This is a genomic window from Pseudomonas sp. B21-015 (genome assembly GCF_024749285.1).
In the GTDB taxonomy this organism is placed as follows: Bacteria; Pseudomonadota; Gammaproteobacteria; order Pseudomonadales; family Pseudomonadaceae; genus Aquipseudomonas.
The window spans coordinates 4,121,194-4,178,342 of sequence record NZ_CP087196.1; the positions used below are offsets into that span (position 1 = coordinate 4,121,194).

Sequence of the window (57,149 nt, forward strand, 5' to 3'; positions counted from 1 at the left end):
ACGAATCACAAAGAATGCAGCAATGTCATGGGTTTGGGCATAGTCCCAACCCCGTTCAGGGCCAAGAATCAGCAACAGCGTCGATAAGCCATCGGCCATCAATGCTGAAGGATGAATCACCGTGACTGATGCCAGGGTGTGCAGGACCGGTGTTCCGGTGCGGGCATCAAAGGTGTGGGAATAGCGCCGACCACCCTGCTCGAAATAATTACGGTAGTCGCCGGAGGTGGACACGCCGTAGCCGTCGACAGCGATGATGCGTTTGGCCACTTGTTGGTCATCGCGAGGCTCTTCCAGGGCGATGCGCCATGGTGAACCGTCGAGTTTTTTGCCGACGGCCTTGAGCTCGCCGGTGGCTTCAGCTAGGTAGTCGTGGATGCCCAACGCTTCAAGTTTTGCGGCAATCGTGTCGACCGCGTAACCGGCCGCGATGCTGTTGAAGTCGACCTCGACCGCAGCATCCTTGCACAACCGGTCACCGTCGATGCGCAAGTGGCTGTGGCCGACGCGCTGCTGCACCTCGGCCAGCGCTTCGGCACTCGGGACTTTTTCCTCACGCGCTTGCGGGCCAAATCCCCAGAGGTTGAGCAGCGGCTCCACCGTCAGGTCATAGGAGCCTTCGCTTTGCGAAGACAATCGCTCGCCGACGCGGACCAATTCGAGGATCGGCGCAGGCATTGTCTGGCAGTGGTTGGCGGGCAAGTTATTGAAGCGTTCGATGTCGGAGTCACTGCGATAGGTCGACATCTGCTGATCGATATCAGCGAGGATCTTTTCGACCTGGACGCGGACTTCCGCCGGGGCGGGAAGACCGGCATGGCGCACGTACTTGATCGAATAACTGCTGCCCATCGTCGGGCCGTCGAAGCGTTCCAGGCTGTCGCCGTTGCCGCAACCGGACAAAACACCGACCAGCATCACAAGCCCACGCCACCGTCCAGTTAACAAATCTTCATCTCCCCTCAAAACCGCGCCCGCCATTATGGGCCTCAGAGCGCATGGGAGCGAGGCCTGCCCCGGCGCCAGTCAGTCAAAACAAGACTTACCAGCGTGAGTACCTACAAATGTCTTCCAACACGAGCAAAGGCAAAGCGATTTTTCGCGTTGTCAGCGGTAACTTTCTCGAAATGTTCGACTTCATGGTCTACGGCTTTTACGCCACGGCCATTGCCAAAACCTTCTTTCCTGCCGATAGCGCGTTTGCTTCACTGATGCTGTCGCTGGCCACTTTCGGCGCCGGCTTCCTGATGCGTCCGCTGGGGGCGATTTTTCTCGGCGCCTACATCGACCGCCATGGCCGCCGCAAAGGCCTGATCATCACACTCGCGATGATGGCCGCCGGCACCGTGCTGATTGCCTGCGTGCCGGGTTACGCCACGCTAGGTGTCGCGGCGCCACTGATCGTATTGTTCGGTCGTCTGTTGCAAGGCTTCTCGGCAGGTGTGGAACTGGGCGGTGTGTCGGTGTACCTCGCCGAAATCTCCACACCGGGCCGCAAAGGCTTCTTCGTCAGTTGGCAGTCCGCCAGTCAGCAAGCTGCGGTGGTATTCGCCGGCCTGCTCGGCGTGGGTTTGAACCATTGGCTGAGCCCCGAAGAAATGGGTGAGTGGGGCTGGCGCGTGCCGTTTCTGATCGGCTGCATGATCGTGCCGGTAATCTTCGTGATCCGCCGTTCGCTGGAAGAAACCCCGGAGTTCCAGGCACGTAAACACCGCCCTACCCTGCAGGACATCGTCCGCTCGATCGGTCAGAACTTCGGCATCGTCCTCGCCGGCATGGCGCTGGTGGTGATGACCACGGTGTCGTTCTACCTGATCACCGCCTACACCCCGACCTTCGGCAAAGCCGAACTGCATTTGTCGGATCTGGATGCGTTGCTGGTGACAGTGTGCATCGGCCTGTCGAACTTCTTCTGGTTGCCGGTGATGGGAGCGCTTTCCGACAAGATCGGACGCAAACCCCTGCTGTTGGCAGCGACGATTCTGGCAATCCTCACGGCTTATCCGGCGCTGTCGTGGCTGGTGGCGAACCCCAGCTTCAGCCATTTGCTGATTGTCGAGTTGTGGCTGTCGTTCCTGTATGGCTCGTACAACGGCGCCATGGTGGTGGCCCTGACCGAAATCATGCCGGTGGAAGTTCGTACGACCGGTTTCTCCCTGGCCTACAGCCTGGCGACCGCAACGTTCGGGGGGTTCACCCCTGCGGCCTGTACGTACCTGATCCATGTGCTGGACAACAAGGCGGCGCCGGGGATCTGGCTCAGTGGCGCGGCGGTGCTGGGATTGATCGCAACGCTGGTGTTGTTCCGTGGCAATCGTCATGCGTTGCGCACGGCGCAAGCGGCAATCGTCGGCGGCACTCACTAAAAGGTGCGGAACCTGTGGGAGCGGTACGGCGCCCTTACGCTGAGTCACATCGAGGAAGTTGACGCCAATCGCCTCCTACCGCGACGTACGGGGGAGTATCGGCATTCGATTTCAGTTGAACAATATAGCTTCACTGCAGTTCATTACTGCATGCGGTGCAGCAGTGTGAAACTCGCGGCGCCAATGCGATAACAAAGGCCAGGACGATCAACACCCCGGCGACGGCAAACGTGATCCGCATACCGTTGGCGATGGCTGCGGGAGAAGCTGTGGTGATGTCTGCCGTCGCCGAGGCGAGCGTAAACACAGCGCCCATGACCGAGGCCCCGGTGATCAGCCCAAGATTGCGCGACAGGCTGAGCAGGCCGGAAATCACGCCGCGCTGGTCCGGGCGGATGTCGGTCATGATCGCGGTGTTGTTGGCCGCCTGGAACAACGCGTAGCTGGCCGTGATCACCGCAATGGGCGCGAGGTAACCGAGGATACCGAACCCCGCGGGCATCATCGATAAAGCACCCGCACCGAGCACCATTGCCGCGAGCCCGACAAGGGTCATGCGTCGAGTGCCAAAACGGTCCACCAGGCGACCGGCCGGTACACCGCTCAATGCAGCCACCAGCGGGCCGACCGACAAGGTGAGGCCGACAAGCGCCGCACCGAGCCCAAGTGCACCCGAAAGATAAAACGGCCCGACCACCAGCGTCGCCATCATTACCGTCGAAACGAGCGTGCTCATGGCCAGGCTTGCGCTCAATCCCGGCTGCCTGAACAGCGCCAATTTGATCAATGGCGATGCAACCGTGGCCTCAACGAATATGAAAATTCCAGCGCCGAAAACTGCCGCCAGCAACAGCGCGATATTGAGCGGACCAACATCACCGTGGCCGATCGTCATGGCGAGCGCGTACGCCGCGAGCGTCAGCGCCAGCAGCAACGTGCCTGTCTTGTCGAAGCCCGCCCGCCCCGCTTTCGCCCGCCGCGAGTCCGCAGGCAAATAGCGATACGCGAGCCAGATATTCAGAACACCCAGCGGCACGTTGATCAGAAAAATCGCCTGCCAGCCTACGCCGGCGATCAACATCCCACCGAGCGACGGCCCCAGCGTAGTGCCGATCGCCGACATCGTTCCGAGCAATCCCATGGCGCTGCCGGTCTGTGCTTTCGGCACCGTCTCGCCGACAAACGCCACGGTCAGCGCCAGCATGATCGCCGCCCCGAGCCCCTGCACTGCCCGGGCGCCGACCAGCCACCCAAGCGACGGCGCCACACCGCACGCCAGCGATGACAGGCTGAAAATAGTGATGCCCGCCAGCAGCAAGCGCCGACGGCCGACGATATCGCCGAGCCGTCCGACACTGACGATCAGCGTGGTGATCGCCAGCAGATACGCCAGAACGATCCACTGCACGTGCTGGAAGGAAGCATCGAACGCCTCGGCCAACGTCGGCAATCCTGTATTGGCAATGCTGGTGTCGAGTGAAGGCATCAACATCGACAGCGAAAGGCTCGCAAGCGCCCAGCGCACCGAACCTGATTGAGTGATGAGTTTCATTATCTGGCCACGTCTGAAAGGTAGATCAGCAGCGTATGCCCGTGCATGACAAGGCGGAAGGCGCATGCTTTGCACTTGATAGTTGCGTTCAACGCCATGCCACCCCAACGCCGTGCTAATGTTGAGGCATGACGACACCTGACCTGAATTTGCTGATTACCCTGGACGTGCTGCTCGCCGAAGGCAGTGTCGCGCGCGCCGCCCAACGACTGCGCCTGAGCCCGTCGGCCATGAGCCGGGCGCTGGCACGATTGCGCGAAACGACGGGCGACCCGCTGCTGGTCCGGGCCGGACGCGGCCTGGTGCCGACGCCCCGGGCGCTCGAATTGCGCGAACACGTCAGTCGTTTGGTGCAAGACGCCGAAGCGGTTTTGCGCCCCGCCGAACAACTCGACCTCAAGCACCTGGTGCGCACGTTTACGCTGCGCACCAGCGACGGTTTTGTCGAAAACTTCGGACCGGCGTTGATAGCCCGCGTCAGTGAACAAGCGCCCGGCGTGCGCTTGCACTTTGTGCAGAAGCTGAGCAAGGACAGCGCCGCGCTTCGTGACGGTTCCGTCGACCTGGAAACCGGCGTGGTCGGCGGCACGACGAGCCCGGAGGTACGTACCCGCGCGTTGTTCGAAGATCGTTTCATGGGCGTCGTGCGCAGGGGGCATTCGCTGAGCGAGGGCGAAGTCACCGCCTCCCGTTATGCCACAGGCCGGCACATCCTGATCTCACGGCGCGGGCTCGATAAGGGCCCGATGGATCAAGCCCTGGAAGCGCTGGGGCTGGAGCGGGAGATCGTCACCATCGTCGGCGGCTTCTCGGCCGCGCTGGCGCTGGCTCGCGCCTCGGACCTGATCGCCACAGTGCCCGCGCAACATACTCGAAACCTGCGCGCCGGCCTGCACAGTTTCGCTCTCCCGTTCGACTTGCCGCCGATCACCATTTCGATGCTCTGGCACCCACGGATGGATGCCGATTCGGCGCATCGATGGTTGCGTGAATGTGTTCGAGAGGTTTGTGCGCGGCCCTAGAGCTTCAGACTTTTCACAGGCTTCACCTTTTCTGAAGCCCCTTCAACCGCAAACTCGCACGTTGCACCGCCGCCATTTTCTCCGGACGCTTCATGCGTTTCCATTTTCTGATGTCGTCCTTGGTGCGACCACAACTGACACACAACTCACCGCTCAACTGGCAAACGGTAATACACGGATTTTCGATGTCCTTGGCCACGCTTCAACCCCGCGTCGAGCGCTTGGGCGCCAAGCGTTGCTGCCAGTTGCCGGCATTGGCGCGCTGACATTGTTCTTCCGAATCAAACTGCACATGGGCCGCTACCGGGCTGACGAGAACGTCCGCTTCACTTAACGCCACGGCCGTCAGTTCGACCATGCGCTCGCCCTGCCCGCTCGCCAGCGCCTGATTCTTGTTGGCCTGCGTATCGAAGACCCAGATCACCTTCAGGCTGGAAGGAAAGGCGTTGTAATCAACTTCATGGGTCAGCCAGCAGAACCCGACTATTTCCGCTTTGGCTGTTTCACACGCCTCGGTCAGGCTGGCGACCAGGCGGCGTTCGAGGTGTGCCTGATCGCGTTTGCTTAAAGACATCGGGTGGATCCTTGGGTGGCGGTCAACGGAAAAGGCTCATCATACGATACCTTCCGTCACTCGCCTCTCTGCGTCATTGCCCGTGCGCCCACCCCGGTTGGTGTTCAGATCTGATCTGAAAGTTTCTGTGTTTGTGCTCGCGAAGAGGCCCAAATAAACAGCACAAATCCCGGCCCCAAAATACTCAGAGCCCCCCAGTCTTTCTCATTTGTATAAGCGCTACACGGCGCCCATCCTGCGACACCCGCTCCTCAACCCCAAACGGCACAAACCCAAGCTGGGGATACAAAAGCAGCCCCGCCGTGTTCTCGTTGAAACACGAAAGCTGCACCTCGCTTGCCCGATGACGTTCAAACGCCAGTGCCACCATCGTTTCCACCAAAAACCTCGCGACACCTTTCCCCCGAGCCTTGGGCGAAACGATCACATTGCCGATCGCGCAAACGCCATCGCGCTCAAACGCATAAAAGTTAGCAAAACCGACAACAGCATTATCCCCTTCAACCACCGTTGAGTCCGAGCGTTGAGCAATCGATGCTCGCAGCTGAGCTTCCGTCAGCGGGTACTGCGCCTTCGGGAACATGAAAAAAAGCTCTTGGGGATTTTGAGGAAAGTCGCAAATCGTCAACACATCTTCAGCACTGACGGGGCGGTGGGTGAGCAGCATTGGTTTGGTTCCATCCAAAGGTCGGTGCGACAGATTACGTTTTGCCGACGCTGGATAAAAGAGACTCGTAACAGCGGCTCCATCTCGAGGGCTCAGGTAAAAGACTATGCCTATCACCCCCCAATACTTCACCTATTAGCTGACTGCTTTATAGGCGTCTAACCTTACTGGAGCGCTGGCGTGAGCCGGCCGGTTGAGACCTGAGAAAAGATACGAATGAGTCAGAAAGCGTACTAGGCTTGCCGTGGGCCACCGTGCTGGCAACTCGATTGCCGCTATCCGGACTTCCCGTGTGACCACGACGATCAATCGATCGCACGGCTGCAGCCTATGTCATTGATTTCGCTCGTCGCTATTGCGCGCCCACCCCGGGCCGGATAGCCGGATGAACACGACCAAAGGTAGCGCACACATGGCAAATGAATCGAAATGCCCGTTCAATCACGCCGCCGCTGGCGGCGGCACGACGAACCGCGATTGGTGGCCCAACCAACTGAATCTGAAGATCCTGCACCAGCACTCGCCCCTGTCCGACCCTACGGACGAGGGCTTCAACTACACCAAAGCGTTCAAAAGCCTGGACTTTGCAGCGGTCAAGCAAGACCTGCATGCGCTGATGACCGATTCGCAAGACTGGTGGCCTGCGGACTTCGGTCACTATGGGCCGCTCTTTATCCGCATGGCCTGGCACGCTGCTGGCACCTACCGCGTCGGTGACGGTCGTGGCGGTGCTGGCTCCGGTCAGCAGCGCTTTGCGCCACTCAACAGTTGGCCAGACAACGTCAGCCTCGACAAAGCACGCCGGCTGCTCTGGCCGATCAAACAAAAGTATGGTCGCAACATCTCCTGGGCCGACCTGATCGTACTCACCGGCAACGTCGCGCTGGAGTCCATGGGCTTCAAGACCTTTGGTTTCTCAGGCGGCCGGCCAGACGTCTGGGAACCGGATGAGGACGTCTACTGGGGCTCGGAAAACAAGTGGCTGGGCGGTGACACCCGCTACGAAAAAGACAAAAAAGAACCGATGCAAGAACCCGGCGAAGGCCCACTCGTCGCTGAGTCGGGGGGAAATGAGGACAGCCGTACCAAGGGCGAACGCAACCTGGAGAACCCGCTCGCCGCGGTGCAAATGGGCCTGATCTACGTCAACCCCGAAGGCCCGGAAGGCAACCCGGACCCGGTCGCTGCGGCGGTGGACATCCGCGAAACCTTCGGGCGCATGGCCATGAATGACGAAGAAACCGTGGCACTGATCGCCGGCGGCCACGCCTTCGGTAAAACCCACGGCGCCGGCCCTGCCGACAACGTCGGTGCCGAGCCCGAAGCCGCAGGCCTGGAACAGCAGGGCCTGGGCTGGAAGAGCACCTTCGGCAGCGGCAAAGGTGGCGACACCATCACCAGCGGCCTGGAAGTGACCTGGACCACCACCCCCACGAAGTGGAGCAACAACTACCTGGAAAACCTGTTCGGCTTCGAGTGGGAACTGACCAAGAGCCCGGCGGGCGCGAACCAGTGGACAGCAAAGGGTGGCGCTGGCGCGGGTATCATTCCGGATGCTCACGACCCGTCCAGGCGGCATAATCCGACCATGCTGACCACGGACCTGTCCCTGCGCTTCGACCCGATCTATGAACCGATTTCGCGACGCTTCCTCGCCAATCCGGATCAGTTGGCCGATGCGTTCGCCCGCGCCTGGTTCAAGCTGATCCACCGCGACATGGGCCCCCTCTCCCGCTACCTCGGCCCGGAAATGCCCAGCGAAGTACTCCTGTGGCAAGACCCCATCCCGGCGGTCGACCATGCCTTGGTCAACGACAGCGACATCGCCGCACTCAAGAGTAAACTCCAGTCTTGCGGCCTGACCGTCTCGCAACTGGTGTCGACCGCCTGGGCGGCGGCCTCCACCTTCCGTGGCTCCGACAAACGCGGCGGCGCCAACGGCGGGCGCCTGCGCCTGGCCCCGCAGAATGCCTGGCAGGCCAACCAGCCTCAGCAACTGGCGAACGTGCTGGCGAAACTCGAGAGCATCCAGAACGAGTTCAACAGCGCGCAGGCTGATGGCAAGAAAATCTCGCTGGCCGACCTGATCGTGCTGGCTGGCAACGCCGGGGTCGAACAAGCGGCAAAAAATGCCGGCCACACCGTGACGGTGCCTTTCACAGCCGGCCGGATGGACGCCTCGCAAGAGCAGACGGATGTCGAATCCTTCGGCTTCCTCGAACCCGCCGCCGATGGCTTCCGTAACTACCTCAAAACCCGCTACCGCGTACTGGCCGAGGCCTTGCTGATCGACAAGGCGCAACAGCTGACACTCACCGCGCCAGAAATGACCGTGCTCATCGGCGGCCTGCGCGTGCTGAACACCAACGTCGGACAAACCCGGCACGGCGTGTTCACCAAGCAGCCGGAGGCGTTAACCAACGACTTCTTCAAGAACCTGCTGGACATGAGCGTGGAATGGAAACCGGTGTCGCAGGCCAATGAAGAGTTTGAAGGACGCGATCGCAAAACCGGCGATCTCAAATGGACAGGGACGCGTGTTGATCTGGTGTTTGGCTCGAATGCGCAGTTGAGGGCATTGGCGGAGGTCTATGCCTGCAACGACGCGAAGGAGAAGTTTGTGAAAGACTTCGTGGCCGCTTGGGTCAAGGTGATGAATCTGGATCGGTTTGATCTTAAGTAACGCTGACTGAAAACCCGCAACGCCTCCCTGTGTGGAGGCGTTGTGCTTTTTGCGGATCGCAGGAAGAGACTAAACGGGAGAAATCGTGGCAAGCGCACCAATCAAAATGGTCAACACCAGAAATCCACCCAGGAAAAATGCCATCTTGCCCATGGGGCCTCCTACGTTATGAGATTGCGGCGCAACGGCTGCCACCACTGCTGACCGTGCCGTCATTGTGAGCCGCAGGCTGACTCCATTACAGATGCAGATAGCCCAGAAAAAACCGTATCAGACCCGAAACCCGCCCCCGCAGGAGCTGCCGAAGGCTGCGATCTTTTGATCTTTTGATCTTTTGTAGCTACGACTCTTCAATTGGCACTTTCCAATCTCTTGTCGAGAGTATTGGCGAGACACAACGCCTCATCCTTCAACGAGTTGCAGAAGGCGTCGACGAAGATAGAGGAAGGTCGATAATCAGGCCTGATCAACATAACGCGATAGGGAATAGACACGTTGATCGGCCGAATGGCCAATCCTCTGCCTGACTCCTCCACGGCAGTCAGCGGGTTGATAATCGCTACCCCCAACTGTTGCCTGACCATGGCACAGACCGATGTGGCGTTGGTTGTTTCAATAACGGTATGCCGATCGACTCCGGCCCGGCGAAAGTGCTCGTCGAGCGTCTGACGATAGATATCCAGACCCGAAAAGTTGATGAAATCGACACCGCGAAAGTCTTCCATTACCAGGAGCGACCTGGACAGCAAAGGGTGGCCCTCTGGAAGTATGCAGACCATGTCGGAACAAAAGAGCAATTCCCCTTGGGTGCCTCGAGGTACATGCTCACCCTCGGTCAATCCGAGGTCGTAACGCTGGGCGCTGAGTGACTCTTCCAGTAAGGGGGATTCCTGTGCAGCAATGCTCAAGCCTATGCCCACATGCCGTTGCTGAAAGTGCTTACAGGCCTTGGGCAACAGGGTCTGGGACAACATCGGAAGGCAGGCGACGCTCAGTTGGCCATGTTCGAAGCGACGGATCGATTGTGCAACGCTGTTGATTCGTTCCAACCCAATGTAGGAATGTTCAACCTCTTCGAGCAGCATAATGGCCTGAGCCGTCGGTACTAGCCTCCCTCCCTCTCGATCAAACAGCCGAAGGCCAGAGATACTTTCAAGCCGCGCCAGTTCTCGGCTGATCGTGGGCTGGGAAGTAAATAGTAAACGCGCCGCGCCGGTGACGCTCCCTGCCTGCATGATGGCGCGGAACACTTCGATATGCCGTATGGAAATTCCCACATCTGGCCTCCACCAGTTGATCAATACCCATATCAAAACCGAATCGAACAGCAAAGAATAGATATTTTATTGAATGCTGAATGGTCGACATGATGGCTTCTCTCCTTACTTCAGATTGAATACCTCCATGCCCGATCATTCCGTTTTCCTGCAATTAGCCGAGACTGCGAGACAGCACGGCACCCCGCTCTGGTGTTATGACGCCCAGACCATCAGGGCACGCATCGACCAACTGCAAGGCTTCGATGTCATTCGATATGCGCAAAAAGCCTGCTCGAACCTGCATATTCTCCGGTTGATCCGCGAACAAGGCGTGCGGATCGACGCCGTATCACTGGGCGAAATCGAGCGGGCGCTGCTCGCTGGATACAGCCCTGCCGGTGACCCGGCTGGTATTGTTCTGACCTGTGATCTGTTCGATGAAGCGACATTGCGACGTGTCGTCGAACTGAACATCGAGGTCAATACCGGCTCGATTGATATGCTCCGTCAATTGGGCCAACAGTCTGCGGGCCATCGCGTCTGGCTGCGGATCAATCCAGGGTTCGGCCACGGCCACAGCCGCAAGACCAATACCGGTGGTGAAAACAGCAAGCATGGAATCTGGCATGACCAGGTTCAAGAAGCGCTCAGCGTGATTCGGCAATTCGGGCTGAAGCTGGTGGGATTGCACATGCATATCGGTTCCGGTGTGGATTATGCGCACCTTGAGCAAGTGGGCTGCGCAATGGTCTCGGCCGTGAGGGCACTCGACCACGATATCGAAGCATTCTCCATAGGCGGGGGGCTTTCCACGCCTTATCGTGTGGGGGATGAGCCGGTGGACATCCAGCGTTATGCGAACGCCTGGCGCCAGGCCAAACAGGACATCGAGGCTTTTCTCGCTCACCCGGTACGGATGGAGATCGAGCCAGGCCGATTCCTGGTAGCCGAGTCAGGCTGTTTGGTCACCGAAGTCCGTGCGGTAAAAAAAGTAGGCAGTCGAAACTTCATCCTGGTGAATGCCGGCTTCAATGACCTGATGCGACCAGCCCTCTATGGCGCCTATCACCACATGACCTTGCTGGACTCCCAGGGTGTCCCGGTCAGTCGTCCGGAGCATCTCTGTGTAGTGGGAGGTCCCCTGTGCGAATCCGGCGATATTTTTACGCAGGATGAACAGGGTGTCACACCCCGTTTGCTGCCTGAAGCGCAGGTTGGCGACTTGCTGATCATGCACGATACCGGCGCGTACGGTGCCTCGATGTCATCCAACTACAACAGCCGTCCACTGTTGCCGGAAGTGTTGATCGAGCAAGGGCAAGCTAAATTGATTCGACGCCCGCAACCATTGTCGGACTTGCTGGCCTTGGAGTTGGGGCTTTAAAGCCAAGTGGTGATCGCAACAATCGGTTGATGAACGTCTCATGAAGGAGCTGCGCGCATGAAAAGCACTATCGATCACCTTGTTATCGTGGCGCCGGACCTCGATACCGGCTGCGCGTTCGTCACAGAGGTGCTGGGTGTCGACCTTCAACCGGGCGGCGCCCATCCACGCATGGGCACCCACAACAGGCTGCTTCGCCTTGGCCCCCAGCTCTACCTGGAAGTGATTGCCGTGGACCCATCAGCCAAACGCCCGGACCGACCTCGCTGGTTCGGCCTTGATCAACTTGCTCCCAACTCGCCGGCGCGCCTGGCGACATGGGTTGCACGGACCGATGATATCCACACTATTAGTGATTCCTGCCACGACATAGTCGGGGATGTCGAACCTATGACACGAGGAACATTGTCCTGGCAAATAACGATACCGAAGGACGGAAGCCTTCCCCTGGCAGGATCAGCCCCCACCATCATTCAATGGGGACATGGGGCTCATCCCGCGAGCGCACTCCAGGATAAAGGCTGTTCTCTGCTGGCATTGGACGTCTTCCATACGGATCCGGAAAGAGTCAAAGCTATTCTGACGGCCATAAACTTTTCTGGTCCGGTTTGTCTTCATGCGCTCAACGATGCTTTGACACCCCATCTGCTTGCGCATATTCAAACGCCAAATGGCTTAAAAACATTGACGATTTCGAGAGCGTGAGTCGCACTCAAGTTCATAGACCGCCATTCGATATAAACGACCGACGATTTAATCCTGCCTGATGATGTCTGCGTTCTTTTCCAGCGGACGTAAAACCGACACATCAATCCACAATGAACAACTTCGCACCGGTGGTGGTGAACGACCGGTGCCCCTCGGCATTGTTGCCCACCTGATAGCTCATTCCGGCAGTCAGCGTGAACTGGCGGCCATCTTCCAGTTCTGTGTGTAACTCGCCTTCCAGGCACAACAGGATATGCCCTCTCCAGCACCAGTGATCGGCCATATATCCGGGACTGTATTCAACCATCCGCACACGCGTCGAACCAAACTGGCAGGTCCGCCAATAGGCCGTGCCCGTCTGACCGGCGTGCTCGACAGATTCGATCTTCGACCAATCGGTAGTCCCAAAGGGGATGGCGGTAAGATCCATTGTTGCCTCATCAACAGAGAGTGAATGCGGACCCTATCAATCGGGCCATGCTGCCGATAGACACAGATGGCCCGCATTTACGGAATACAGCGTTAAGAGCAAAAACTAGTTGCCCCGTCCGCCACCAAACGACCACTCATCTGCCGCGGTCGTGGTAATCACCACCATGACATCCTCAGAATCGATGCCCGGCGCTCGGCTGAGTTTCTCGACCAGGTTGCGATAGAAACGCTGTTTCGTTTCGATGTCTCGAGGGCGACCGGCCGTAATCGCGATCAGCACAAAGTCATGGCTGCGCGGACCGCCCAGGTAGCCTGGATCAAATATCAGTTCGCCCGCTTCATGTTGGTGAATGACCTGAAACCGGTCGGCCATCGGCACTTCGAAGCTTTCTACCAACGCATCGTGCAGCCCTTGCGAGAGGGCCTGTAAATACTCGGCAGACTTTCCCCGGTGCAGTGATATACGTGCAAATGGCATAAGGGCCTACTCCTGAAAAACCAACTGACGGGGGAAAACTATCAAGTCGCGATCACTCCGAATATCAGATTTAATAGCACCCACAGTCCTGAATAAGTGGATGATTCAATGCGCCATCCGACCTTCGATCTTGATGTGCTGCGTACTTTCGTGACCGGTGTGGAATTCAACAGCTTTGCCAAAGCGGCAGATCGGCTCAATCGCTCAACCTCTGCCGTGAGCGCACAACTCAAGAAGCTTGAGGAACAGGTAGGCACTCCGGTGCTGTGCAAATCCGGTCGAGGGCTGGTGTTGACGCCGATGGGTGAATCCCTGCTCAGTCATGCGCGTCGGCTGCTTGAACTGAACGACAGCATTTTCCAGACACTGCATGAAAGTCAGACCGCCACCACGGTACGCCTCGGGCTTCAGGAAGACTTTGGCGAGCACTTTCTCAGCGACATTCTGCGACGCTACGTCAAGATGTACCCGATGGTGAGCCTCGAAGTCAGGATCGCGCGCAATACCGAACTGCTCGCCTTGATCGACAGCGGTGGCCTGGACCTGGCCCTGTCTTGGGACACAGGACACAAGTCCCCCTATGCCACGCGCCTGGGTGAAACACAGATGCACTGGATCGGGCCTCGTGACAGGTCATCGCTCAACCGCTCTGACGATTCCCCCCTGCCATTGATCCTGTTCGACGCCCCTTGCGTGTTGCGCAGTGCGGCCACCCAGGCACTGGATGAGACGCGGATTCCCTGGCGAATCGCGCTGACCAGCCCCAGCGTTGGTGGCATCTGGGCGGCCGTTGCGGCCGGTTTGGGCCTCACAGTGCGAACCCGCATTGGATTGCCAGGGCATCTTGCCGTTATTGCCGGTCTACCCACGTTGCCGACCCTCGGCTATGTGCTTTATCGAGGAGCAGAACACTTGGCGCCTGCCACCCGACAATTGGCTGCGTTGATACAAACGAGCCTGGAAAAGCAGGCGTTCAATATCACTGGAGGCGCCTGCGAGCCCTCGGGCGGTTGCCCCTAAAATCCCCCCCCTGAGCTGCCGAAGGCTGCGATCTTTTGTAACCGTTCGATCACTACCGTATTGTCTATCCGACCGGCATAGTCTTCGTGTCTATGGAGCGGCTGTAGACTAATGGGCTGACCCGACTACCGCGAGTCGAAGGAAATATAGTTTTGGAAGGTCATATGAAAATTGTTAAAGGGGTATTATTCATCATCCTTATTGTTGCCTTGGCCGTCGGAGCGTTTAATTTGATATTCGTGGCAGTGTCTGGCTACTTTGGGCCGTTCTACGAGGGTGATGCGGACCAAAGTCGAAACTTTGCAATTTGGCTTTTTGGTAATGTGGGGGTTGGATTGCTTTCGGTTGTCATAGGCATTGTTTTGTATCGGCAATATCTGCGCAGAGCACGTATTAGAACGACACGCGAACACCACACGTAGGAGCTGCCGAAGGCTGCGATTTTTTGATCTTAAAAACACAAAAGCCCCGCCCCACTTAAATGGGACGGGGCTTTTTACTACGTATCGCAATAAAACAACGCCCTCACCGACTCCTGCGGATCAACCTGACCCAACAGAGTATTGACGTCAAAAAACAGAAGTCGCGCGATTACAGCCAAGGGGTTGGGTGCGAAATATAGGCCTATGATTTATATGAACTTTTAAAAAAAGTGGGAATGGGCAGCGCAGACTTATCTAGAGACCTCTATTATTTCGTTATCGCCGAAGTCGGTCTAATCACTGTTATGTGCCAGCGACAAAGCAAGCCCCTATTCAACAATCATAGGAGAGTAACATGTCGATAAAAAAAAGAACTGCCTTACTCGTGCTGGCTTTTAGCTTTTTTGGAATTACAAGTTGTGCCAACACAAGAAATTACTCAGAAATATCAAGCGAAAGAAACAAGAGCATTGTTCCTGACATTGACTATTACGACCTTGCATACAATGTAGATACTATTGTGCTTCCTGCAGAAATAAAAACCAAAGAAAATGTAGATGCAGACAACAACCTCTTAGGCGAATTACAAATTTCAAACTGGGGAAATGCTATAAAGAATGCGACCCAGAAAGAAATCCATAACAGTGCTCGCTTTATCGAATTTGGAAACTACAGTGGCCGCGTTGAAATAAGCACAGAAATATCTTCAGCATCTATAAGTAACGCCCGGAGCGGCATTCGATCGAAGTGCAATGTTGTTTACACATATAAAGATTTAGCGTCAGGAAAAATGCTCTCCAGGCATGAGAGCGCCATTGAAGTAATGGCACCACCTCCTACCATACCAAAATCCAGCAATAGCTTTGCTTACAGCTTTGATCAACTTACGTATGCTATTGCTCGCGAGGCGATTATTGGCCTCATTCGGTTATCGCCTATTGCGGATATTCAGCTAACACAGAAGCAAGTGAAGTTTTATAATTCAAATATCAAAAGAAAATCCAACCAAATCATTAGCTATGTTCCGATTGACAATCTTATCAAAAAGAACAAGAAAGAACTAAACACTGCTTTTTCAACGGCTAAAAAAATGCAAAAGAATAGTAATAAATTAGCGAAGAAAAACAAATCAAAAGTTAGAGCCGACACTATCTCTGCTCCCGCCACCCCCCCTCTGAAATCTAACACAGCTAGTGATACACCCACCGCAAACACCGGTACATCGAGTGCCCCCCCTGCCAGCCAGAACTCAAGCCAGGCGACGACTGAAACTAAAACAGACGATCGCAGCTCAAGAGACATTGCTAGTTCATCGGAGCGCTTGAAGGATGGCACCGTTAAAAACGACGAGCCACGTTATGACGACAGTGGATATATAGCCACCCCGGAAAACTACCAACCTCAAATCGATGTATCGGCAGAGCAGGAAAGAGCAATGGATGAATGCTTGAAGGAGGAAAAAGCAAAGTCACAGGGAGCGACTGGCAATGCAGCTTTACGTACCGGATATACGACCACGCCGGGACTCTATCAACCGACAGTGCAAGAAAGAGCAATGGATGAATGTTTGAAGAAGGAGAAATCAAAGTTACAGAGAGCGACTGGCAATGCCGCTTCACACACCGGACATACAGCCGCGCCGTGACGTTATCAATCTCAAAACAAGGTAGAGGCAGAGCAAGAAAGAGCAATGGATGAATGGACGGAAGAGCAATAAAATAAACTCCGCAGCCAACTCAAGAGTCCGCAACCAATTCCCAGGCTGTGTCGGGGAGTTCATACCGTTTGGCCATCGTGGGCTCCTGGCCTGCAGAGCTGCTTGAGATCGTTACGCCCAATGCAATCATGCTACCGCACCAGAACGACGAACGACTCGGGCCGGCCCCGACTTCGCTGTGCCCCCGAATCTCCAAGCGATGTCCGACGGGCCGGGCTGCCTCACGCTACAGATCGCGAAGCGCGCACTTTCTCGTATCGCGAGAATCCGACCTTGATGCCGACCAGCACGGGAGCGGCGATTACAAAAAGCAGGGCCACGGCGATGAACGCTGTGTCGAAGGCAATCACCGTGGACTGACTTGTCACTAGCCGGCCCAGAAGGCTCGTCGCTGCCCGGCCAGCGGCCGCTGCGTCCATTCCTTTCGCGGCCAGCATGGCTGTCGTGGTCGTCATCCGTTCGATGACCGCGGCCCCTCCTGGGGTGACGTTGGCGCCGAGGACCACGGTATTGGTGACGACGTTATGGTCGATCAGTGTCTGGAGCCCTGCGACCCCGATAAGGCCACCTAACTGGCGACCCGTATTGAAAAGGCCTATTCCGCTAGCAAGGTTCCGGCTGTTGAGGTGGCTGAAAGCGATCAGCGTGATCGATAGAAACAGGAAGCCAAGGCCCAGGCCGCGCAACAGGATAGCCGCCATCATGTCGTCCGCGCCGCTTTCGCTGGTAGAACCGGACAGCATCCACATCGCCACCATGATCATCAGGATTCCAAAGGGCACGGTGGCGAACGGCGCAACGCGGCGGGCCTGCATGAGCCAAGCAGATATGAGCAGCGCGCCGACAAAAAACGCGCCACTGGGCAACAGGAGCTGGCCGGCATCGGTAGGCGTGAACCCGAGGACCGACAGGGCGAACGCCGGAATCAGGAACGCGCTGCCGAACAAGGCGGCGCCGGCGACAGAACTGACGATAAAGGCGAAGCAAAAATCGCTCGATTTGAACAGAGTGAAGTCGAGCATCCCCTGTCCTTTGGCCAACACTTGTTGGCCGAAAAAAGCCAGCAAAGCAGCTGCACCGATCACGGTTAGCCACAGGATGCGAGGCTCCTCGAACCAGTCCCATCGGCTGCCCTGGCTAAGAACGTAGGTGAAACAGAACAGGGTGACAGAGATCAGCGAGAAGCCGATCCAGTCAAACGGACGGTGCCGGACCTTGGCGGGCATTGGGCCGTCTGCGATCAGCAAAAGTCCGGAAGCCGCCAAGGCAATCGGGACAACACTGAAGAAGATCCATGTCCAGGATTGGCTATCGATCAACCACCCTTGAAGCGCCGGGGCGAGTGTCGCGGGCGCGACAACGGAGCCCATGGCAAACAGCGCCTGGAGGATTGGCTGACGGGACTGCGGATAAGCGCGAAATATGATCGCCTGCCCCCCGACCAGCAAGGTGCCGCCAGCGAAGCCCTGAATAACCCGAAGTGCAACCAGCAGATCCAACCGAGCGGTGATGGCCGCAATGCCGCACGCCAGGCCCATGACCAGGGTTGAGCCGGTGATCACATGACGCGCAGCGAAACGGTTCATCAGCCAAGGGGCGGTCATGAACCCGATCAGCTTGAGCGCGATGTAGCCGATATCCAACCAGGCAAACTCATCAGGCGTGGCATAGGTGTCGCCGATGATGTCGCTGCGTCCGAGCGACAGAACGGTGCTGGCGATCGCTTCCGTCAGCGTGGCAAGTACGATGCCCGCCATGAGCAGGACACCGGTCGTAGCGCTGGCATTGCTCCGCGTGGCGCTGGCAACCGTGTTCATGAGCCGCCCCCTTGCTCAACCTCGACCCGCGCGGACAGGCCAGGCACGATGCGGCCCGGCAACGGGTTGTGGGCCAGCCGGATCTTTACCGGAACCCGTTGCACGACACGCACAAAGTTCCCTGTTGCATTGTCGGTGGGCAGCAAGCTGAACGCCGACCCACTCCCCGGCGCAAAGCTGTCGACCACGCCTTCAAGCGGCCTGTTGGGGTAGCCGTCGACCGTGATGCGCGCGCGCTGACCGGGCCGGATATTCTCGAGCTGGGTTTCCTTGAAATTCGCCACGACCCACACATCATTGACCGGCACGATATCGAGCAAGGCGCCGCCCGGCGTAACGAACCGGCCGACGCGGACCTGACGGTTACCGATAACGCCATCAACAGGCGCGTGTACCACGGTGCTGTCGAGATCGATCTGGGCGAGATCGCGCGCGGCCTGTGCCTGCGCCACGGCAGCAACGGCAGCTTCTCGCTGGGCCACAAGGACGGCGATGCGCTGTTGTTGAGCCTCGACCGTTGCCGAAGCTGCCGAGACCGTCGCTTCGGCTCTGGAGCGTGCCGTGCCGGTTTCATCGACGAGCGCCTGGCTGACCGCGTTGCTGACGATAAGTTTGCGGCTGCGATCATCGGTCTTGGTCGCCAGATTCATCTGCGCGGCGGCCGAGCGGCGCTGGGCTTCGGCCTGTCGAATCAGGGCACGCTGAAGCTGGGTTTCGGCATCGACATGGGTCAGGCGAGCCTCGGCAGCGCTGACATTGGCCACTGCCTGCGCAAGCCGTGCGCGATAGTCCCGATCGTCAATCCGGAACAGCACGTCACCCGCCCGGACGCTCTGGTTGTCCTCCACTTCTACCGCTGTGACATAGCCAGAAACCTTGGCGGCGAGCGAGGTGAGGTCGCCGCGCACATAAGCGTTATCGGTGGAGGTCACACCGCTCGAAAACGCCACGACCCATCCGCCAGCCAAGACCACCACGGCACCGACGCACAGCAGGATGCCGATCATCTTTCTCTTGCGTTGCCGCGCCACCACGACAGGGGTCTCGACGCTTGCGCCGGTGGCAATGGCGGCCTTCTCCTGAAGCGCGTTCATGTTCTCATTTCCTGTTCAATGCCTGGGACTACAGCAGCCACGGGCGGTAGTTGGCCTGCCGCCGGGCTGTCGAGCATTCATGAGCGCGTTGATCGGCTCACTTTTTAATAGGTGTAACGAGCACCTTTTCGTCGGTGTCGAGGACAAACACGGCCAACAGGCGTGCGGGTTTCGTGTCGCTGGCGTTGGCGCTGACTTCGTGCACGGAGCCCGGTTCCTCTACGAAGTTTTCGCCGACGTTGTAGATCTTTTCCGGCTGGCCTTTGACTTTTATGCGAAACGAGCCCTCCAGGACCGTGGCATAAATGAAGGCCGTTTTCGGATGCGTGTGGGCCGGCGACGCGGCGCCCGGCCCGTACTCGACCACCACGCCCTTCATGCTCTTGCCAGGGATGTTGGGAATTGGGCGATCGAATACGACCGTCACCTTGCCTGCGGGCGGCTCGGCGGCCGACGCTGCGCTGATCGACAGCACGGCAAAGGCGGCGGCCAAGAGATATCGGGTAAACATGGCAATGCTCCTTGGTGTGTAGGTGTTGTGAGCGCGCGGCCCGTGACCAGGCCGACGCTTTCCTGATGTGTCTTGGGATGTGTCTTGGGTAACCTCAGCGCCCGGCCTGGGCCGTCGACCGACCGAGCCAGTCCTCGAAGCGGATTGCACCCAGGCGCGGGTTCTTGCCGGGCGTCAGCGATTGATCGTCGAGCATCGAACCGAAGTAGCGCGCGTGCACATCCGGCACGACCTTGCGCGCGTCCTGAGTAGCCCGCAGGAAGCGCCTGACCAGTTCGTCGAGTGGCATGGCCTCGGGCCCGGCGACTTCGACCGTGCCATTGACCGGCGCGGCCAACGTGACATCGGTGAGCGCCGCCGCCACGTCGTCGGACGCCATCGGCTGGATCAGCGCCGGCGACAGGCAAATCTCCTCGCCGACGGTGGCCGCCTGCGCAATGCCGCCGACAAACTCGAAGAACTGTGTGGCACGCAGGATGGTGTAAGGAATGCCGGACGCCTTGATGAGGTTTTCCTGCGCGACCTTGGCCCGGAAATAGCCATTCTCGGGCAGCCGTTCACTGCCGACGATCGACAGGGCAACGTGATGGCGAACCCCAGCGGCCGCCTCGGCAGCCAGCAGGTTACGGCTCGACGTTTCGAAGAAATCGAGAACGGCCTGGTCTTCCCACGAAGGCGCGTTCGCCACGTCGACGACGATATCAGTGCCATCCATCGCCTGGGCCAGGCCCTCGCGGGTGATGCTGTTCACGCCCGTGCTGGGGGCGGCTGCGAGCACGTCATGGCCGCGCTCGCGGAGGTTATTCACAAGTTTCGATCCGATGAGGCCGGTGCCTCCAATGACGACGATCTTCATGGTTTCTCTCCGCTTCTGGACGGCAACCATTGCCGTCGATGTAGATCGAGAGTGCCAGCGCGCGTCAGGGAAGTCCTTGTACCGGCCTTGGGTTTGCCTTGAGGGAAGCTTGGTTTTTCGTCCAAAGAAACCGTGTGCGACGGGCATCCCTTTTGGACGGTGCAGCGGGTTACACGCTGTCGTATTATTCGATACCACTTATCAATTGCCAGCTCGGACACGGAGTCGGGGGCGCTCGACCAGGGGACTCTAACCTTGCCATTCGTGTTTGAAGACTACGTGCTCGATCAGCAGCGCCGGGAACTGACCTTGCGCGGGCAAGTCGTGACGGTCGGGCCGCAGGTCTTCGATCTATTGCTGCAACTCGTCAGCAACCGCGATCGCGTCATGAGCAAGGACGACCTGCTCAAGGCCGTGTGGAGCGGTCGGATCGTCTCGGAATCGACGATCACCAGCCACATCAATGCGGTGCGCAAGGCCATCGGCGATACCGGCGAGGAGCAGCGCCTGGTGCGCACGGTCGCCCGTAAGGGCTACCGCTTCGTCGGCGAGATCAAGGTGGATGAGGACGGGGAAACGCGACAGCCTGACAGCGAAGAACCCACGCCCGTGGACCTGAAGCAAACGCCTCCGCCCACCCTCGTCCTGCCGGACAAACCCTCCATTACCGTCCTGCCCTTCCAAAACCTGAGCGGCGATCCGGAGCAGGAATATTTCGCCGACGGCATGGTAGAGGACATCATCACCGCCCTGTCGCGTATCCGCTGGCTGTTCGTCATCGCACACAATTCAAGCTTCACCTACAAGGGTCGGGACGTGGACGTCCAAGGCGTCGGCCAGACGCTCGGCGTGCGCTACGTGCTGGAAGGTAGCGTGCGCAAGTCCGGGAACAAGGTACGCATCACCGGGCAACTGATCGACGCGACGACCGGGATGCATATCTGGGCGGAGCGCTTCGAAGGCATGCTCCACGACATCTTCGAGCTGCAAGATCAAATCGCCGAAAGTGTCGTCGGCGCCATAGCGCCGCAACTGGAACGGGCGGAAATCGAGCGCGCCAAGCGCAAACCGACGGAAAGCCTGGACGCTTACGACTATTACCTGCGCGGAATGCCGAAACTGCACAACGGCACCCGCGACGCCATCGAGGAAGCGCTGCCGTTGTTCTACAAAGCCATCGAGCTCGATCCGGAGTTCGCATCGGCTTATGGCATGGCAGCCTGGTGCCATTTCTGGCGCAAGCTAAATGGCTGGATGACCGATCGGCCTCGAGAAATCGCCGAGGGCGCACGACTTGCGCGTCTGGCGGTAGAGCTCGGCCGGGATGATGCGGTGGCGCTGACCCGAGGCGGACATGCACTTGCCCATCTCGCCGGCGATGTCGATGGCGGCATTGCCCTGCTCGACCGGGCACGCCTGCTCAACCCCAACCTCGCCCCCGCCTGGTTCCTGGGCGGTATCCTGCGCGCACTGCGCGGCGAAACCGACGCCGCCATCGAGCAGTTGACCCATGCCGTTCGCTTGAGTCCGCTGGATCCGGAAATGTTCAGGATGCAGGTCGGAATGGCGCTCGCACACTTCGTCGCCGGACGCTTCGAAGCCGCTTCTGCCTGGGCGGAAAAAGCGCTGGGTAACCTGCCCTGCCTCCTGGCATCGGTTGCCCTGATCGCGGCCAGTCATGCACTCAGCGGACGCATGGACAAAGCGAAGCAGGCGATGCAGCGCTTGCATGAGCTGGATCCGTCCTTGCGCGTCTCTAACCTCAAGGACTGGCTCCCCATCCAACGTCCCGACGATCTTGCGCGGTTTGCTGATGGACTGCGGCTGGCCGGGTTGCCTGAGTGACTCACGTGACCGTAAGAGCTGCCGAAGGCTGGCTGTCGAAAACAGTCATCCGCTACATCATTTTCAGTGAATTAATGCGTCGATTCGAGCCGTGATCCATTCACGGCTGTACGCAAGCACGCTAGCGGCAATCGCGGTCGGAAAGTGAATAAACCCGTGGGGAGAAGACGGTAACAAGTGCATCTCAACAGGTGCCGATTTCAACCACCGATCGGCTATTTCGAGCGTGTCGTCTCTCAGGGGATCCAACTCACCGGCAAACATGAGCGCAGGCGGGAAATCCGTAAAGTCGCCGTACAGTGGTGACAAAGGTGGCTGCCGGCGTTCCTGGTCATTCAAGCCCGGTGTCAGCATGCGAAGCGCCTCAACCATGCCAGGACCGTCCAACAGCAGCGTTTCAGGGGGCGCTGCGCGGACGCTCGCCGTTCCCGCCAAATCGTAGACGCCGTAATACAACAGCGCACCGCTCACCCGTTGGAGCAAGCCGGGCCATTGTTTCAGCGCCAGCAACGTTGCCGCAGCAAGATGAGCCCCTGCCGATTCACCCACGACGATAACGGGCAGATCAGCAAACTCTCTACAGTCGTCATTCAGTAACCAGCGAGCGGCGCAAAGGCAGTCCTCCATCAGGCCTTCAACCGGAGTCGATACGGCAAGCCGGTAATCGACGGAGACGACCGTGACGTTGCACGTATTTACCATGGCAACGTTAAAGTCATCATTCATCTGCGCATTTCCGATTACCCATCCGCCCCCATGAAAATCAAGCACAACGCCCTTCGCCTTACCTCTCGGCCTAATGATGCGTACAGGCACTGGAACGCCGCCCAGACTAATCACCTTTCTTTCAGCCTTAAGCCCATGCTTGAGCAATTTACCCGCGCCGCCCATTTGACTGGCGCGCAGCAGCGCCTGGATCACACGGGGCGTGATGCGATTGCGAATTCGAAAGCGCGGTAACCAGGCGAGCTTTTTGTTGAAGTTGCGCACTTGCACCCAATCCCGCTCGCTAGCAGGCCAAGGCGCTTTAGTACCTCCTTCGGAGTTCATCATCAGTGGTTCCATCCAAATCATGTGTATCAGTAAACATGCAGGCAACAGGTGGGTGGATTCTAGCGATCGCTTCTTGGCCAGAAACGGACACTCGAACACATGTAGGAGCGGTTACCCGTGTTCCGCTACCAACAATGACCTGAACTGCGAAACGATCTCTGAAGATAGTCCGGCAGCTTCGAACACTGCGCAGGTAAAGCTAACGGGTGCAGAGCCTGGAGCAGTTATGATGCGGTCTGCAATCACAGCTACTGAACTGTTTCGATAAAGCGTGCGCCCTTCATAACCTACGACATTCTGTTGTAAGAAGTCAGCGCTGTTCGAGGTATGAGCAACCGTGTCGAGAAGCCCGGCCCTCGCAAGTGCCAGCGTTCCCCCACAGATACCGGCAATTGTCGCTCCACTTGAACGACTAGCATGAAGAAAGTCTCGAATATCCGGTGCTTCTGCACGTTCCCAGACCATTCCACCGATGACGGCAACAACGTCCGGCTTCCAGTCCAGGCATTGTTGCAAGTTGCTATCCACAGTTACAGCCAGCCCCCCCTGCGAGCGGAACTGCCCCGTAGCAGAGGCGAAAAATCTGACGTCGATCCCGTAAAACGGGGACCCAGTTCCAGCAATGAAAGCATATTCCCAGTCCGCAAAACCGGGTGTCAGTATCAAACCCACGCGTGCCATTAGTCAGAATCCTCCATGAAAACGACCAACATAAAGCGATAACAAATAGATCTCAACGGCTGCTTCGGGTCGGTTATCGCGTCGACCGGTTGAATCCACAACCCAAAGCGGACCTAACCGGTTTCTGTAGCCATCCAGGTCAAAAAATAATGGAGCTGAGTCGTAAACTCTTTTGGCTTAGCGTACGGGTTCCTTGCCTGGGACAAGAAAAAAGAGATCTGCATTCTCATACACGGGTAATGCTGAACAAACAGCTCGACATGCTCTTCCAGTGTTTGCGGCCACATCAGGTCCTGTTCAGAGCGAAGCACTTGAGTTGACCGGATGAGTCTGCGCGAGGCTTCTCGTTGCAAGCGTAGCGATTGCGTCGATGTGGTCGCCTGATCGATAAGATCGGCATACCGGGTCAGTACGGATTTAAAGTCACCATTCACGGCAATGGCGATATCACGCGACGGTTTGAACCGGTCGAAGCGCCTGGTCAGATCATTTCCCCATAAGCAACGACATTGATGCTTGAGCCAATACCCCCAGCTCAATCGATTGTCAGCCGCCAATACTTCAGAACGACTACCTATGTCGAAATCGATCTTGATGACTTCGGTATGCCGACTTTCCAGCGTGCGCTTTTGCGACTCGAGCATTTCGAGATCCTGCGACGTTGGAGGGCTGTGCAGAACAAGGGTTAGGTCCAGGTCAGAAACCCCCGGCACGGCGTCGCCTCTAGCGACGCTGCCATAAACATAAATCCCGTCCAGCAGAGATTCTGACCGCGTGAGCGTCATGCAAACGTCCACCAGTAAATCCTGAAACTGTGGTTGCATCTCGACGTTGGGCACAGTGAGGATATAACCGTCTGCATCAATGCCACGAGGATGGAATCGTTCCATGAAGCCGTCCGAGAGTTGTGTTCAGAGCGCTACTTTAACAGAGCCAATAGTGACTGCTCCTGGCCGTTTTCTGCCCATCGCGAGAGGCAGAAAACGACCTAAAGGGTCACTAATATCTTCGTTAACAGTCCTCTTCAGGCGCAGATGGTAAATGTCCCGTTGTACAACCAGTTAGTCCATTTATTCATTGTGCACTTATGGCTAAAAAGGGTAAAAATGCGCCCGCCAGGAAGGCATGGCGCGCGCAGGTTGGCGCTTTTTGTAAGGCAAGATGGGGCCTCTAGGAGCCTTGGTCTACGACAAGGGGAACATCAGCAGAGTCTCGGCTTACCGAACGAACCGCCTGGAAAATTAGTTCAGGTGACACCTTCGCCGCTTATTTTGCGTTGGCCTGGATGGAGGAAGGCCTACCATTCTGGGGTTATAGGGGGCCCTCAAGAAACGGATTTTTTCGCGCCCAGGGCTACCTCGCCCGACATGGCCGTCCGGAGACACCGCAGGACCTGAGCGCGCATCCGGCCCTATCCTGACATCTCTGACAGGGTGTCCTGACATCAGGATAGGGTATAGCTCAACCGGACATGTCTGTTATCGATCGCGGCAGTTGGGGCATAGGCAGAGTGCCGCGAGCCCTCTAATTCAATGACCAACCCGATATACGCGACCGCTCTGCACGCCTTCCACGCTGCGTCGATAGGCCATTGCTACACGGATCGCCGGCACGCTTTCGTAGCCAGGAAAGTACGGACCAAACCGGTCCATCGATTCCGTCAGCACTGTCGGACTAACTGCGTTGATGCGGATGCCCCGTGAAAGATCGCACGCAGCAGCACGCACGAACCCCTCAATCCCAGCGTTAGACGCTGCGGCATTGGAGCCCTGCGCAATCGGATCATCGACAGCGATGCCAGAGGTCAGCGTGATCGACCCGCCGTCGTTCAGATAATGCTGACCAACCAGCGCGACGCGCACCTGACTTAGCAGCTTGTCCTGCAAGCCTTTGTTGAAGTCGACCGCCGTCATCTTTTCGATTGGAGCGAGGATTACATTGCCTGCGGTAGCAATGATGGCGTCGATTTGTCCGATCTTCTTAAACAACGCTTCCACGCTGTCATCACTGGCGATGTCAACCTGATGGTCACCTTGGCTGCGACCGACGCGAATGATTTCGTGTTTGCCGCCACGCGCAAGTTCATCTGCCACGGAACGACCAACATCACCACCGGCGCCAATTATCACGATCTTCATAGAACACTCCTTTTCGAATTCAGGTTGGAACGCCGCTATTGTGTATCGAACCAATAAGGTGATAAATGTGCTCTAAATTCAAACTCTACGAACCTACAGTTAGCAATATGGACAAACTACGTGCCATGGAAACCTTCGTTGCCGTCGTGGAGGGAGGCAACTTTACCGAGGCCGCGCAGCGGCTTGAAATATCGGCGGTAATGGTTGGAAAGTATGTGCGCGAACTAGAAGGACGCCTCGGTGCGCGCTTGCTTGAGCGCACCACACGACGCCAGAGCCTGACTGATGCTGGTCGCGTTTTTTACGAAGACGCCAAGCGTGCGCTTGAACACGTACGTATGGCCGAAACCTCGATCGAACGGTTGCGCGCTTCGCCATCCGGCACGTTGCGCATTAGCGCTCCAACCACCTTTGGCTCGTGTGTCATCGCTCCTCTGGCTGCGACTTTCCAGCAGATATATCCGCTCGTGCGCATTGAACTGGAATTGAGCAATCGCGTCGTTGACCTTATTGACGAGGGTTTTGATCTGGCTATCCGCATTGGTGAACTGGGCGATGCCGACCTGATAGCAAGGCCGCTGACCATGTATCGCATGGTGATCTGTGCGTCGCCGGACTACCTCGCCCGACATGGCCGTCCAGAGACACCACAGGACCTGAGCGCGCATCACTGCCTTTCTCACACAGTGTGGAACAGCCGCAACGGCTGGAAACTCAGAGGTTGGGATGGGGTGCAGTTGCCGATGGACCCAGTCTTCACATGCAATGATGGCAACGGACTGCGCATAGCAGCGATCGCCGGTGCGGGATTGTTGCTGCAGCCCGAAGTTCTGGTGGCCCACGATCTGGCAAGCGGGACGTTGGTGCCGGTCCTGCAAGCCTACTTACCCGAGCCACACCCTATCCATATCGTGCATCGACACGATCGGCGACCGCTGCCAAAGCTCACCCATTTTATTGCGTATTTGCTCACGCATGTGGCGGAGCAGAAGTCGTCCTAGCGCGCTTTCCCCCGGTTCTGGCGCCCACGAAAGGTGTTGTTGCCGCTTCAGCTGTGAGAGCCCCGTTGGACGAGAGCGTATGCTCTCTCAGACACGACGGACGCTCGCCTGAACGCCTCAGCGCCCGAGACGGGGCAATTGCCCCTCATCGTCTTCGGCTTAACGTATGTAAAAAAACCGTTTCTTGAGGGCACTGATGTGGAAATCAAATCCGTCCATGGGCTTTCGGGCGTTCAAACTGGCTATTCGCGGGCTCCTTACGCAGCGGCAAACGTGCGGCTGCGATTATGAGTTTGAACCAGTCGGCACGGCTTAACGGCCATGATCCGTATGCGTATTTAAAGGGCGTGCTCACGCGACTGCCAATGCAGTGGCCGAGCGAGATTATCGAGTTGCTGCCGCATAGGTGGGCGCCCGTTTAGCCACGCAAGGTCTTTTGGGCGGACGCTTGCTGTCCAGGGCCAGGCCAGAAGGTTTTAGAAAATGCGTAAGGGGGGGCTTGAAACTGGAAGCAGGCTGCAGCTTCCGTTTTCCAGATGCTGACAGTTCAGTTGGAAGAGTTGTTCATCTGCTGAAGCTCAAGTTGCTTGGCAGCACTGGCTTCGAGCTTTGCACGCTCTTCATCCAGATACCGATAAACGCTTTGGAAGTTGGCGATTTTCTGTTTGATTTCTGCCATCTTCTTTTCAATTAGCTTAGCGCCGTCAGCACAATCGATCAGCTTGTTCCGCTGCGCATCCAGAATCTCGCCTATTTCCCCCAGGGAAAACCCCATGCTTTGCGCGCGCTGGATAAAGTCCAGATCCTGCAGAGTTTGCGCTGTGTAAACGCGATAGTTGTTAGTTCGCCGCAGCGGTGAGATCAGGCCGATTTGCTCGTAGTAACGCAGCGTATGGCGGCTGGCGCCGCTACGGGCCTCGAGTTCGCCGATTTTCATGAAAACATCGCTTGACTATAGAGTGGGGTCGATAGTTTACGCTTGATTTCTCACCTTAAACAAGGAGCAGGGAAATGAGCGTGGAGTGCTTTGTCACGGGGGGTACCGGCTTCATCGGTCAACACTTGGTGGCGTACCTGAGTGCAAAAGGTCACACCATTCGGGTGTTGATGCGTCGCCCAGAGCGACTAGCTGCACTGCGGGAGCAAGTCGACAATTTGGGAGGGTGCGCAACCCGGGTATTTGCCATAGCTGGCGATCTGGAACGGGACAACCTCGGGCTGAGTCTTGCTGACCGAGAAGTGCTAAGGCACGCCAGCGTCATATTCCACCTAGGCGCCCACTTCGCCTGGGGGCTTTCAGTGGAGCATTCTCGTGCGGTGAATGTGGAAGGGGCAAAGCGCGTGGCGCTGTTGGCGGCTGAGCAAAAAAGCCGGTTAGTGATGATCGGCGGTTACATGCTGAAAAATCATGAACATCTGCAACGCATCGGAATTGATCCTCGTTATCCGGAGCTGACGAATTGGCCTGCCGTCTACCGACATGTCGGTGGTTACGAGGGGAGCAAGCTGGAGGCGCATTTTGCGACCCTGGAGGTCATGTCCGCCAAGGGCGGGGAGATGACCGTTGTCCACCCCGCGACGGTTTGTGGCCACAGCCGCACGGGGCATATCCTTGACGGTCAGCCACTGGTGGAGCTGATACGCAACCTTGTGCAGGGAAAGCTGACTGCAGTGCCCGGTACCGCCGAGCACTGGCTGCCACTGGTCACCGTGGATTACCTGGTTGAGCTGGTGGCGGTTTGTGCTTTTGATCCTGCCATGGTGGGCCAGGAACTGCTGGCGCTTGATGACCAAACTCCCAACTTGCGAGAACTCCTGGTACAGGTGGCACAACCTTTGGGATTAAAGTCTCCCAAGCATTACCTTTCACTCCGATTGCTGAAGTTGCTACTGAGTATTCCTCCCGTCGCGCGGTTTTTGAATACAAAACCCGAAGCCTTGGACTTTATCCAGACCACTCGTTTTGATACAGCGGCGGTCAAGCAATTTGCCAACAGGCATGGAATAGCCAAACCGGACATACGTCAGTCTTTGCAGCACACTGCAACGTTCGTCAACTCATATTGCATAGCCAAGGGCCAGGCCCTCTGACGTCTCCCTTGGCGGCGACAAGAAGGCGAATGGCATCCTGCCGGGCGATACAGCTTATGCCACAATAAATACCGGGGTTGGTGGAATCTTCGTATCCTCAAACTTTGCGCCGTCGATGTAGGGCGGCATTCTATCGAACGACAATTCAGCGACAGGGATCGCCATCAATGCAATCTACTTTCAGCAAAGGCGTCATATTTGCCCTCTCCGCTGCGGCACTGAACGCAACGATCGGTGTACTCAGCAAAGTACTCATGAGTAATGGTTTCACCGCTAGCAGTGTCGCTGTCATCAAGACCGTACTGGGTTGTGTGCTTCTCTCGATCTTACTGCTTTTCCTCAAGCGTGCGGCGGCGTCGACCAAATGGACTCAGGCGGCTATCTGCGCATTCCTTGGCATCTTTGTGCTGTTCCATTTCGAAACATCCGCCTATCGACACTACGCTGCGGCAGGTGTGGTGGTGGTGCTGATGGCCAGTGCCTCAATTTCCTCGATCATTCTGGGGCGCATTTTCCTCAAGGATGCCATCACCGCGAACGCTACCGTTGGCGCCGCACTGGCTATCGCTGGGATCTCGGTGATCTTCGGCGGCGACCTGCAGCAGGGCTTTACCCTGCAAGGTGCTGCGCTCGCCTCCATGGCCGGCTGCGGCTATGGGGCCTTTTCGGTTGCCATGAAGCGTATGGGCGTGTCGGGGGGGCTGCACTTCACCCGACAATTGTTGTTCTTTGGCAGCCTGTACCTGCTGATGCCGGCTGCGGCCGATGGTTTCGCGATGGGCGAGCTGTCGCCGCTGGCGATCGCCGCGCTGCTGGCGCTGGCCACGCTGCCGACAATCCTGGGCTTCTTCTGCACCACCAAGGCCATCGAGTATCTCAAGCCATCCCAAGTGCAAGCGCTGGAGCTGACCGAGCCACTGTTCGCCGCGCTGCTGGCGTTTGTGGCGCTCAATGAAGTACCGCGCGAAAGCCTGTACGCGGGAGCGGCACTGATCATCGTCGGCCTGTGCTTCTCCAATGAACTGATCCGCTTGGGCAGCAAAGCATCCGTCCCTTCGACCGAGTGAGCTATTTTCGGATCCTGATTACTATGGCGGAATGGGCTCACTGGATGATCTCATTCTTGGTCAAATCTATGACGATGGCCTCCTTTTCTGGAGGCCTGGTCATGTCGAGTTAAACGAAAAATTCATTGAATTGCGCAATAAAGCCGAGCAGCTCGCCAATGCAATGATGCGTGTTTAAAGACACTCGGTGTTACGTCCCGAAGGCTACAAGACCTTGTGCCGCGACCTACGGTTAAGACAGAATTCGCCGGCTTTCTTCTTTTCCCCGGTCTACTAACCTGCGTACAGCCGCCACCCCTCGTATTAGTAGCGAGGAAGTGGCTGCATCACTCAGGAAATAAAGACTATGTTCAAGGTTACACCCAACCCACCGGACACCGATCCGGCATCCCCGTACGAATCCCTCGACTCAAAAAAGCTCAACGAAGCCGCCGAGCGCGCCCTCGATTTCTACCTCAACCCGGCGGCGATCATGAACAACACCCCACGCAAACCCAGCACCTTGTATATGGTTGCCCCGAATGTCGACCAAGAAGCCTTGCTGGTTCAAACGTGCGAGAACCTGGCGTCGGCCAGTGTCATGGCCAGCGACATTGCTGCATCGGTGGAGGGCCCCCACCGCAACACCCTGCTGGCGCTTCAGCAGGTGATCATGCTGAGGGAACTGGCGGTAAATCGAATGCTGGATAACTTCGTTCCCCCCAAGTAATCACTCAGCCCTTTACCGAGAGGCTTGCCCCTCGGTAAAGGGCTTTGATTAATCTGTCCCTTTTTTTGTTGTAGCCAATACTTGATACGGGACACATACAAGAAGCGCACTATTATCTTCGTCCTATCTGATTTCAATTGGCGTTCCATTAGGCACCAACGTCCAGATTTTTCGCATATCGCTGTTAGTTACAGCAATGCAACCATCCGTCCAGTCCCATAGATGATGAAGCGGTCCAAGCCACGCCCATCCGTTGGGCAGACCATGAATCATAATGTTACCGCCTGGCGCATATCCATTTTGACGAGCTGATGCCTCGTCCGCTGGATTCGGGTATGAGATGTGCAGGCTAAGGTACGCCATTGATTTTGGATTGCGCCAGTCGATTAAATAACGTCCCTCAGGCGTTTTCTCATCCCCCTCTCGTTGCTTTGCGCCGTCATCCGCGGCAGCTCCGAGAGCTATACGATATTCGGCCAATATCACTCCTTCGCGCCATAACGACATGCGCCTTTCTTGCTTATTGACGGTTACAACATCAGCGTGTTTTTCAGACTGATCGAACTCCGCGGTTGGGGCAGGCCCTCCACCAAAGCGGGCCATAACTGCCGTATACCCTAATACCGCAATGAGTAAAAAACCGACGAAAATAGTTAAACGTTTTATCATGTAGAATCCTTTCAAGGAAAATCCGTAGCCAGCCAAGTTATTATTAACCGCTTTGCGAGCACCTTATCGGAGGTCGTCCAGCGCAGGCGAGATAATAAACAATTCTAATAGCCAATTGTGACCGAGTTAGTCCCCGTTTAGAAAAATTCCTAATCAGAAAAAGATCTAGAGATAAAGGATGTGGATTGATTTGTTTATTGAGGTGAGGTTCGTCGACGAAGACATCGAATATACGCACTATGGAAACCAAGCGCCGGATTAAATCCGGGCTCACTGATGGGCTTTAGCGGTGTCCCCATTGTTTCCGCTGGCATGATCGAGATTGGTCCCAACCTGCCTGATTGCCCGAGCGAATCAGAAAAATAGATTCAGCCCCTTTGTTACGCCGAGATGAATCGGCCCTTGCAGAAAACCAATTTCCACAAAAAAGCCCACTGACCGTCACCGATCCAGTGGGCTTTCCGATTACGCTTCTACTTACAAAGCCATATCCGTCGCAGCATTAGCCTTCGGCGCCTTAGCCGGAGCAGCCGGAGCAGCAGCCGGAGCCGCCACCTGACCAATCACCGGCGGCGGAGTCAGCTCAAGTACCTTAGCGGTATAAGCCCACTCTTGAGCCACTTTCTCAGGGCTGCTGTTCAGCTGAGTGCCATAGCTCGGCACGATCTGGTGCAGCTTTTCCTGCCAGGCTGGGGTCGCAACCTTGTCCTTGAACACTTTCTGCAGCACGGTCAGCATGATCGGCGCAGCAGTCGAAGCGCCTGGCGATGCGCCCAGCAGACCAGCAATAGTGCCGTCAGCAGAAGCAACAATCTCGGTGCCCAGTTTCAGCACGCCACCAGCGGCTTCATCACGCTTGATGATTTGCACGCGTTGGCCGGCTTGCCACAGGCGCCAGTCTTCGGCTTTGGCGTTCGGGAAGTATTCTTTCAGGGCGTTCATGCGGTCTTCGTCAGACAGCATCAGTTGGCCTGCGAGGTACTCGACCAGCGGGTATTCCTTGATGCCGACCTTGGTCATTGGCCACACGTTGTGCGTGGTGGTGGTGGTCAGCAGGTCCAGGTACGAGCCTTCCTTCAGGAACTTGGTGCTGAAGGTCGCGAATGGGCCAAACAGGATGACGCGCTTGCCGTCCAGAACACGGGTGTCGAGGTGCGGAACCGACATTGGCGGTGCGCCAACGGAGGCTTTGCCGTAGGCCTTGGCCAGGTGTTGCTCGGCGATAGTCGGGTTTTCGGTGACCAGGAACGAGCCGCCAACCGGGAAGCCTGCGTATTCCTGGGCTTCAGGAATGCCGGACTTCTGCAGCAGGTGCAGTGCACCGCCGCCTGCGCCGATGAACACGAACTTGGCGTCGGTTTCGGTTTTGGTGCCGTCTTTCAGGTTTTTGTAGCTGACGCGCCAGCTGCCGTCTGCGTTCTTGGTGATGTCTTGCACTTCGCTAGACAGTTTCAAGTCGAACTTTGGCGTGGTTTGCAGGTGCGCGACGAACTGGCGGGTGATCTCGCCAAAGTTCATGTCGGTACCGATCGGGCTCCAGGTGGCCGCGACTTTCTGGTTCGGGTCACGCCCTTCCATCATCAGCGGAACCCACTTCTTGATCACAGCCGGGTCTTCGGAGTACTGCATGCCGGCGAACAGCGGGCTCGCTTGCAGGGCTTCGTAGCGTTTCTTCAGGAACTTGATGTTGTCATCGCCCCACACGAAGCTCATGTGCGGAGTGGAGTTGATGAACGAACGCGGGTTCTTCAGCACGCCTTGCTGAACTTGCCAGGCCCAGAACTGACGGGAGATCTGGAAGGCTTCGTTGATTTCAACGGCTTTCGCGATCTGGACATTGCCCTTGTCGTCTTCCGGGGTGTAGTTCAACTCGGCCAAAGCGGAGTGACCGGTACCGGCGTTGTTCCAGCCGTTGGAGCTTTCCTGGGCGACGCCGTCGAGGCGCTCGACCATTTCCATCGACAAGTCGGGCTCCAGCTCATTGAGCCACACACCCAGCGTTGCACTCATGATGCCGCCGCCAATGAGCAGCACATCGACTTTCTTTGCCTCTTCCGCGTAGGCGGACGTGATCCCCATCGACAAAGCCAGCCCCAGCAGGGCCGTGTTCAGTTTCTTAAACATCTGTAGCACCTATGATAAACGCCATCCGCCTCCAATTCCCGACCATGAGTAACCCTGGTTCACGGATACGCAGGCAGCGTGCCGTGGGTTCCTGCATTTACAAGAGTTTGAAGGTGGGCACACAAGGCCGACGTGACTCCATCGACCTCAGTTATATGTCCCTCGTGCACTGACTTTTTATCATTATTGGCTCAGTTACTTGAGCGACATTGATTCTGTCGCACGTCTGTGGACGTACGAACCGAATAAGTCAAACCAAGTTAATGCGACAGAATATCACGCCTCGGCCAGCCTGCGAGCCCGAAAGGACTCATCAGTCTAGACGGGACGAGCCCCGTGCACGGCGTCTTTGCTCAAACGATCCAGCACAAACGCCTTGGCGTTGCGCGTCATCTGGTCGAGATGCCGGTCACGTTGCTTCTCTGCATCGATCATTGCCCGCTTGCCGTGTTTTTGCAGCAGATACGTATGTATCTGCCGCACCTCCACAGAACTGTAGATCGACGTGACATCCAGTAAGCCCATCAAGCCTTCAGTGCCGTGATCGCGGGTGTTCATCAGCACCTGAGTACCGCGCACACCCAGCACTTGAAAGCCCATCGATTCGAACCAGGGCACCTTGGCGACGGTGCACGTCAGTTCGGCATGCGGGTAGCGGCCGAGCATGTCTTGCAGCATCGCCCGCGCTACGCCCCGCCGACGGTGACTGGCTTGCACCGCCATGTACGCCATGCCGCACGCCTCGGGATCGTCCTTGACCGGCAGGTACAGCGCAAAGCCGATGACCTTCTCAGGGGCTGCGTCATCGGTGGCGACGATCAATTCGACCGCAATGCCTTTGGCACCGCCGAGCGCTTCCAGGTAGAGATGAACCTCGTAGCCCACCGCGTATTGATAGACGTTGTACAACGGGTTGCTCGGCGCGATGCCTACCATGCTGATGTCGGTCAGGTTGTCGACGACCATCTGCAGAATCTGGCTGTTGATGGGCTCCGGGCAGGGAGTGGCAAAGTGGGTGAGCTGGGGCATTGCGTTGTTGACTCCGGGTTAAGGCTTACTGAGCATCAGCCCCGCCATTGTCACAGATCGAGCCCCTCACAGGAAAATCACCGCTCTGGCGCGACGATGCGGAAGCGGATGTTGATGTCGTTGGAGACAACCGAGTCGCCCCACTCCCCTTCTCCGATCTTGAAGTCACTACGTTTAACAATGATGTCACCATCGAAGACCCCGATGGCATGTTCCGGTTTCAACAGCACCTTCACCTGCAACTCGCGAGTCAGGCCCCTGAGGTTAAGTTTGCCGGTGATCAAGTAGCGGTGGTTGCCCAAGACTTTCACCCCGGTCGATTCAAAGGTCGCCACCGGATAGTCCGTCGTGTTGAACCAGGCAGGCTTTTGCAGCTCGGTATTGGCATCACTGCTGCCGGCGTCGATGCTGGCAAGGTCGATAGTCAGCCTGGCATGGGCCGCAGTGGGGTTCGCCGTGTCGAAATCGACCGTGGCATCGAACTTGCCAAACGTGCCGTACGCCCTGGAGCCGAACTGGCTATAGGTGAACGAGATCTTGCTGGCGGTGGTGTTCACCTGGGTGTATTCGACGGCGTGGGCGCTGGGCAAGGTGCCGACCAAGAGGATGGCGAGCAATGCGGCGAAACGCGGGAATCGAGGGGTCATGGGATTCTCTGGTTGAAACGACCTTCAGGGATTGAAGTACCGCACTCGTGTGGCTGCGATAGCAGGACTTAAGCAAATATTCGCTGAATACGCTAGCTGCCGGGCGATCTGTAGCAGGTGGCGAAGCCTGCGTTCGGCTGCGAAGCAGTCGTGAATCCGGCTAACGCGGTCTGCCTGACGTGCCGCAGTTTCTGATTTTACGACTGCTTCGCAGCCGAACGCAGCCTTCGGCAGCTGCTACAAGGAGTGCGTCGAGTCTGACATTAATTGGAAAGTCCTCGGTGTTGAGGACTCTCCTGGTTTTTTCAAACGGTAGCGTCATCCACCCGAGGGATCAGACACTCGGATGGGTATGGTAAATCTTGCTGACGATGGTCCACTTGCCTTCTACCTTCAACAAGTTGAAGAAGTCGGTGAAGCGCAACCCCGAAACGTTGTCGGTATCGACCCGCGCACTGGCCGCCGTGCCGACGATGTCGATGCGTACGATGGCGGCTTTGGCTTCCGGGGACGGACGGAACACGTTGTCGATGACGTCGTAGAGATTCTGGATCGCGCCGCCGACGAGCTTGTCGCCATCGACACCAAACATCGTGGCCTGCTCGTTGAAGGCGGGCTTCATCAACGCGCTGTCGGCCTTCGCACCACCTTCGTTGTACTGGTTAAGTACGTCGACAATTGCGTTGTATTCCTGAACGTAAGTAAGACTGCTCATTGCATGACTCCTGATAAGTAACTGACACGGGTTATTGCACGGAACCTGTGGGAGCAGGCTTGCCCGCGAAGAGGGAGGGTCAGTCGGCATTAATGTCGCTTGGCACACCGCCTTCGCGGGCAAGCCCGCTCCCACAGGGAATTGCGTTTTACTGGAGGATGGTGATCAGGTTTTCTGCACCACTCGGGCAACGCCCGAAGGCTCAATGTTGACCTTTTCCCACTTGGCGATGACCAGGGGTGCAATCGCATTGCCCAGCACGTTCAGGGTGGTGGTGCCGCTGTCGATAATCCGGAAGATGCCGGCAATCAGTGCGACCCCTTCCAATGGAAGACCGGCCGATGCCAGGGTGGCGGACAGGATGATGATGGCGAATCCGGGGACGCCGGCAGCCCCTTTGGACGTCAGCACCATCGTCACCACCAGCAGTATCTGCTGGGACAGCGACAGGTCGATCCCATAGAGTTGCGCGACAAAAATCGTCGCCACGCCGAGGAAGATCGACGCGCCATCCAGATTGAACGCATACCCCACCGGCACCACGAAACTGACGATCCGACGCGGCACGCCATAGTGTTCCAGCTTGCTCATCAGCTGCGGCATGACCGACGCCGAGGCGGCGCTGGAGAACGCCAGAATCAGCTCATTACGGAAGTACTTGATCAGTTTGAAAATATTCTCGCCAATCAGGTAGCAAATACCGCCCAGCACCACCAGCGCAAAGACAATCAGTGCCAGGTAAACCACACCGATCAACTTGAGCAAAGGCAATAGAGAGGCAAAACCGAATGTCGCCACGGTAGCGCCGATCATGCCAAATACCCCAATCGGCGCATAAGCCATGACAATACTGACGACCTTGAACATGGCATCAGAGATGCCTTGAACCACCGCCACCACCGGTGCGCTTTTTTCTTTGGGGAGCGAGTTCAATGCCAGGCCAAACAGCACGGCGAAGAACAGTACCGAGAGCAACTTCGCTTCCGACATCGCGACAAAAACGTTATCGGGAACGATGTTCTGCAGGATGACGAGTGCGCCCTTCGAAGGCTCCATGTTGACCGAAGCGGTGCTGTGGGAAATGCCCGAAATATCAGTGCCTGTGCCGGGCTCGAACATATTGGCGAAACACAGTCCCATCACGATGGCCAGGCCGGTAATCGCGAAGAAATACCCCAGCGACTTGACGCCCATGCGCCCAAAAGACTTGTTATCACCGCCGCCGGCAATCCCCAGGATCATGCAACAGAACACAATGGGAACAACGACCATCTTCATCATCTTGATGAAGATATCGCCAAGGGGTTTGAGGATTTCAGAACTGATCCAGCCTTGATATTGCGGGTGTGTATTGAAGTACCAACCGACGAGCACGCCAAGCAACAGCCCGGCAACTATTTGCCAAACCAAAGGGATACGTTTCATGTCTAGCCTTTTTGTTGGAATGAAAGGACTGCGTTACAGGGCAGTTGCTAGAGTCATGAGCTTCCAGCTCATTTGAAATCGAATGGCACAACAACGTTGTGCCGTTACTTTTATTACTTGGCGAAGAGCTGGCTCATATCCTTGAACGCCTTGAATTCAAGTGCGTTGCCACACGGATCGAACAGAAACATGGTGGCTTGTTCGCCGACCTGCCCCTTGAATCGAATGTAGGGTTCAATCACAAACTCGGTGCCGAAGGACTTCAGGCGCTCGGCCAGGGCTTCCCACTGCTGCCACTCCAGGATGATGCCGAAGTGCGGAACGGGGACGTCGTGCCCGTCTACCGGATTGCTATGGACGCTCTCCTGAGAAGCGGTTTTGGGGTGTTCATGGATAACCAGTTGGTGACCGTAGAAATCAAAGTCGACCCATTGCGTGCTGGAGCGCCCCTCTTGCAGCCCGAACACTTCACCGTAAAAGGTGCGTGCCGCCGCGAGGTCATAAACAGGGATCGCCAGGTGAAAAGGAGAAAGGCTCATCGGAACTCCAATCAAGGTGTTTTATCGGTTTTGTTTTTGATTACGGAGCCAATCGTAGAGCCGCAGACCAAGCAAAAAAATCAATATATATTTCTTAGAAACACAATTAATATTTGTGAATGATCAAAGAACTGAAAACACTCATCGCCGTTGCGCGGGAAGGCACCTTTGCCGCTGCCGGCAACAGGATCGGGCTGACCCAAGCTGCGGTGAGCGCCCAGATGCAACGTCTGGAGGCCGAGCTGGGTTTCCAGATTTTCGACCGCAAAGGCCGCTCGGCTCACTTGAACAGGATGGGGCATCAGATACTTCTGCAGGCGCAGGAGCTGCTTCGCCTTTATGACAATCTGGGGTCCACCACGGTTGGGCTGCCAGCCAGCGTTCTGGTGAACATCGGCGCCATCGCTTCCGTGCAGCGCTCGTACTTACCAGATGCGCTCGCCAAATTTCACCAACAATGTCCGCAATGTCGAACCCGTGTGATCCCGGGTCTGTCGATGGAGTTGGTCAACCTGGTGGATGCCGGCGAGATCGACATGGCAGTGATCATTCGCCCGCCCTTCTCGCTGCAAAGCGATCTGCGCTGGACGACTCTGGCCCTTGAGCCCTACCGGCTGATCGTTCCGCGCGACGTGCCCGGAGAAGACTGGTCAGCACTGCTTTCCAGCCAACCCTTCATTCGCTATGACCGATCATCATTCGGCGGCAGGCAGGTCGATCGTTTCTTGCGGCAGATGCATTTCACCTTGCGTGAAGTGTGCGAGCTGGATGAACTGGAGGCCATTATCAAGCTGGTCGAAAATGGCGTCGGTGTAGCGCTGGTGCCGCAGACGGCGACCCATCAGGACTGGCCCGCCGGGGTGCGCGCGTTGGATCTGGGGCAACACACCTTCCATCGTGATATCGGCCTCGTCCATCGGGCTCGGCAAAGTTTTACCGAACCAGTACGGGTATTGGCCCAACTGATCGTTGAGCAGGTTCAGAGCGGCACTTGAGTCAAATCTGCACAGCCACGACAGACACTCTGTAGCAGCTGGCGAAGCCTGCGTTCGGCTTATTACGAATAAGCCCCAACCATCCACTTCACTTTTTCCAGCGCCTCGCGCAGTGCGCCCATCTCCACCGAGCCCAGCGCCAGACGAAACGCATGCGGGACGTTGGCCGAAGTGGCAAACGGTTCGGCGGTGGAAACCGATACGTTTTCCCGCCGCAACGCCGTGGCGATCTGGTCGGCCCGTGCGTCTTCCGACAAGGGCAGCCAAAGAAAATACGACGAAGGATGGCGAATGCACCGCAGCCCCGCCAGTACCTCGCCGGCCACGGTTTGCCTGGCCTGCGCGTCCCGGCGTTTTTCCGCTTCCAGTTGCATGACGGTGCCGTCGTCGAGCCATGCGGTGGCGATGGCCGTCATCACGCCCGGAGTATTCCAGGTAGTCGCTCTGATGGTGCGCTCCAGCGCGGGCACTTTCTCGCTGGGGGCGACGACGAAGCCTACGCGCAGTCCGGTGGCCACACTCTTGGAGAGCCCTGACACGTAAACCGTCCTCTCGGGGGCGAGTACCGCCAGCGGTGCGGGGGGATTCTCCGCGAGGAAAGCGTAAGCGGCGTCTTCAATGATCAGCAACTCATGCCGACGCGCAATCGTCACCAGGTGTTCCCGTTGATCGGCACTCATCACCCATCCCAGCGGATTGTGCAGGGTCGGCATCGTGTACACGGCCCGCACGCGTCGATGCCGGCACAGGCTTTCCAGCGCCTCCAGATCAGGCCCGTGATCGAGCACGGGAATGGGCACGATTTCAAGGTGCAGTGCCTCGGCCAACACCTTGAACCCTGAATAGGTCAACGCGTCCGCGGCAATCACGTCACCGGGTTGCAACAGCGCCATCATCGTCACGGCCAGCCCCTGTTGGGCACCGTTGACGATCAGCACTTGCTCGGTCTCAACCGTCAGGCCGCGAACGCGCAGATGGCGCGCCACACAAGCGCGTTCATGCTGGCGCCCGGCGTGTGGCTGGTAGCGCAGCAGTGATTCCAGATCACCGGCCGATGCGAGCTGGCGCAGGGCATTGCGCAACAGTTCTGACTGCCCGGGAAGCGCCGGGTAATTGAAGTTCAGGTCTGTCATGCCAGCGGCAACGACATGCTGGTCGATACCCTGGTCTGGCGACCACGACGTTTCCCTGACGAATGTTCCTCGCCCCATCTCCCCGCTGACCAGGCCCATGGCTTCGAGCTCCGCATAGACACGGGTGGCGGTCACCAGGGCCAGCCCGTGCGTTGTCGCCAACTGGCGGTGCGTCGGCAAGCGCGTGCCCGGCAACAGGCGTCCTGAACGGATATCCGTAGCAAACGCATCCACCAGTGATTTGTAGCGTGAACGAGGCATGTGCAGGTGTATCCATGACAATATTTTGATTGTATCGAGTTTCGTCCATACGATGCCTCCCATGCAAGTTGCATAAAGGGGACTCTCAATGGAACGCGCATCGAACCTGCAACACCACACCACGGAAAAGACTGCGAGCGGATGGCTCAACGGCTTCATCGGCGTGCTCATCTTCAGCGGCTCGCTGCCTGCGACACGGCTGGCCGTTCTGGAATTCGACCCGGTCTTTCTGACGGTTGCCCGGGCCAGTATCGCTGCCATTCTGGCGCTGTGCATGCTGCTGCTCTTCAACGAAAAACGGCCTGCCAAGCGCCAGCTTGCGTCCCTGGCAATCGTGGCCCTGGGCGTTGTATTCGGCTTTCCGCTGCTGACGGCACTGGCGCTGCAATATGTGACGTCTGCGCACTCCATCGTCTTCGTTGGCCTGTTGCCACTCGCCACCGCAGCGTTCGGTGTCTGGCGCGGTGGCGAGCGTCCCCGGCCGGTGTTCTGGTTCTTCTCGGTGCTGGGAAGCCTGCTGGTGGTGGGGTTTGCCGTCTCCCAGGGCCTGACCGCTTCTCCAGCGGGGGACATTCTCATGTTGCTGGCGATCCTGGCGTGCGGGTTGGGCTATGCCGAAGGTGCGAAGCTTTCCAAGACTCTGGGAGGCTGGCAGGTGATTTCCTGGGCGCTGGTGCTGTCGCTGCCCGTCATGGCGCCGTTGACCTGGTTGCTGGCCCCGCCTTCGCTCTCGGCAATTACCCCGCCTGCGTGGTTGAGCCTGGCTTACGTGTCGCTGTTCAGCATGTTGATTGGCTTTGTGTTCTGGTACCGCGGGCTGGCGCAGGGCGGGATTGCCGCCGTCGGCCAGCTTCAGTTGCTGCAGCCGTTTTTTGGCCTGGCACTGGCGGCCACGTTGCTGCATGAGCAGGTCAGCGTTGCCATGCTGGGGGTGACCGTGGTGGTGATTCTTTGCGTGGCCGGGGCACGAAAGTTCTCGAAATAGACGGCTCGCGTGGCGAAACAAATCGGCCAGGGGCTTTTTTTAGAGCCCCTTTTCTATAGTGGCCAGAGCACTAAAGAGGCCCCGTCAGCTCCACGCTATCGCGGTACTCCGGCACCGAGACCGACCAGCCCAGCTCCAGGCTGATGCGCCGGCGCAATACATCCGAGGCGTTGGGTTCGCCATGTACCACATAGGTGTGTTTCGGTGGCCGCTTGAAACCGCGCAACCATGCCATGATTTCATCGGCGTCGGCGTGCGCGGACAGGGTTTGCATCGGCACCACTTCGGCCCGGATCGGTACGTCTTTGCCGTGAATACGTACCGACGGGGCGCCTGCGATGATCTGCGCGCCGCGGGTACCGCCCGCCTGAAAACCCGGCACCAACAGCGTATTGAGCGGGTTGGGCGCCAGCGCCTTGAGGTGATGAAGCACCCGCCCGCCAGTGGCCATACCACTGGCGGCGATGATCACCGCCGGTGTGCGTTGCTGATCCAGGTCGATGGAGTCTTTGGTGGAGCGCACAAAACGCGTGACATGGCACATGCCTTCGCACTCTTCCTGGGACAACCGATGCTCACTGCGAAAGCGCTGGTACAACCGCGTGACGTCGGTGGCCATGGGGCTGTTGAGGTAGATCGGCAGGTCGGGAATCGCGTGTTTTTGTTGCAAGCGATACAGGTGGTACATCAGCAACTGCGCGCGACCGACCGCGAACGATGGCACCAGCGTGATGCCATGGCGCAACGCGGTACGGGTGATGACCTCGGCCAGTTGATCTTCCGGGGACTCGTCAGGATGTCGACGGTCACCGTAGGTCGACTCCACCAGCAGATAATCGGCCTGCTCGATCGTCTCCGGGGCAAACATCAATGGATCGTTCGGCCGCCCCAGATCCCCGGAGCACACCAGGGTCATGCCATCAGCGACGATTTCCACGGTCGCTGCGCCCAGAATATGCCCGGCACCGCGCAACAGAATGCTCATCCCCGGGGCAATCTCGACCCGGTGGTGCAACTGCACCGGCCGCAGCAGTTTCAATGCCCGCTCAGCGTCTTGCTCGGTGTACAGCGGCAAGGCCGGGGTGTGTTTGGAGAAGCCATGGCGATTGGCGAACTCGGCCTCTTCTTCCTGCAAACGGCCGCTGTCGCGCAGCAGGATTTTCACCAGCTCACAGGTGGCTGGCGTGGCATACACCGGGCCGCGATAACCGTTGCGCACCAGCACCGGCAGGTAGCCGCTGTGATCCAGATGAGCGTGGGTCAGCACAATGGCTTCCAGGTCGCGAACCGGCAGCTGGAACGGGTCCCAGTTGTGCAAGCGCAGTTGTTTATAGCCCTGGAACAGGCCGCAATCGATCAGCACATGTTGGTCGTGATGCTCCAGCAAGTACTTGCTGCCCGTGACCGTGCCCGCAGCACCGAGAAATGTCATTCGCATGGCCGTTTCCTTGAGCATTCATGGAGCGCTATTGATCGCTCCTTTACGTTCATGGGCAGTTGATTTTTATCAACGGAGATCACACTGGTTCATCTTCTAGTCGACACGGGGCAATGGCTTGACGATCATCAGGCTGCAGGGTGACCGGTTCAATACACTTTCGGCCGTACTGCCGATGAATACATCGATCCCCCGATGGTAGGTCGTTCCCAGCACCACCATGTCGAAGGCATGTTGTTGTGCGAAATGGGCAATCACCTTGGAAGGGATGCCGGGCAACAGATGACGCTGTTGTTTCTCGACTCCGTAGCGGTCGGCAAGCGCTTCAAAGGCCTCCAGCTGAGCATCGCTTACCGCGTCTCTCAAACTGCCATTCAGTGTCGCGGTCGGCACATTCACTTGCGCCTCCCCCAACTCCGACCAGCCGCTGACATTGAGCAGGTGCAAGGTGGCGCCACAGGATTCGGCCAGGCTTGAGGCAAGGTCGAGAATCCGGTCATTGAGCCCCAGGGTCAGCTCCTCCAGATGGGACAGGTCGACGGTGGCGAGTATGCTCGACGGCTTCGGATTCGCAGCATCGATGACCAGGTGCAAGGGGGCCGGACAGTCGCGCAGCAACTGCCAGTCCAGAGGCCGATGGAAGGCGCGGTCGAGCGCCGACACGCGGTGGGTGTCCTTGATCACCAGGTCTGCATGGAAGTCATTCACGTACTCCAGCAGATGCGCCAGGGTCGGTCTGGCCCACACCACCTCAGTTGTCACCTGCACGCCTTCGCATCGTTGAAACCGCGCTTGCTGCTCCAGCCATTGACGATGTACCTGCAAGTAACCTTCCCGCGCCTGAGCCATGGCCTCGTGGTCAAACAGGCCGGCCGCCGCCAGCGCCTGGACATAATCGAAAGCGACAATGTGCAGCATCGCACCGGTTGCACAGGCCAGGGCCCGCGCCCGATCGAACGCCGGGGTGCAGGCCATTTCAGTTGGGGCAATCAATAGCAAACGCTGAATTTTCACCCTCACCCACCTCGTCTGGATAGCTTCAGATTGTGACTCAAGTATCGGGGGCTCTCGCCGTGAGGCTCTGATTTTTATCAACTAGCGGGCGGCCAGCCGTCGGCTTGGCGCCCGACGCTCGAACCCGGCGGCCTGACCGCCAGAATGCTGCCTGGCACCGAGTACAACGCCCGCTCGGTGTTGCTGCCGATCAAGCGGTCGATCCCCACGCGATGCACCGTGCCCATCACCACCACATCCGCCAGGTATTGCTCGACAAACTCACTGATGACCGGCACCGGCAGGCCCATGACAAAGTGCCGACGCTCCGGAGGAACACCGTAGCGATCCGCCAGGGTGATAAACGCCCGGTGCAGGGATTCGCGTAGCTCTTCGATGAAGTCCACGCCCCAACCACCGCTGACCAGCGGTGCATCACCATTGAAAGCCGGCGACAAGTCATAGGCGTAGAGCAAGTGCAACGGTGCGTCGCATTGCAATGCCAGTGCATTGGCCGTCTGGATGATGGTGTCGTTCAGGCCACTGATTTGCGTCGCCGGATCGAACGGGTCCACGGCGGCCACGACCCGGTGCGGCAGCCCGTAACGGATCTGGTTGACCAAGTGCACGGGGATCGGGCATTCGCGCAGCAGGTGACAATCGAGGGGCGTGATGAACACCCGTTTGAGCGCCGGTTCCAGGGTGACGTCCTTGATCAGCAGGTCAGGCTTGAGGTCTTCGACTGTCTTCAAGATGTCCAGCAACGGATGGGTGGTGAAGACGGCTTCAACCGTCGCGTCCACGCCCTGCCCTTTAAGCCGCTCGACCTCGTCGGCCACCCAACGATGACAGTGACGCAGATAACGCTGATACTCCGCCTCGTCGATTTTTTCTTCCCATAGATGAACGATCGGCGCCGGATCGACAAAGGCCCGCACATCCAGCGTGGCCCCGCTCGCCTTGGCCAGTGCGACCGCACGGAGCAAGGCTGGAGACTGATGCAGGGTTCGGTCGGCGATCAGTAACAAACGTTGATATTGACCCATCACACACCTCGGCTCGAAACCGGTCCTTACCCGCCGGCATCACCCAAGACTGCGCTCGCTGCCCCCTCCCCCAGGTTGATTTACATCAAATACCCGCAAATGAACGCCCTCGTGACGGGTGTCTGATCCAGATCAGATTCAAGGGCTGCCAGCGGCGTAGAAAGGAATCAACCGCGTGGCGAGTGAATACGCACCGGCCTTTCAAACAAGATGGAGGATCATCCATGCTCACTGTCAAAGACCACAATGATCGGGCCGCGGCCGTCTATGCCGCAGTCACCGGAAAGTACTGGATCGAAGCGCTCAAGGACGGCCGCCATGTGCTGATCCGGCCACTGCTGGAAAAGGACCGCGAACTTGAATACACCTTCATCAAGCGCCTGTCGCCCGAGTCCCGGCACATGCGTTTTCTCGCGCAGATCAACGAGCCCGGCGCCGCCATGCTCGATCAGTTGATGGACACCGATAACAAACAGCGCATGGCTTACATCGCGCTGGTTCACGAAAACGGCAAATTGATCGAAATCGGCATCAGCCGCTACGCCGCCACGTCGGAACATGAGTGTGAGTGCGCGGTGACGGTCGCCGATGAATGGCAGCATCTGGGCCTCGGCACCGCCTTGATGGGACATCTGATCAAGGCCGCCCGCAGAAACGGTTTTCATCAGATGTATTCGATCGACGCCTCCAGCAATACCCCCATGCGCGACCTGGCCCAAGCCTTGGGTTTTGAGAGGCACAATGATCCTGACGACAGCCGCCAGGTCATTCATCGCCTGTATATGTAAAAGCCAATCGCCCCACGACGCACCGGCAACGGCCCGCCGTGGGGCAAGTCAACGTTCAGGATTGCAACATTCTGTCGGGCTTGATCGCCAGCACACTGCAAGGGGCTCGGTGCAAGAGCTGTTCGGCAGTGGTCCCCAGTAGCTTGTTCAACCCCGAGTGCTGCACCGTCCCCATCACAATCACATCGGTGCGATGGTCCTCGGCGAACTTGCAAATGCTCAGCAATGGCGAACCTTCGATGAAGTGCCGACACTCAGGCGGCACGCGGTGACGCTCGGCCAGCGCCGTAAACGCTTCGTGTTGCGCCGTGCCCATGGCTTCGTAAAGACCGGAGGCCAACGGGAGTGCGCCAACACCCATGTCCAGGGCATACACGGCCGTCCAGTCATACACATGCACCAACTCGATTTGCGCCTCACATTGTTCAGCCAGCTTCGTTGCGGCGTCGATAATCTGGTCATTGAATACCAGGTCCTGCTCTTCGCTACGCAACACATCGACGATGGCCAGCACGCTGCGTGGCCGCGGGTTCAGGGCGTTGGTCACCAGATGCACCGGCACCGGACAATCGCGCAACAACTGCCAATCCAGCGGTGTGAAAAACACCCGCTTCAACGCCGATTCTTCCTGGGCATCCTTGATGATCAGGCTCAGCGACATCTCGTTGACGAAGTGCAGGATCTCCTCATAAGGGTGCTGCACCCACACCACCTCGCTGGTGACCTCGACGCCGTGTTTTTTCATCAATTCGGCCTGCTCGGCGAGCCATCGCCGATGGGTTTGCAAATAGCCCTCCCGGGCCTGGGCGACTTGCTCGGGGGCAAACAGGCCGGCGACGGCCAAGGCCTGCAAGTAATCGAATGCCACGATGTGCAGCGGCGATTGCATCGCGCGGGCCAACGCGGCGGCCCGGTCGAACGCCGGTGTACGGGTCATGGCTTGGGGGGCGATCAACAGTAAACGCTGAGTCTGTGACATGGGACACCTCGGCACGCGGCCAGCTCGATGCAGTGAGTAGAACCCTAGAGTGATCGCAGCAGATTCAGGCGACTTGATCTTTGTCAGCTACAGCGCCCGGATGCACGTTAATGCAGCAACATGCCCGCCCACATTGCCAACGTCAGCAAGACCTGGCCGGGGATGATATACGCGGCGAACCGTCGCCCGCCGCTGACCCAGGCCACCAGGCATTTGCTCAGGGAGTTACTGCTGACGGCAACCAGCGTGGGCCCGGCAATGGCATCGAACGGCAACAGCCCGGCCTTGGCCAGGGCGGCAATGGACGCCGTCGAAGAATGTGCATCGGCGAAACCGGCGAGCGTCGTCGTGACCATCACGCCCACTTCACCAAAGTGGCTGAGCACCATCGAAGACACAAAGGTGATGCCGGTCATGGTCAGTGTGATGACCAGGGCCAGCTTGAGGTTGAACGCACCGCCGACCTTGACCGGCCGATTGGCGCCACTCGCAGGTTGCGGGAACATCAGGCTCAGGCCATACAACGCCGTGGCGGCGGCACCACACAACAGCGGTCCCCACATGTGCCTCAACAGACCGGTGTCGACCGCCCCCAGGATCAGGCCGATCTGAATGACGGTAGCCAGGTTGGACAGCATCGCTGCCGCGCTCAGGATTTTGATGTTGCCTGGCTCCTTGGCGACAAGGTGCCCCATCGCGGCGATGGTCGCGGTGCTGGAAGCGAATCCGGAGGCGATGGCGCTGACCACATAGCCGTAACGAGTGCCCAGGATACGAACGGCGATATGCCCTGTCGCCCCGACGGCCATCAGCAACACGGTCAGGGTGCAAATGGTGCGCAGATTGATAGAGGTATACGGACCGATAAAACGGTCAGGCGCCAATGGCAACACCACCAGCGCGGCGACCAACAGCACCAGACCGTCGCGCATTTCCGCTTCAGTCAATTGGCTACGCGCAAAGTGGTGCAGCTTTTGACGATACGTCAGCAGCCCCGCCACTACCACGCCGATGGCGATGGCCAGTTCGGGCGCGCTGTTACACAACGCCCCCAACGCCAATACCGTGAATAACGCCACTTCACTGGTGACACCAGGATCATTGCTCAGGCTTCGCCAGTAAGCCACGGTGACCAGCAAGGCCAGACAGATCGCCATGGCCCCCAACAACAGACCACCACCGACCTGCATCGCCACATACCCCAGCAACGCAGTGATCGCAAACGTCCGCAATCCGGCACAGGCACGACTGTCCCCCCGCCCCTTGTGCCGTTCACGTTCAAGGCCGATGAGCATGCCGATCCCCAGCGCAGCTGCCGCCCCTGCCAGGCCCAAGGTGTCGTTCATGTGAGTCCCGTCCGGGTAAGCCACAACCCCAAGACTGCACCGGCATGACGCAGGAGAGATTGATAGTGGTCAATGTTTTATAGATGGACCTGGCGCCCCCCGCCACACGTCGGGCAGCAAGCTGGATCACTCGCCAGATTGATAAAGATCAATCCCGCCCCCCCCGGTCAGCGGCAGGATAAAAGCCAGAGGACCACTGCCCAAACGCAGGGGTGCCAGTGAGTACAGGAATATCTACGATTATCGACGGGAGTTTGGTCATGTCTGAGCAATCACGCTTCATGCTGGTCGTCTCGCCCCTCATGGAAAACAGCCCCGCGTTCGACCGCGCCGCCGCGTTGGCCAAGGCCTCGGGCGCGGCCCTGCACATCGTCGCCTTCGATTACCTGCAAGGCCTGGCAACGGCAAGCATGGTCAACGAACAAGCGCTGGAGCAGATGCGGCTCGGGTATGTCGAGCGCCATCGGCAATGGCTCGAAGACCAGGCCCGGCCCTTGCGTAAAATCGGGGTGCCCGTCACCACGGAGGTGGTTTGGGTTGAACGACCTTTGCAGGAAATCCTCATTCATCTCAAAGAACAACCCATGGCGGTACTGATCAAGGCACTGGAATACGAGTCGCTGCTGTCACGGATAATGTTCACGCCCCTGGATATCCATTTGCTGCGCGAATGCCCGGTGCCGCTGCATTTTGTCAGCCATGCGCAGCACGCGCTGCCGCGCAGGATCCTCGCCGCGGTCGATCCCTTCCATAGCAATACCCAGTACAAGGATTTCAACGACAGGATTTTGCGCGAGGCCTCAAAACTGGCCAGCACCTGTAACGCCCAGCTCGACGTGATCTACGCCCACGACCTTTCATCCCTCAGCGCGGACGAGTTCGATTTCGACAGTAGCTCGGCATTGTTTTCTTCAGGCAAAGCCAAGACGCTGTTCGACGCACAGGCCGATGCCTTCCGCGAACTGGCCGAGCGCAATGGTATCGCGCCGGAGCAACAGCACATGATCATGGGCAACCCGACCAAGGTCCTTGCCCAATACGCCGATGCCTACGACATCGACGTGATTGTCATGGGCCGGGTCGGCCACCGAGGCGTGGGTCGACTGGTGGGCAGCACGGTGGAACATCTGCTGTACAAGATGCCGTGCAGTGTATGGGTGGTTTCACCTGAGGAGCTCTAGAGAGCTATATCGCACCTGCCGTACCAGCATTTCAGACAGAGGACATCACCATGAGCGACTTGAGTCTGCGTCAGAGCATTATGGATGAGCTTGAATTCCAGCCTGATATCGATGCCGCCAACATCGGTGTGACCGTGGACAACGGCGTCGTCACGCTCACCGGCCACGTTAAAAGCTACGCGCAAAAAGTCAGCGCAGAACACGCGGTTAAAAGCATAAAAGGGGTACGCGCCGTGGCCGAAGAAATTCAGGTCAGGCCGATGAAAGGCGCCGGCACGGCGGACGACGCCATTGCCTCCCGCGCCTTGAATATCCTCACCTGGTGCTCCGACATTCCCGAGCAGGATATCAAGGTCGTTGTGCAGAACGGGTGGATCACCCTTGAAGGCGAAGTGGACTGGCAGTACCAGAAAGAGACCGCCGAGATGGCTGTGCGCAAGCTGTCGGGAGTGGTAGGCGTGGACAATCGGCTCGTCCTTCGTCCGCAGGTGAACGTGGATGATATCCAGCGTCGCATCGAAGAAGCCCTCAAACGCAATGCCGAAGTCGATGCCAAGGGCATTCACGTCAAGGTCGAAGGCGATGTGGTAAAGCTTGAAGGCAAAGTTCATTTGTGGCGCGAGCGTCAGATCGCCGAGCGTGCCGCCTGGTCAGTACCGGGTGTGAGGCAAGTTGATGATCATTTGCGCATCGCCTGAGTCAATGAGCCCGGGGAACCTGTAGTTTCCCCGGGCATCAAGAGCTTGCGGCGAGGCAGCCGGCTTTTTCAGCGCTTATCAAGGTAGCGAAAGAGCTCTTCCTCCTGATCGAAGTGCAGCCGCACGAGGGTATCGAGGCGGATCAACTGATGCTGTATCTCATCGACAGAAGCCGTTGCAGGGTCGGTGCTGAAATCCGTGCTCATGCGCGCCAGTAAATGGATCAGGCGAAAAATCTCTCGATGGACGTGGCTCATCGCCGACATGGGATCCTCGCCAGGCAGGCTTTGCGTCAACAGCGGGTACAGGGTGTTTTCATCGTCCCGTTCATGACGGGCCAGTGATTCTTGCAGGTTTTTTACCAGCGCCAGCAGGTCCGTCTGCGCTTGTTTAAGTGGACGCTGGGCGAAGTCGCTTGCCAGTTGGTGCAGATCGCTCAGTACCGTAGAGAGCTGGTCGTGTTCGTCCTGCAGGCGGTCGATATGTTCGGCGGCAAGCTTGCGTTGGCGCAGACCTCGTAACGGCCCCAATGCACGCAAGGCATTGAAAATGATCACCACATCGATGCCCTCCTGCACCACGGCACCGACCAGCGGCGGCAGGTAACCGAAGGCTGCCACCCCCATGGCCAGCACCGACATGCCCATGCCGGCCAATACGCCTTGACGGGCGATGTGGCGGGTCCGGCGGGCGATGTCCAGCGCCTCGACCAGACGATCCAGACGATCCACCAGCAGCACAACTCCCGCCGCTTGCGCGGACGCCGTGGCACCGCTGGCCCCCATGGCCACCCCGACATTGGCCGCCGCCAGGGCCGGGGCATCGTTGATGCCATCACCGACCATCAGTGTGCTGGCGTGCAGGCAGGCATCCTGTACCGCACGCACCTTGTCCCCAGGACTCAACCCGGCACGCAACTCGTCGATCCCGGCTGACAGTGCAATCATCTCGGCGGTTTCCACACGATCACCCGTGAGCATGACGATCCGCTCGATGCCTCTGTTGCGCAGCCGGCGCAGGGTCAGCGGGGTTTCCCGACGCAGTTTGTCCGAGAAAATCAGCAGGCCCGCAAGTGCCCCATCCACTTCGATGAAGCTGCCGCTACACGCCAGGTAATCCATGCGACGCAGCATGGTGGCGGCCCAGTCGCCAACCGGTGATTCTTGTTGAACAAAAGACAACGTGCCGAAACGCACCCGCCGGCCATCGATCAACCCGCAAAGACCAGAGCCCGGACTTTCCTCGACCGCCTGCGGCACGCTGAGCGGCAATCCACGCTGACAGGCGGCCTCGACAATGGCCTGGGAGATGGGATGGGTCGAGGCCTGTGCCAGCGAAGCGGCCAGGCTCAGCAGATGCTGCGGATCGAGCGCTCCGTTGGTCTCGATCGACTGCAGACGGGCGTGGCCGCTGGTCAACGTGCCGGTCTTGTCGAGAAACACCTGCTTGACCTCGGCCAGCGCTTCCAGGGTGACGCCGTCCTTGATCAGGATCCCGCGCCGCGCCGCCCTCGAGATACCTGACATGATCGAAATCGGCACTGCAAGAATCAACGGGCAAGGCGTGGCCACCACCAAAACCGCCAGCGCGCGCAAAGAATCGCCACTCATGTACCAGGCGATGCCGGCAATCAGCAATGTCAGCGGAATGAAGAACAACGCGTAACGGTCAGCCAAACGCACGAAAGGCGCCCGCGAGCGTCGTGCCGCTTCGGCCAGACGCACCACCCCCGCATAGGTGCTCTGCGCTGCGGTTCGAGTGGCTGTCAGCAGCATCGGCGCACCGACATTGGTCACGCCACTGGGCAGTTGTTCTCCTTCCCGGCGGGTGACCGGCAATGACTCGCCGCTGAGCGCCGACTCGTCGAGAATCGCGGTGGGACTGAGTAGACGACCGTCGACCGGCACCACCTCCCCCAGGCGCACAAGCAACGTCTGATGCGCCTGGATCTGCTCGACCGGAATCTGCCGTAAATTGCCGTTTTCCTGCAACCAGGCAAAGCGTGGCGCCCGGTCGACCAACGCACGTAGCTCGCGTTCGGCGCGTTGTTTGGTGAAGAACTCCAGGATGCGCCCCGACGCCAGCATCAAGGCAATCACCGCCGCCACCAGCGTCTGCCGAAAAAACAACGCGGCGGCAATCGACAGCAGAGCGATCAGATCCACACCCGCCTCGCGCCGGGCCAGGCGCCTGACAATCTCGACGAGCAGCACCAGGGCCATCACCAGACTGCCCGCGGCCCAGCAAATCGATGCCCAGTCAGACTTGTGAGCAACCTGCGCAATGCCCCCTGCCAGCAGCGTCAGGGTGGTGAGCAGCAGTAGAACCGGGTCCAGCCACTTACTGAGCATCGATGTGGTTCCTCAAAAAAGCGCTCCGCATCCCTCGCTACAGAAACGCCCGCGACTCATCGCCGTCATGGGTAGAGCTTAGGTCTCGAACGCCCGACATGTTCGCTATACGTTATCAATTGAAGCTTCGCCCGGCGTTCGCGCAATGGCGGCTGCGGGACAACATCGCTGTCTGCTTCCTTTCTGATCTAAATCAAACAGGCGTTGACCGTTCACGTAGACATTCAGAGTCAACGTTCACTCCACCGCATCTGCGGTCTGCGCCCACTCTTTCGTTTCGTGGAGGCTTGACATGGCGACTCATCTGCACGGCACGCAACCGATCCTTCCGCCGACCGCCCCCCAACCCCTTGCCGGCAGTTGGCGACAACTGGAGCCCAAACGCTTGTCCTTGAGCCTGCTGGTTGCTCTGGTGGTCGGTTCGATGATCGGCAGCGGCATTTTCAGCCTGCCGCAAAACATGGCCGCCAGTGCGGGTGCCGGCGCCATCCTGATTGGCTGGCTGATCACCGGCGTCGGCATGCTGTCGTTGGCGCTGGTCTATCAAACCTTGTCCAGCCGTCAACCGACACTGGACAACGGCGTGTTTGCCTATGCCCGGGCGTTGGGTGGTGAGTTCCTCGGCTTCAACTCCGCCTGGGGTTATTGGATCAGTGCCTGGGTCGGCAACGTCAGCTACATGGTGATTCTGTTTTCCGCGCTGAGTTTCTTCTTCCCGCTGTTTGGCGAAGGCAACAACAAAGCGGCGATTGCCGGGGCGTCCGTGGTGCTTTGGTCGTTGCACTGGATGATCCTGCGGGGCATGCGCACCGCAGCCAAAGCCAACGCGCTGACCACACTGGCCAAAATCGTGCCCTTGCTGCTGTTTATCGGGCTGGTGATCGCAGCCTTCCAGCGTAAAACCTTTGTGGTCGACTTCTGGGGTTCTCCTGCACTGGGCAGCACGCTGGATCAGGTCAAAAGCACCATGCTGGTGACCGTCTGGGTGTTCATCGGGATCGAGGGTGCCAGCGTGTTTTCCGCCCGTGCGGCAGAACGCGTCAATGTCGGCCGTGCCACCGTTATCGGTTTCGTCATTACCTTGTTGCTGCTGATTGCGGTGTCCCTGTTGTCGCTGGGCATTCTCGGACAACCGGAGCTGGCGACCCTGAAAAACCCTTCGATGGCGGGCGTGCTTCAAGCGGTAGTCGGGCCGTGGGGCGCGATGTTGATCAGCATCGGCTTGATCATTTCAGTGGGTGGCGCCCTGCTCGCCTGGACGCTGTTGGCAGCCGAATCGATATTCACCCCGGCCAAGGAAAAGGTCATGCCGGGTACGCTCGCCGTGGAGAGCGCCCGCGGAGTGCCGGCCAATGCGCTGTGGATCACCAACGGCTGCATTCAACTGTTCCTGCTGCTGACGCTGTATTCGAGCGCCACTTACCTGACCCTGATTTCCCTGGCCACTTCAATGATTCTGCTGCCGTATCTATTTAGCGGTTTGTACGCGTTGAAATTGACCTGGCAGGGCCAGACCTACGCCGGCCACCGAGGCCTGCAACTGCGCGACATGGCCATTGCCTCGGTCGCCACGCTGTATTGCCTGTGGTTGCTGTATGCCGCCGGGCCTAAATACATGTTGCTCAGCGCTTTGCTCTACGCCCCCGGCTCGTTGATTTACCTGGGCACCATGAAGGCTCGCCAGGGACAAGCGCTCAATGGCCCCGAGACGGGACTGTTGATCATTATCTGGACGGCGGCAGCCATCGCCGGCTGGATGTTGTGGTCCGGAACACTGGCTTTGTAAGGGCGAGTGTCGGGTTGTTGTTTTGTCGTGGTGGGCCGCACAACCACTGTTCGCGGTTCACCTTATTCACCAAGAGGAGAAAAGAAATGGCCAATTCCGTGAAAAAAATGCCGGTACAAACCGAAAAGAAAACCGTTGCGCAGCCACTGAACGCCGATCTGTGGCATCCCTTTGAAAACCTTCGCCAACAGATCGATCACGTATTCGAAGACTTCAGCCGCGGCACAGGGCTGTCGCTATTCGGTCGCGGACTGTTTGATGTCGAACCGCTCTGGCGCAAGGAACTGACAGGCTACGGCATGCCTGCCGTGGACATCACCGAGAAAGACAAGAGCTTCGAAATCACTGCTGAACTGCCCGGCATGGATCAGAAGAACATCGAACTCAAACTGTCCAACGGTTGCCTGATCATTAAAGGAGAAAAGAAAGAGGACAAGGAAGAAAAGAGAAAGGGTTATCACCTCAGCGAGCGTCACTATGGCTCCTTCGAACGGGTGTTCAGCCTGCCCAAAGGGGTCGACGCCGAGAAGATCGAAGCGAGCTTCAGCAAAGGCGTACTGAGCATCTCGCTGCCGAAAAAACCCGAAGCCATGAAAGCGGACAAAGTCGTGCCCGTCAAAGCCGACTGACCGCAGGCCCGGCCCTTTGCCGGGAAACCGGCAAGGAGCTGTTTTCTGAGAGGGACCAGATCAAAAAAGTGCAAGTCAGCGCGGCCCCTGACAGTCGACATGGCACTACGCAGCATTGCAGGTTGGCCAACCCGCCTTTATGGGGATGACGTTCATGAACATACCTTCCCAAAACATGCTGAACCAACTGTATGGCGCGCATACCCACATAGATGAGGCCTCCATCGTCCCGCTCCTGCGTCAATACGCCGAACCCCTGCCGGAACTGAACTCACAAGCCTTTGGTGAAATGTTCGACCGCTACGCGGATGCGCGCGTGGTGATGATCGGTGAAGCCAGCCATGGCACCAGTGATTTCTATCGGACCCGGGCAGCGATTACCCAACGGCTGATCGAGCAGCACGGGTTCAATATCGTGGCCGTTGAAGCAGACTGGCCAGACGCGGGTCATGTAGACCGTTATGCCCGGGGGTTGGCGCGCTCGGCCTGGACGCGGCACATTTTCAGCCGGTTCCCGACCTGGATGTGGCGCAACACCGATGTGAAAGCGTTCACCCATTGGCTGCATCAGTACAACCACCAACACGCGCCTGAACAGCGCGTCGAGTTTCGCGGTCTGGACGTTTACAGTTTGCGCAATTCCATCCACGAGGTTCTGAGCTATCTGGACCGTGTCGACCCGCAGCTGGCACACGAAGCTCGGCGTCGCTATGGCTGTTTGAGCCCCTGGCAGGATGATCCTGCGCTGTACGGCCACTTTGTCGAACGCGACGGCATAATGCCCTGCGAGCATGCGGTGGTCGAACAGCTCAATGCCATGCTGGCCGAGCAATTGGCCGGGGCCATCAAGGATGATGAAGCGTTCTTCGATGCGACCCGGAACGCCCGGGTCATCCAGGCGGCGGAACAATATTACCGAGCGATTTATCGAGGTTCGACGGCCTCCTGGAACCTGCGCGACAGGCACATGTTCGACACGTTACGTGCGCTGCTCGAACACCGCGGCCCTCAAGCCAAAGCTGTGGTGTGGGCGCACAACTCCCATATCGGCAATGCGGCCGCCACGGAAATGGGCTGGAAGGGTCAGTTCAATATCGGTCAACTGTGCCGCAATGCCTATGGGCGCGATGTGGTTCTGATCGGCATGAGCACCGACCATGGCCAGGTGGCCGCGGCCGACGACTGGGATGGCGAGATGCTTATCAAGGACATACGGCCGTCTCGGCCAGACAGTTGGGAGCGCAAGTTCCTCAACGCCGGCGTCCCGGCTTCATTGACCGACTGGCGGGATCCACAGCGAAAAGAGTTGCGCCAAGCCCTGTCCAAACCTCTGCTGGAGCGGGCCATCGGAGTGATCTATAGACCCGCCAGCGAGCGCAGCAGCCACTACTTCGAGTCAGTGCTGAGCGAACAATTCGACGCCATGGTCTGGATTGAACAGACGCAACCGGTAACGGCATTGCCGCTGCCGAAAAGCCAGGCGCTGGAACCGGAAGACGAAACCTTTCCATTCGGCATATGACAGGCATCAGACGGTGGTTGTCTGCTTTGGATGACTACCGTTGCAAATACTTCTCGAACCAGTCGCCGGCCAGTCTGGCGACTTCTTCAAGGGTTCCTGCCTCTTCAAAAAGATGTGTCGCGCCCGCCACCACTTCCAGGCGCTGCTCGCACTGCAAGGCGCGACCGCTTTGCACATTGAGATTGAGCACCACCGGATCCAGCTCACCGACAATCTGCAAGGTCGGGGCCTTCACGCGGGACAGCGCCGCACCCGCCAGATCGGTCCGCCCTCCCCGGCTCACCACCGCATGCACCACGTCCGCCCGCTCGGCCGCCGCCAATAGCGCCGCCGCTGCACCGGTGCTGGCGCCGAACAATCCGATCGGTAGCGGTTGCAGTTCGGCGTCCCGGCCAATCCAGTCAATCACCTTCACCAGTCGGCTGGACAGCAGCGCAATATTGAAACGCAATTCCCGAGTCTGGTTGTCCTGGTATTGCTCCGGTTCCGTGAGCAGATCGAACAGCAACGTGCCCAACCCCCGCTGAGCCAGAGATAGTGCGACCTGTTGATTACGCGGGCTTGAACGACCACTGCCGCTGCCATGAACGAACACCACCAGGCCGCCAGCGTGCACCGGCAAACGCAGGTCGGCAGACAGCGCCACGTTCCCCAGGTCGAGCTTTCGATAGCGAGGCTCAAACATCGGAATCCTCCTGGCCGGAAACACGCGCAGCGGATTCT

54 protein-coding genes and 1 pseudogene (2 of these 55 only partly in view) are annotated in these 57,149 nt (G+C 58.2%); 22 read left to right on the forward strand and 33 right to left on the reverse strand.

Going from position 1 to position 57,149, the window contains the following annotated elements; genetic code table 11:
* Positions 1-918, reverse strand: the 5' portion of a protein-coding gene (locus tag LOY38_RS18630; protein ID WP_258696491.1) for an FAD:protein FMN transferase. Its footprint begins 69 nt before the window's first position; the window shows 918 of its 987 coding nt (coding positions 1-918); its start codon is at positions 916-918; its stop codon lies off the left edge, out of view.
* A 146-nt stretch (positions 919-1,064) separates the two neighbouring features.
* Between LOY38_RS18630 and LOY38_RS18635 the strand changes: the two genes are divergently transcribed.
* Positions 1,065-2,366 carry an MFS transporter gene (locus LOY38_RS18635; protein WP_258696492.1) on the forward strand — a complete coding sequence of 434 codons (1,302 nt, stop codon included), beginning with the start codon at positions 1,065-1,067 and terminating at the stop codon, positions 2,364-2,366.
* A gap of 130 nt (positions 2,367-2,496) precedes the next feature.
* Here LOY38_RS18635 and LOY38_RS18640 read toward each other — a convergent pair whose 3' ends face one another.
* Entirely contained in the window at positions 2,497-3,918 is a 1,422-nt protein-coding gene (locus tag LOY38_RS18640; protein WP_258696493.1) for an MFS transporter, read from the reverse strand.
* A 128-nt stretch (positions 3,919-4,046) separates the two neighbouring features.
* Here LOY38_RS18640 and LOY38_RS18645 point away from each other — a divergent pair, with 128 nt between their 5' ends.
* Positions 4,047-4,940 carry a LysR family transcriptional regulator gene (locus tag LOY38_RS18645; RefSeq protein WP_258696494.1) on the forward strand — a complete coding sequence of 298 codons (894 nt, stop codon included), beginning with the start codon at positions 4,047-4,049 and terminating at the stop codon, positions 4,938-4,940.
* Positions 4,941-4,962: 22 nt separating this feature from the next.
* Here the strand turns inward: LOY38_RS18645 and LOY38_RS18650 are convergent, their stop codons facing one another.
* The 3 genes from LOY38_RS18650 to LOY38_RS18660 form a co-directional block, all read right to left on the reverse strand.
* Entirely contained in the window at positions 4,963-5,139 is a 177-nt protein-coding gene (locus tag LOY38_RS18650; protein ID WP_258696495.1) for a DUF1289 domain-containing protein, read from the reverse strand.
* 3 nt (positions 5,140-5,142) lie between these two features.
* Positions 5,143-5,514 carry a hypothetical protein gene (locus tag LOY38_RS18655; RefSeq protein ID WP_258696496.1) on the reverse strand — a complete coding sequence of 124 codons (372 nt, stop codon included), beginning with the start codon at positions 5,512-5,514 and terminating at the stop codon, positions 5,143-5,145.
* Positions 5,515-5,698: 184 nt separating this feature from the next.
* Positions 5,699-6,181 carry a GNAT family N-acetyltransferase gene (locus LOY38_RS18660; RefSeq protein WP_258696497.1) on the reverse strand — a complete coding sequence of 161 codons (483 nt, stop codon included), beginning with the start codon at positions 6,179-6,181 and terminating at the stop codon, positions 5,699-5,701.
* Between the two features lie 385 nt (positions 6,182-6,566).
* On the opposite strand from LOY38_RS18660, the gene katG reads away from it, so the two are divergent.
* Entirely contained in the window at positions 6,567-8,864 is a 2,298-nt protein-coding gene (katG, locus tag LOY38_RS18665) for a catalase/peroxidase HPI (protein WP_258696498.1), read from the forward strand.
* Between the two features lie 350 nt (positions 8,865-9,214).
* Here katG and LOY38_RS18670 read toward each other — a convergent pair whose 3' ends face one another.
* Positions 9,215-10,141 carry a LysR family transcriptional regulator gene (locus tag LOY38_RS18670; protein WP_258696499.1) on the reverse strand — a complete coding sequence of 309 codons (927 nt, stop codon included), beginning with the start codon at positions 10,139-10,141 and terminating at the stop codon, positions 9,215-9,217.
* A gap of 127 nt (positions 10,142-10,268) precedes the next feature.
* Between LOY38_RS18670 and lysA the strand changes: the two genes are divergently transcribed.
* The gene (gene lysA / locus LOY38_RS18675; protein WP_258700753.1) at positions 10,269-11,507 is read left to right on the forward strand and encodes a diaminopimelate decarboxylase; all 1,239 of its coding nucleotides are present in this window, start codon (positions 10,269-10,271) and stop codon (positions 11,505-11,507) included.
* Between the two features lie 57 nt (positions 11,508-11,564).
* Positions 11,565-12,212 carry a VOC family protein gene (locus tag LOY38_RS18680; protein WP_258696500.1) on the forward strand — a complete coding sequence of 216 codons (648 nt, stop codon included), beginning with the start codon at positions 11,565-11,567 and terminating at the stop codon, positions 12,210-12,212.
* A gap of 103 nt (positions 12,213-12,315) precedes the next feature.
* Here LOY38_RS18680 and LOY38_RS18685 read toward each other — a convergent pair whose 3' ends face one another.
* Positions 12,316-12,645: a DHCW motif cupin fold protein gene (locus LOY38_RS18685; protein ID WP_258696501.1), complete on the reverse strand. Its 330-nt coding sequence runs from the start codon at positions 12,643-12,645 to the stop codon at positions 12,316-12,318.
* A 105-nt stretch (positions 12,646-12,750) separates the two neighbouring features.
* Positions 12,751-13,125, reverse strand: a complete 375-nt coding sequence (locus LOY38_RS18690; RefSeq protein ID WP_258696502.1) for a tautomerase family protein — start codon at positions 13,123-13,125, stop codon at positions 12,751-12,753.
* Positions 13,126-13,233: 108 nt separating this feature from the next.
* On the opposite strand from LOY38_RS18690, the gene LOY38_RS18695 reads away from it, so the two are divergent.
* The 3 genes from LOY38_RS18695 (at position 13,234) to LOY38_RS18705 (ending at position 16,212) form a co-directional block, all read left to right on the forward strand.
* A complete protein-coding gene (locus LOY38_RS18695; protein WP_258696503.1) occupies positions 13,234-14,145 on the forward strand; it encodes a LysR substrate-binding domain-containing protein in 912 nt (303 codons plus the stop codon).
* Between the two features lie 164 nt (positions 14,146-14,309).
* Positions 14,310-14,567: a hypothetical protein gene (locus LOY38_RS18700; protein WP_258696504.1), complete on the forward strand. Its 258-nt coding sequence runs from the start codon at positions 14,310-14,312 to the stop codon at positions 14,565-14,567.
* A 355-nt stretch (positions 14,568-14,922) separates the two neighbouring features.
* A complete protein-coding gene (locus LOY38_RS18705) occupies positions 14,923-16,212 on the forward strand; it encodes a hypothetical protein (protein ID WP_258696505.1) in 1,290 nt (429 codons plus the stop codon).
* A gap of 293 nt (positions 16,213-16,505) precedes the next feature.
* Here LOY38_RS18705 and LOY38_RS18710 read toward each other — a convergent pair whose 3' ends face one another.
* From LOY38_RS18710 to LOY38_RS18725, 4 genes are all read right to left on the reverse strand, one after another.
* Positions 16,506-18,101 (reverse strand): DHA2 family efflux MFS transporter permease subunit, encoded by a 1,596-nt coding sequence (locus LOY38_RS18710; RefSeq protein WP_258696506.1) that lies wholly within the window; start codon positions 18,099-18,101, stop codon positions 16,506-16,508.
* Complete coding sequence (locus LOY38_RS18715) at positions 18,098-19,195, reverse strand: HlyD family secretion protein (RefSeq protein ID WP_258696507.1); 1,098 nt, start codon at positions 19,193-19,195, stop codon at positions 18,098-18,100. Before LOY38_RS18715 ends, LOY38_RS18710 begins: the two co-directional genes overlap by 4 nt.
* Positions 19,196-19,292: 97 nt before the next feature.
* A complete protein-coding gene (locus tag LOY38_RS18720) occupies positions 19,293-19,706 on the reverse strand; it encodes a cupin domain-containing protein (RefSeq protein ID WP_258696508.1) in 414 nt (137 codons plus the stop codon).
* A 94-nt stretch (positions 19,707-19,800) separates the two neighbouring features.
* Complete coding sequence (locus LOY38_RS18725; RefSeq protein ID WP_258696509.1) at positions 19,801-20,562, reverse strand: SDR family oxidoreductase; 762 nt, start codon at positions 20,560-20,562, stop codon at positions 19,801-19,803.
* A gap of 255 nt (positions 20,563-20,817) precedes the next feature.
* On the opposite strand from LOY38_RS18725, the gene LOY38_RS18730 reads away from it, so the two are divergent.
* A complete protein-coding gene (locus LOY38_RS18730; protein WP_258696510.1) occupies positions 20,818-22,407 on the forward strand; it encodes a winged helix-turn-helix domain-containing protein in 1,590 nt (529 codons plus the stop codon).
* A 63-nt stretch (positions 22,408-22,470) separates the two neighbouring features.
* On the opposite strand, the gene LOY38_RS18735 is transcribed toward LOY38_RS18730, so the two are convergent.
* The 4 genes from LOY38_RS18735 to LOY38_RS18750 form a co-directional block, all read right to left on the reverse strand.
* A complete protein-coding gene (locus LOY38_RS18735) occupies positions 22,471-23,460 on the reverse strand; it encodes an alpha/beta hydrolase (protein ID WP_258696511.1) in 990 nt (329 codons plus the stop codon).
* A gap of 111 nt (positions 23,461-23,571) precedes the next feature.
* Positions 23,572-24,141 (reverse strand): DJ-1/PfpI family protein, encoded by a 570-nt coding sequence (locus LOY38_RS18740; RefSeq protein WP_258696512.1) that lies wholly within the window; start codon positions 24,139-24,141, stop codon positions 23,572-23,574.
* 113 nt (positions 24,142-24,254) lie between these two features.
* A complete protein-coding gene (locus LOY38_RS18745) occupies positions 24,255-25,031 on the reverse strand; it encodes a nucleotidyltransferase domain-containing protein (RefSeq protein WP_258696513.1) in 777 nt (258 codons plus the stop codon).
* A 639-nt stretch (positions 25,032-25,670) separates the two neighbouring features.
* Entirely contained in the window at positions 25,671-26,279 is a 609-nt protein-coding gene (locus tag LOY38_RS18750; protein WP_258696514.1) for a short chain dehydrogenase, read from the reverse strand.
* A gap of 107 nt (positions 26,280-26,386) precedes the next feature.
* Between LOY38_RS18750 and LOY38_RS18755 the strand changes: the two genes are divergently transcribed.
* A complete protein-coding gene (locus LOY38_RS18755) occupies positions 26,387-27,280 on the forward strand; it encodes a LysR family transcriptional regulator (RefSeq protein WP_258696515.1) in 894 nt (297 codons plus the stop codon).
* Positions 27,281-27,483: 203 nt separating this feature from the next.
* Positions 27,484-27,702: pseudogene (locus tag LOY38_RS18760) on the forward strand (transposase domain-containing protein); the annotation flags it as partial.
* 125 nt (positions 27,703-27,827) lie between these two features.
* Here the strand turns inward: LOY38_RS18760 and LOY38_RS18765 are convergent.
* Positions 27,828-28,217 (reverse strand): MerR family transcriptional regulator, encoded by a 390-nt coding sequence (locus tag LOY38_RS18765; protein WP_258696516.1) that lies wholly within the window; start codon positions 28,215-28,217, stop codon positions 27,828-27,830.
* 74 nt (positions 28,218-28,291) lie between these two features.
* On the opposite strand from LOY38_RS18765, the gene LOY38_RS18770 reads away from it, so the two are divergent.
* The 3 genes from LOY38_RS18770 (at position 28,292) to LOY38_RS18780 (ending at position 31,147) form a co-directional block, all read left to right on the forward strand.
* Positions 28,292-29,371, forward strand: a complete 1,080-nt coding sequence (locus LOY38_RS18770; RefSeq protein ID WP_258696517.1) for an SDR family oxidoreductase — start codon at positions 28,292-28,294, stop codon at positions 29,369-29,371.
* Positions 29,372-29,538: 167 nt separating this feature from the next.
* Positions 29,539-30,438, forward strand: coding sequence for a DMT family transporter (locus LOY38_RS18775; RefSeq protein ID WP_258696518.1), 900 nt, complete (start codon positions 29,539-29,541; stop codon positions 30,436-30,438).
* Between the two features lie 346 nt (positions 30,439-30,784).
* On the forward strand, positions 30,785-31,147 hold the full coding sequence (locus tag LOY38_RS18780; RefSeq protein ID WP_258696519.1) for a DUF6124 family protein: 363 nt from the start codon (positions 30,785-30,787) through the stop codon (positions 31,145-31,147).
* 123 nt (positions 31,148-31,270) lie between these two features.
* On the opposite strand, the gene LOY38_RS18785 is transcribed toward LOY38_RS18780, so the two are convergent.
* From LOY38_RS18785 to LOY38_RS18815, 7 genes are all read right to left on the reverse strand, one after another.
* Positions 31,271-31,831 carry a murein L,D-transpeptidase family protein gene (locus tag LOY38_RS18785; RefSeq protein ID WP_258696520.1) on the reverse strand — a complete coding sequence of 187 codons (561 nt, stop codon included), beginning with the start codon at positions 31,829-31,831 and terminating at the stop codon, positions 31,271-31,273.
* A 462-nt stretch (positions 31,832-32,293) separates the two neighbouring features.
* The gene (gene mqo / locus LOY38_RS18790; RefSeq protein ID WP_258696521.1) at positions 32,294-33,940 is read right to left on the reverse strand and encodes a malate dehydrogenase (quinone); all 1,647 of its coding nucleotides are present in this window, start codon (positions 33,938-33,940) and stop codon (positions 32,294-32,296) included.
* Between the two features lie 318 nt (positions 33,941-34,258).
* Complete coding sequence (locus tag LOY38_RS18795; protein ID WP_258696522.1) at positions 34,259-34,969, reverse strand: GNAT family N-acetyltransferase; 711 nt, start codon at positions 34,967-34,969, stop codon at positions 34,259-34,261.
* 77 nt (positions 34,970-35,046) lie between these two features.
* Positions 35,047-35,616: a YceI family protein gene (locus LOY38_RS18800; RefSeq protein WP_258696523.1), complete on the reverse strand. Its 570-nt coding sequence runs from the start codon at positions 35,614-35,616 to the stop codon at positions 35,047-35,049.
* A 334-nt stretch (positions 35,617-35,950) separates the two neighbouring features.
* Positions 35,951-36,331 (reverse strand): nuclear transport factor 2 family protein, encoded by a 381-nt coding sequence (locus tag LOY38_RS18805; protein WP_258696524.1) that lies wholly within the window; start codon positions 36,329-36,331, stop codon positions 35,951-35,953.
* 165 nt (positions 36,332-36,496) lie between these two features.
* Positions 36,497-37,756, reverse strand: coding sequence for a cation:dicarboxylate symporter family transporter (locus LOY38_RS18810; RefSeq protein ID WP_258696525.1), 1,260 nt, complete (start codon positions 37,754-37,756; stop codon positions 36,497-36,499).
* 113 nt (positions 37,757-37,869) lie between these two features.
* Entirely contained in the window at positions 37,870-38,295 is a 426-nt protein-coding gene (locus LOY38_RS18815) for a VOC family protein (protein ID WP_008013629.1), read from the reverse strand.
* A gap of 119 nt (positions 38,296-38,414) precedes the next feature.
* Here LOY38_RS18815 and LOY38_RS18820 point away from each other — a divergent pair, with 119 nt between their 5' ends.
* Complete coding sequence (locus LOY38_RS18820) at positions 38,415-39,290, forward strand: LysR substrate-binding domain-containing protein (protein ID WP_258696526.1); 876 nt, start codon at positions 38,415-38,417, stop codon at positions 39,288-39,290.
* 62 nt (positions 39,291-39,352) lie between these two features.
* On the opposite strand, the gene LOY38_RS18825 is transcribed toward LOY38_RS18820, so the two are convergent.
* Complete coding sequence (locus tag LOY38_RS18825) at positions 39,353-40,684, reverse strand: PLP-dependent aminotransferase family protein (RefSeq protein ID WP_258696527.1); 1,332 nt, start codon at positions 40,682-40,684, stop codon at positions 39,353-39,355.
* An 88-nt stretch (positions 40,685-40,772) separates the two neighbouring features.
* Between LOY38_RS18825 and LOY38_RS18830 the strand changes: the two genes are divergently transcribed.
* Positions 40,773-41,669: a DMT family transporter gene (locus LOY38_RS18830; RefSeq protein WP_258696528.1), complete on the forward strand. Its 897-nt coding sequence runs from the start codon at positions 40,773-40,775 to the stop codon at positions 41,667-41,669.
* A 70-nt stretch (positions 41,670-41,739) separates the two neighbouring features.
* Here the strand turns inward: LOY38_RS18830 and LOY38_RS18835 are convergent, their stop codons facing one another.
* The 3 genes from LOY38_RS18835 to LOY38_RS18845 form a co-directional block, all read right to left on the reverse strand.
* Positions 41,740-43,107 (reverse strand): MBL fold metallo-hydrolase RNA specificity domain-containing protein, encoded by a 1,368-nt coding sequence (locus LOY38_RS18835; RefSeq protein ID WP_258696529.1) that lies wholly within the window; start codon positions 43,105-43,107, stop codon positions 41,740-41,742.
* Positions 43,108-43,203: 96 nt separating this feature from the next.
* Positions 43,204-44,121 carry a universal stress protein gene (locus LOY38_RS18840; RefSeq protein ID WP_258696530.1) on the reverse strand — a complete coding sequence of 306 codons (918 nt, stop codon included), beginning with the start codon at positions 44,119-44,121 and terminating at the stop codon, positions 43,204-43,206.
* Positions 44,122-44,198: 77 nt separating this feature from the next.
* Positions 44,199-45,146, reverse strand: a complete 948-nt coding sequence (locus tag LOY38_RS18845; RefSeq protein ID WP_258696531.1) for a universal stress protein — start codon at positions 45,144-45,146, stop codon at positions 44,199-44,201.
* 224 nt (positions 45,147-45,370) lie between these two features.
* Between LOY38_RS18845 and LOY38_RS18850 the strand changes: the two genes are divergently transcribed.
* Positions 45,371-45,934 (forward strand): GNAT family N-acetyltransferase, encoded by a 564-nt coding sequence (locus LOY38_RS18850; RefSeq protein ID WP_258696532.1) that lies wholly within the window; start codon positions 45,371-45,373, stop codon positions 45,932-45,934.
* A gap of 55 nt (positions 45,935-45,989) precedes the next feature.
* Here LOY38_RS18850 and LOY38_RS18855 read toward each other — a convergent pair whose 3' ends face one another.
* The gene (locus LOY38_RS18855) at positions 45,990-46,913 is read right to left on the reverse strand and encodes a universal stress protein (RefSeq protein ID WP_258696533.1); all 924 of its coding nucleotides are present in this window, start codon (positions 46,911-46,913) and stop codon (positions 45,990-45,992) included.
* Positions 46,914-47,020: 107 nt separating this feature from the next.
* On the reverse strand, positions 47,021-48,259 hold the full coding sequence (locus LOY38_RS18860; RefSeq protein WP_258696534.1) for an MgtC/SapB family protein: 1,239 nt from the start codon (positions 48,257-48,259) through the stop codon (positions 47,021-47,023).
* Positions 48,260-48,519: 260 nt separating this feature from the next.
* Here LOY38_RS18860 and LOY38_RS18865 point away from each other — a divergent pair, with 260 nt between their 5' ends.
* Together LOY38_RS18865 and LOY38_RS18870 are read left to right on the forward strand one after the other, a co-directional pair.
* Positions 48,520-49,440 (forward strand): universal stress protein, encoded by a 921-nt coding sequence (locus LOY38_RS18865; protein WP_258696535.1) that lies wholly within the window; start codon positions 48,520-48,522, stop codon positions 49,438-49,440.
* Between the two features lie 50 nt (positions 49,441-49,490).
* On the forward strand, positions 49,491-50,138 hold the full coding sequence (locus LOY38_RS18870; RefSeq protein WP_258696536.1) for a BON domain-containing protein: 648 nt from the start codon (positions 49,491-49,493) through the stop codon (positions 50,136-50,138).
* A gap of 68 nt (positions 50,139-50,206) precedes the next feature.
* On the opposite strand, the gene LOY38_RS18875 is transcribed toward LOY38_RS18870, so the two are convergent.
* On the reverse strand, positions 50,207-52,489 hold the full coding sequence (locus LOY38_RS18875; RefSeq protein ID WP_258696537.1) for a heavy metal translocating P-type ATPase: 2,283 nt from the start codon (positions 52,487-52,489) through the stop codon (positions 50,207-50,209).
* Positions 52,490-52,781: 292 nt separating this feature from the next.
* Between LOY38_RS18875 and arcD the strand changes: the two genes are divergently transcribed.
* From arcD to LOY38_RS18890, 3 genes are all read left to right on the forward strand, one after another.
* The gene (arcD, locus tag LOY38_RS18880) at positions 52,782-54,275 is read left to right on the forward strand and encodes an arginine-ornithine antiporter (protein WP_258696538.1); all 1,494 of its coding nucleotides are present in this window, start codon (positions 52,782-52,784) and stop codon (positions 54,273-54,275) included.
* A gap of 86 nt (positions 54,276-54,361) precedes the next feature.
* On the forward strand, positions 54,362-54,904 hold the full coding sequence (locus tag LOY38_RS18885) for an Hsp20/alpha crystallin family protein (protein ID WP_258696539.1): 543 nt from the start codon (positions 54,362-54,364) through the stop codon (positions 54,902-54,904).
* 154 nt (positions 54,905-55,058) lie between these two features.
* The gene (locus LOY38_RS18890) at positions 55,059-56,426 is read left to right on the forward strand and encodes an erythromycin esterase family protein (RefSeq protein ID WP_258696540.1); all 1,368 of its coding nucleotides are present in this window, start codon (positions 55,059-55,061) and stop codon (positions 56,424-56,426) included.
* A 34-nt stretch (positions 56,427-56,460) separates the two neighbouring features.
* Here LOY38_RS18890 and LOY38_RS18895 read toward each other — a convergent pair whose 3' ends face one another.
* Together LOY38_RS18895 and LOY38_RS18900 are read right to left on the reverse strand one after the other, a co-directional pair.
* Positions 56,461-57,111 carry a dienelactone hydrolase family protein gene (locus LOY38_RS18895; protein WP_258696541.1) on the reverse strand — a complete coding sequence of 217 codons (651 nt, stop codon included), beginning with the start codon at positions 57,109-57,111 and terminating at the stop codon, positions 56,461-56,463.
* On the reverse strand, positions 57,104-57,149 hold the 3' portion of the coding sequence (locus tag LOY38_RS18900; protein WP_258696542.1) for a phosphoribosyltransferase. 644 nt of this gene lie beyond the right edge of the window; the window shows 46 of its 690 coding nt (coding positions 645-690); its start codon lies beyond the right edge, outside the window; its stop codon occupies positions 57,104-57,106. Before LOY38_RS18900 ends, LOY38_RS18895 begins: the two co-directional genes overlap by 8 nt.

Bases quoted from the DNA above. Each gene is read 5' to 3' on its own strand.
- LOY38_RS18635 (WP_258696492.1), top strand. From the start codon at position 1,065: ATGTCTTCCAACACGAGCAAAGGCAAAGCGATTTTTCGCGTTGTCAGC.
- LOY38_RS18640 (WP_258696493.1), bottom strand. From the start codon at position 3,918: ATGAAACTCATCACTCAATCAGGTTCGGTGCGCTGGGCGCTTGCGAGC.
- LOY38_RS18645 (WP_258696494.1), top strand. From the start codon at position 4,047: ATGACGACACCTGACCTGAATTTGCTGATTACCCTGGACGTGCTGCTC.
- LOY38_RS18655 (WP_258696496.1), bottom strand. From the start codon at position 5,514: ATGTCTTTAAGCAAACGCGATCAGGCACACCTCGAACGCCGCCTGGTC.
- LOY38_RS18660 (WP_258696497.1), bottom strand. From the start codon at position 6,181: ATGCTGCTCACCCACCGCCCCGTCAGTGCTGAAGATGTGTTGACGATT.
- katG (WP_258696498.1), top strand. From the start codon at position 6,567: ATGAACACGACCAAAGGTAGCGCACACATGGCAAATGAATCGAAATGC.
- lysA (WP_258700753.1), top strand. From the start codon at position 10,269: ATGCCCGATCATTCCGTTTTCCTGCAATTAGCCGAGACTGCGAGACAG.
- LOY38_RS18680 (WP_258696500.1), top strand. From the start codon at position 11,565: ATGAAAAGCACTATCGATCACCTTGTTATCGTGGCGCCGGACCTCGAT.
- LOY38_RS18685 (WP_258696501.1), bottom strand. From the start codon at position 12,645: ATGGATCTTACCGCCATCCCCTTTGGGACTACCGATTGGTCGAAGATC.
- LOY38_RS18690 (WP_258696502.1), bottom strand. From the start codon at position 13,125: ATGCCATTTGCACGTATATCACTGCACCGGGGAAAGTCTGCCGAGTAT.
- LOY38_RS18695 (WP_258696503.1), top strand. From the start codon at position 13,234: ATGCGCCATCCGACCTTCGATCTTGATGTGCTGCGTACTTTCGTGACC.
- LOY38_RS18700 (WP_258696504.1), top strand. From the start codon at position 14,310: ATGAAAATTGTTAAAGGGGTATTATTCATCATCCTTATTGTTGCCTTG.
- LOY38_RS18705 (WP_258696505.1), top strand. From the start codon at position 14,923: ATGTCGATAAAAAAAAGAACTGCCTTACTCGTGCTGGCTTTTAGCTTT.
- LOY38_RS18710 (WP_258696506.1), bottom strand. From the start codon at position 18,101: ATGAACACGGTTGCCAGCGCCACGCGGAGCAATGCCAGCGCTACGACC.
- LOY38_RS18715 (WP_258696507.1), bottom strand. From the start codon at position 19,195: ATGAACGCGCTTCAGGAGAAGGCCGCCATTGCCACCGGCGCAAGCGTC.
- LOY38_RS18720 (WP_258696508.1), bottom strand. From the start codon at position 19,706: ATGTTTACCCGATATCTCTTGGCCGCCGCCTTTGCCGTGCTGTCGATC.
- LOY38_RS18725 (WP_258696509.1), bottom strand. From the start codon at position 20,562: ATGAAGATCGTCGTCATTGGAGGCACCGGCCTCATCGGATCGAAACTT.
- LOY38_RS18735 (WP_258696511.1), bottom strand. From the start codon at position 23,460: ATGATGAACTCCGAAGGAGGTACTAAAGCGCCTTGGCCTGCTAGCGAG.
- LOY38_RS18740 (WP_258696512.1), bottom strand. From the start codon at position 24,141: ATGGCACGCGTGGGTTTGATACTGACACCCGGTTTTGCGGACTGGGAA.
- LOY38_RS18745 (WP_258696513.1), bottom strand. From the start codon at position 25,031: ATGGAACGATTCCATCCTCGTGGCATTGATGCAGACGGTTATATCCTC.
- LOY38_RS18750 (WP_258696514.1), bottom strand. From the start codon at position 26,279: ATGAAGATCGTGATAATTGGCGCCGGTGGTGATGTTGGTCGTTCCGTG.
- LOY38_RS18755 (WP_258696515.1), top strand. From the start codon at position 26,387: ATGGACAAACTACGTGCCATGGAAACCTTCGTTGCCGTCGTGGAGGGA.
- LOY38_RS18765 (WP_258696516.1), bottom strand. From the start codon at position 28,217: ATGAAAATCGGCGAACTCGAGGCCCGTAGCGGCGCCAGCCGCCATACG.
- LOY38_RS18770 (WP_258696517.1), top strand. From the start codon at position 28,292: ATGAGCGTGGAGTGCTTTGTCACGGGGGGTACCGGCTTCATCGGTCAA.
- LOY38_RS18775 (WP_258696518.1), top strand. From the start codon at position 29,539: ATGCAATCTACTTTCAGCAAAGGCGTCATATTTGCCCTCTCCGCTGCG.
- LOY38_RS18780 (WP_258696519.1), top strand. From the start codon at position 30,785: ATGTTCAAGGTTACACCCAACCCACCGGACACCGATCCGGCATCCCCG.
- mqo (WP_258696521.1), bottom strand. From the start codon at position 33,940: ATGTTTAAGAAACTGAACACGGCCCTGCTGGGGCTGGCTTTGTCGATG.
- LOY38_RS18795 (WP_258696522.1), bottom strand. From the start codon at position 34,969: ATGCCCCAGCTCACCCACTTTGCCACTCCCTGCCCGGAGCCCATCAAC.
- LOY38_RS18800 (WP_258696523.1), bottom strand. From the start codon at position 35,616: ATGACCCCTCGATTCCCGCGTTTCGCCGCATTGCTCGCCATCCTCTTG.
- LOY38_RS18805 (WP_258696524.1), bottom strand. From the start codon at position 36,331: ATGAGCAGTCTTACTTACGTTCAGGAATACAACGCAATTGTCGACGTA.
- LOY38_RS18810 (WP_258696525.1), bottom strand. From the start codon at position 37,756: ATGAAACGTATCCCTTTGGTTTGGCAAATAGTTGCCGGGCTGTTGCTT.
- LOY38_RS18815 (WP_008013629.1), bottom strand. From the start codon at position 38,295: ATGAGCCTTTCTCCTTTTCACCTGGCGATCCCTGTTTATGACCTCGCG.
- LOY38_RS18820 (WP_258696526.1), top strand. From the start codon at position 38,415: ATGATCAAAGAACTGAAAACACTCATCGCCGTTGCGCGGGAAGGCACC.
- LOY38_RS18825 (WP_258696527.1), bottom strand. From the start codon at position 40,684: ATGCCTCGTTCACGCTACAAATCACTGGTGGATGCGTTTGCTACGGAT.
- LOY38_RS18830 (WP_258696528.1), top strand. From the start codon at position 40,773: ATGGAACGCGCATCGAACCTGCAACACCACACCACGGAAAAGACTGCG.
- LOY38_RS18835 (WP_258696529.1), bottom strand. From the start codon at position 43,107: ATGCGAATGACATTTCTCGGTGCTGCGGGCACGGTCACGGGCAGCAAG.
- LOY38_RS18845 (WP_258696531.1), bottom strand. From the start codon at position 45,146: ATGGGTCAATATCAACGTTTGTTACTGATCGCCGACCGAACCCTGCAT.
- LOY38_RS18850 (WP_258696532.1), top strand. From the start codon at position 45,371: ATGCTCACTGTCAAAGACCACAATGATCGGGCCGCGGCCGTCTATGCC.
- LOY38_RS18855 (WP_258696533.1), bottom strand. From the start codon at position 46,913: ATGTCACAGACTCAGCGTTTACTGTTGATCGCCCCCCAAGCCATGACC.
- LOY38_RS18860 (WP_258696534.1), bottom strand. From the start codon at position 48,259: ATGAACGACACCTTGGGCCTGGCAGGGGCGGCAGCTGCGCTGGGGATC.
- LOY38_RS18865 (WP_258696535.1), top strand. From the start codon at position 48,520: ATGTCTGAGCAATCACGCTTCATGCTGGTCGTCTCGCCCCTCATGGAA.
- LOY38_RS18870 (WP_258696536.1), top strand. From the start codon at position 49,491: ATGAGCGACTTGAGTCTGCGTCAGAGCATTATGGATGAGCTTGAATTC.
- LOY38_RS18875 (WP_258696537.1), bottom strand. From the start codon at position 52,489: ATGCTCAGTAAGTGGCTGGACCCGGTTCTACTGCTGCTCACCACCCTG.
- arcD (WP_258696538.1), top strand. From the start codon at position 52,782: ATGGCGACTCATCTGCACGGCACGCAACCGATCCTTCCGCCGACCGCC.
- LOY38_RS18885 (WP_258696539.1), top strand. From the start codon at position 54,362: ATGGCCAATTCCGTGAAAAAAATGCCGGTACAAACCGAAAAGAAAACC.
- LOY38_RS18890 (WP_258696540.1), top strand. From the start codon at position 55,059: ATGAACATACCTTCCCAAAACATGCTGAACCAACTGTATGGCGCGCAT.
- LOY38_RS18895 (WP_258696541.1), bottom strand. From the start codon at position 57,111: ATGTTTGAGCCTCGCTATCGAAAGCTCGACCTGGGGAACGTGGCGCTG.